At 72.1% G+C, this 53429-nt stretch carries 55 protein-coding genes and 1 pseudogene; 21 read left to right on the top strand and 35 right to left on the bottom strand.

The features are described 5' to 3' along the window. Positions 1 to 138 precede the first annotated feature (138 nt). Entirely contained in the window at positions 139 to 654 is a 516-nt protein-coding gene (locus tag AF1_RS12670; protein ID WP_067797080.1) for an Lrp/AsnC family transcriptional regulator, read from the bottom strand. 108 nt (positions 655 to 762) lie between these two features. Between AF1_RS12670 and pdhA the strand changes: the two genes are divergently transcribed. The 3 genes from pdhA to AF1_RS12655 are packed head-to-tail and all read left to right on the top strand — an operon-like array spanning position 763 to position 4192. After that, positions 763 to 1860 carry a pyruvate dehydrogenase (acetyl-transferring) E1 component subunit alpha gene (gene pdhA / locus AF1_RS12665; RefSeq protein WP_207394086.1) on the top strand — a complete coding sequence of 366 codons (1098 nt, stop codon included), beginning with the start codon at positions 763 to 765 and terminating at the stop codon, positions 1858 to 1860. Then, complete coding sequence (locus AF1_RS12660; RefSeq protein WP_067797077.1) at positions 1857 to 2867, top strand: alpha-ketoacid dehydrogenase subunit beta; 1011 nt, start codon at positions 1857 to 1859, stop codon at positions 2865 to 2867. Before pdhA ends, AF1_RS12660 begins: the two co-directional genes overlap by 4 nt. A gap of 50 nt (positions 2868 to 2917) precedes the next feature. After that, positions 2918 to 4192, top strand: coding sequence for a dihydrolipoamide acetyltransferase family protein (locus tag AF1_RS12655; RefSeq protein WP_067797073.1), 1275 nt, complete (start codon positions 2918 to 2920; stop codon positions 4190 to 4192). Here AF1_RS12655 and AF1_RS12650 read toward each other — a convergent pair. Then, positions 4179 to 4796 carry a TetR/AcrR family transcriptional regulator gene (locus tag AF1_RS12650; RefSeq protein WP_131732736.1) on the bottom strand — a complete coding sequence of 206 codons (618 nt, stop codon included), beginning with the start codon at positions 4794 to 4796 and terminating at the stop codon, positions 4179 to 4181. The two genes, AF1_RS12655 and AF1_RS12650, sit on opposite strands and share 14 nt — an antisense overlap. A gap of 140 nt (positions 4797 to 4936) precedes the next feature. Between AF1_RS12650 and paaZ the strand changes: the two genes are divergently transcribed. From paaZ to paaE, 6 genes are read left to right on the top strand one after another with little or no spacing between them, the layout of a single operon-like run. Beyond that, a complete protein-coding gene (gene paaZ, locus AF1_RS12645) occupies positions 4937 to 6979 on the top strand; it encodes a phenylacetic acid degradation bifunctional protein PaaZ (RefSeq protein ID WP_067797067.1) in 2043 nt (680 codons plus the stop codon). Continuing rightward, entirely contained in the window at positions 6976 to 7902 is a 927-nt protein-coding gene (gene paaA / locus AF1_RS12640; RefSeq protein WP_067797064.1) for a 1,2-phenylacetyl-CoA epoxidase subunit PaaA, read from the top strand. The genes paaZ and paaA overlap by 4 nt, the downstream gene beginning before the upstream one ends. Continuing rightward, complete coding sequence (paaB, locus tag AF1_RS12635) at positions 7902 to 8186, top strand: 1,2-phenylacetyl-CoA epoxidase subunit PaaB (protein ID WP_067797061.1); 285 nt, start codon at positions 7902 to 7904, stop codon at positions 8184 to 8186. The genes paaA and paaB overlap by 1 nt, the downstream gene beginning before the upstream one ends. Before the next feature lie 6 nt (positions 8187 to 8192). Continuing rightward, the gene (paaC, locus tag AF1_RS12630; protein ID WP_067797058.1) at positions 8193 to 9065 is read left to right on the top strand and encodes a 1,2-phenylacetyl-CoA epoxidase subunit PaaC; all 873 of its coding nucleotides are present in this window, start codon (positions 8193 to 8195) and stop codon (positions 9063 to 9065) included. Then, complete coding sequence (paaD, locus tag AF1_RS12625) at positions 9059 to 9547, top strand: 1,2-phenylacetyl-CoA epoxidase subunit PaaD (protein WP_067797055.1); 489 nt, start codon at positions 9059 to 9061, stop codon at positions 9545 to 9547. Before paaC ends, paaD begins: the two co-directional genes overlap by 7 nt. Next, entirely contained in the window at positions 9548 to 10624 is a 1077-nt protein-coding gene (paaE, locus tag AF1_RS12620; RefSeq protein WP_067797052.1) for a 1,2-phenylacetyl-CoA epoxidase subunit PaaE, read from the top strand. On the opposite strand, the gene AF1_RS12615 is transcribed toward paaE, so the two are convergent. Together AF1_RS12615 and AF1_RS12610 are read right to left on the bottom strand one after the other, a co-directional pair. Then, on the bottom strand, positions 10612 to 12141 hold the full coding sequence (locus AF1_RS12615; protein WP_067797049.1) for an alpha/beta hydrolase: 1530 nt from the start codon (positions 12139 to 12141) through the stop codon (positions 10612 to 10614). The genes paaE and AF1_RS12615 overlap by 13 nt on opposite strands. Beyond that, positions 12138 to 13274, bottom strand: a complete 1137-nt coding sequence (locus AF1_RS12610; protein ID WP_067797046.1) for a serine hydrolase domain-containing protein — start codon at positions 13272 to 13274, stop codon at positions 12138 to 12140. Before AF1_RS12610 ends, AF1_RS12615 begins: the two co-directional genes overlap by 4 nt. Before the next feature lie 225 nt (positions 13275 to 13499). Between AF1_RS12610 and AF1_RS12605 the strand changes: the two genes are divergently transcribed. Beyond that, entirely contained in the window at positions 13500 to 15104 is a 1605-nt protein-coding gene (locus AF1_RS12605) for a GMC family oxidoreductase (RefSeq protein ID WP_067797044.1), read from the top strand. 18 nt (positions 15105 to 15122) lie between these two features. Here AF1_RS12605 and AF1_RS12600 read toward each other — a convergent pair whose 3' ends face one another. The 8 genes from AF1_RS12600 to AF1_RS12565 form a co-directional block, all read right to left on the bottom strand. Continuing rightward, positions 15123 to 15560, bottom strand: coding sequence for a protein-tyrosine phosphatase family protein (locus AF1_RS12600; RefSeq protein WP_067797041.1), 438 nt, complete (start codon positions 15558 to 15560; stop codon positions 15123 to 15125). After that, positions 15557 to 16129 (bottom strand): CGNR zinc finger domain-containing protein, encoded by a 573-nt coding sequence (locus AF1_RS12595; RefSeq protein ID WP_242608879.1) that lies wholly within the window; start codon positions 16127 to 16129, stop codon positions 15557 to 15559. The genes AF1_RS12600 and AF1_RS12595 overlap by 4 nt, the downstream gene beginning before the upstream one ends. Before the next feature lie 37 nt (positions 16130 to 16166). Beyond that, positions 16167 to 18680 carry an ATP-dependent Clp protease ATP-binding subunit gene (locus AF1_RS12590; RefSeq protein ID WP_067797037.1) on the bottom strand — a complete coding sequence of 838 codons (2514 nt, stop codon included), beginning with the start codon at positions 18678 to 18680 and terminating at the stop codon, positions 16167 to 16169. Between the two features lie 190 nt (positions 18681 to 18870). Continuing rightward, positions 18871 to 19746, bottom strand: a complete 876-nt coding sequence (locus AF1_RS12585) for a FadR/GntR family transcriptional regulator (protein ID WP_207394087.1) — start codon at positions 19744 to 19746, stop codon at positions 18871 to 18873. Beyond that, on the bottom strand, positions 19743 to 20486 hold the full coding sequence (locus tag AF1_RS12580) for an ATP-binding cassette domain-containing protein (RefSeq protein ID WP_207394088.1): 744 nt from the start codon (positions 20484 to 20486) through the stop codon (positions 19743 to 19745). The genes AF1_RS12585 and AF1_RS12580 overlap by 4 nt, the downstream gene beginning before the upstream one ends. Continuing rightward, complete coding sequence (locus AF1_RS12575) at positions 20476 to 21276, bottom strand: ABC transporter ATP-binding protein (protein WP_067797034.1); 801 nt, start codon at positions 21274 to 21276, stop codon at positions 20476 to 20478. Before AF1_RS12575 ends, AF1_RS12580 begins: the two co-directional genes overlap by 11 nt. Further along, complete coding sequence (locus tag AF1_RS12570; protein WP_084262829.1) at positions 21273 to 22283, bottom strand: branched-chain amino acid ABC transporter permease; 1011 nt, start codon at positions 22281 to 22283, stop codon at positions 21273 to 21275. Before AF1_RS12570 ends, AF1_RS12575 begins: the two co-directional genes overlap by 4 nt. Next, positions 22280 to 23152: a branched-chain amino acid ABC transporter permease gene (locus tag AF1_RS12565; protein WP_067797028.1), complete on the bottom strand. Its 873-nt coding sequence runs from the start codon at positions 23150 to 23152 to the stop codon at positions 22280 to 22282. The genes AF1_RS12570 and AF1_RS12565 overlap by 4 nt, the downstream gene beginning before the upstream one ends. Positions 23153 to 23249: 97 nt before the next feature. On the opposite strand from AF1_RS12565, the gene AF1_RS12560 reads away from it, so the two are divergent. Beyond that, positions 23250 to 24845 (top strand): class I adenylate-forming enzyme family protein, encoded by a 1596-nt coding sequence (locus AF1_RS12560; RefSeq protein WP_067797025.1) that lies wholly within the window; start codon positions 23250 to 23252, stop codon positions 24843 to 24845. A gap of 23 nt (positions 24846 to 24868) precedes the next feature. On the opposite strand, the gene AF1_RS12555 is transcribed toward AF1_RS12560, so the two are convergent. The 3 genes from AF1_RS12555 to AF1_RS12545 are packed head-to-tail and all read right to left on the bottom strand — an operon-like array spanning position 24869 to position 25810. Then, a complete protein-coding gene (locus AF1_RS12555) occupies positions 24869 to 25057 on the bottom strand; it encodes a hypothetical protein (protein WP_067797022.1) in 189 nt (62 codons plus the stop codon). A 4-nt stretch (positions 25058 to 25061) separates the two neighbouring features. Continuing rightward, positions 25062 to 25433: a hypothetical protein gene (locus AF1_RS12550; protein WP_067797019.1), complete on the bottom strand. Its 372-nt coding sequence runs from the start codon at positions 25431 to 25433 to the stop codon at positions 25062 to 25064. Beyond that, positions 25415 to 25810 (bottom strand): ATP-binding protein, encoded by a 396-nt coding sequence (locus tag AF1_RS12545; protein ID WP_165488400.1) that lies wholly within the window; start codon positions 25808 to 25810, stop codon positions 25415 to 25417. The genes AF1_RS12550 and AF1_RS12545 overlap by 19 nt, the downstream gene beginning before the upstream one ends. 173 nt (positions 25811 to 25983) lie before the next feature. Between AF1_RS12545 and AF1_RS12540 the strand changes: the two genes are divergently transcribed. The 3 genes from AF1_RS12540 to AF1_RS12535 all read left to right on the top strand — a co-directional run bounded on the left by AF1_RS12540 (position 25984) and on the right by AF1_RS12535 (position 27391). Then, on the top strand, positions 25984 to 26850 hold the full coding sequence (locus AF1_RS12540) for a helix-turn-helix domain-containing protein (protein ID WP_084262827.1): 867 nt from the start codon (positions 25984 to 25986) through the stop codon (positions 26848 to 26850). After that, positions 26784 to 26966 (top strand): DUF397 domain-containing protein, encoded by a 183-nt coding sequence (locus AF1_RS33210; RefSeq protein WP_084262826.1) that lies wholly within the window; start codon positions 26784 to 26786, stop codon positions 26964 to 26966. The genes AF1_RS12540 and AF1_RS33210 overlap by 67 nt, the downstream gene beginning before the upstream one ends. A 242-nt stretch (positions 26967 to 27208) precedes the next feature. After that, on the top strand, positions 27209 to 27391 hold the full coding sequence (locus AF1_RS12535; RefSeq protein WP_067797013.1) for a DUF397 domain-containing protein: 183 nt from the start codon (positions 27209 to 27211) through the stop codon (positions 27389 to 27391). Between the two features lie 132 nt (positions 27392 to 27523). On the opposite strand, the gene AF1_RS36295 is transcribed toward AF1_RS12535, so the two are convergent. From AF1_RS36295 to AF1_RS12520, 4 genes and pseudogenes are all read right to left on the bottom strand, one after another. Further along, positions 27524 to 27649, bottom strand: a complete 126-nt coding sequence (locus tag AF1_RS36295; protein WP_255218798.1) for a hypothetical protein — start codon at positions 27647 to 27649, stop codon at positions 27524 to 27526. 104 nt (positions 27650 to 27753) lie between these two features. Beyond that, positions 27754 to 28272, bottom strand: a pseudogene (locus AF1_RS12530) (DUF6879 family protein). Next, positions 28253 to 28498, bottom strand: a complete 246-nt coding sequence (locus AF1_RS12525) for a hypothetical protein (RefSeq protein ID WP_067797010.1) — start codon at positions 28496 to 28498, stop codon at positions 28253 to 28255. Before AF1_RS12525 ends, AF1_RS12530 begins: the two are co-directional and overlap by 20 nt. A 143-nt stretch (positions 28499 to 28641) precedes the next feature. After that, positions 28642 to 29076, bottom strand: coding sequence for an acyl-CoA thioesterase (locus AF1_RS12520; protein WP_067797008.1), 435 nt, complete (start codon positions 29074 to 29076; stop codon positions 28642 to 28644). Positions 29077 to 29151: 75 nt separating this feature from the next. Here AF1_RS12520 and AF1_RS12515 point away from each other — a divergent pair, with 75 nt between their 5' ends. Next, entirely contained in the window at positions 29152 to 29886 is a 735-nt protein-coding gene (locus AF1_RS12515; RefSeq protein ID WP_067797005.1) for a FadR/GntR family transcriptional regulator, read from the top strand. On the opposite strand, the gene AF1_RS12510 is transcribed toward AF1_RS12515, so the two are convergent. The 12 genes from AF1_RS12510 to AF1_RS12455 form a co-directional block, all read right to left on the bottom strand. After that, on the bottom strand, positions 29887 to 31098 hold the full coding sequence (locus AF1_RS12510; protein ID WP_131732733.1) for a cytochrome P450: 1212 nt from the start codon (positions 31096 to 31098) through the stop codon (positions 29887 to 29889). 23 nt (positions 31099 to 31121) lie between these two features. Then, entirely contained in the window at positions 31122 to 32387 is a 1266-nt protein-coding gene (locus AF1_RS12505) for an amidohydrolase family protein (protein WP_067797000.1), read from the bottom strand. Further along, positions 32384 to 33181 carry a class II aldolase/adducin family protein gene (locus AF1_RS12500; protein WP_207394089.1) on the bottom strand — a complete coding sequence of 266 codons (798 nt, stop codon included), beginning with the start codon at positions 33179 to 33181 and terminating at the stop codon, positions 32384 to 32386. The genes AF1_RS12505 and AF1_RS12500 overlap by 4 nt, the downstream gene beginning before the upstream one ends. A 15-nt stretch (positions 33182 to 33196) precedes the next feature. Next, the gene (locus AF1_RS12495) at positions 33197 to 34423 is read right to left on the bottom strand and encodes an ABC transporter substrate-binding protein (RefSeq protein ID WP_084262822.1); all 1227 of its coding nucleotides are present in this window, start codon (positions 34421 to 34423) and stop codon (positions 33197 to 33199) included. Between the two features lie 11 nt (positions 34424 to 34434). Then, a complete protein-coding gene (locus AF1_RS12490; RefSeq protein ID WP_084262821.1) occupies positions 34435 to 35589 on the bottom strand; it encodes a zinc-dependent alcohol dehydrogenase in 1155 nt (384 codons plus the stop codon). Next, complete coding sequence (locus AF1_RS12485) at positions 35586 to 36131, bottom strand: HD domain-containing protein (RefSeq protein WP_067796985.1); 546 nt, start codon at positions 36129 to 36131, stop codon at positions 35586 to 35588. Before AF1_RS12485 ends, AF1_RS12490 begins: the two co-directional genes overlap by 4 nt. Before the next feature lie 8 nt (positions 36132 to 36139). Then, positions 36140 to 37822, bottom strand: a complete 1683-nt coding sequence (locus AF1_RS12480) for a thiamine pyrophosphate-binding protein (RefSeq protein WP_084262820.1) — start codon at positions 37820 to 37822, stop codon at positions 36140 to 36142. A gap of 676 nt (positions 37823 to 38498) precedes the next feature. Beyond that, a complete protein-coding gene (gene gdhA, locus AF1_RS12475; RefSeq protein ID WP_084262819.1) occupies positions 38499 to 39875 on the bottom strand; it encodes an NADP-specific glutamate dehydrogenase in 1377 nt (458 codons plus the stop codon). A gap of 176 nt (positions 39876 to 40051) precedes the next feature. Further along, positions 40052 to 40705 (bottom strand): DUF4360 domain-containing protein, encoded by a 654-nt coding sequence (locus AF1_RS12470; RefSeq protein ID WP_067796979.1) that lies wholly within the window; start codon positions 40703 to 40705, stop codon positions 40052 to 40054. Between the two features lie 37 nt (positions 40706 to 40742). After that, positions 40743 to 41336, bottom strand: coding sequence for a DUF4360 domain-containing protein (locus AF1_RS12465; protein WP_242608880.1), 594 nt, complete (start codon positions 41334 to 41336; stop codon positions 40743 to 40745). Positions 41337 to 41645: 309 nt separating this feature from the next. Further along, complete coding sequence (locus AF1_RS12460) at positions 41646 to 42002, bottom strand: DUF488 domain-containing protein (RefSeq protein WP_067796973.1); 357 nt, start codon at positions 42000 to 42002, stop codon at positions 41646 to 41648. A 96-nt stretch (positions 42003 to 42098) separates the two neighbouring features. Continuing rightward, on the bottom strand, positions 42099 to 42446 hold the full coding sequence (locus AF1_RS12455) for a hypothetical protein (RefSeq protein WP_067796970.1): 348 nt from the start codon (positions 42444 to 42446) through the stop codon (positions 42099 to 42101). 504 nt (positions 42447 to 42950) lie between these two features. Between AF1_RS12455 and AF1_RS12450 the strand changes: the two genes are divergently transcribed. Together AF1_RS12450 and def are read left to right on the top strand one after the other, a co-directional pair. After that, positions 42951 to 43451: a helix-turn-helix domain-containing protein gene (locus tag AF1_RS12450; protein ID WP_067796967.1), complete on the top strand. Its 501-nt coding sequence runs from the start codon at positions 42951 to 42953 to the stop codon at positions 43449 to 43451. Positions 43452 to 43762: 311 nt separating this feature from the next. Further along, positions 43763 to 44296, top strand: a complete 534-nt coding sequence (gene def, locus AF1_RS12445) for a peptide deformylase (protein WP_067796964.1) — start codon at positions 43763 to 43765, stop codon at positions 44294 to 44296. A 4-nt stretch (positions 44297 to 44300) separates the two neighbouring features. Here the strand turns inward: def and AF1_RS12440 are convergent, their stop codons facing one another. Further along, positions 44301 to 45410, bottom strand: coding sequence for a hypothetical protein (locus AF1_RS12440; RefSeq protein ID WP_067796961.1), 1110 nt, complete (start codon positions 45408 to 45410; stop codon positions 44301 to 44303). Between the two features lie 532 nt (positions 45411 to 45942). Between AF1_RS12440 and AF1_RS34280 the strand changes: the two genes are divergently transcribed. Together AF1_RS34280 and AF1_RS12435 are read left to right on the top strand one after the other, a co-directional pair. Next, positions 45943 to 46095 (top strand): hypothetical protein, encoded by a 153-nt coding sequence (locus AF1_RS34280; RefSeq protein WP_157419174.1) that lies wholly within the window; start codon positions 45943 to 45945, stop codon positions 46093 to 46095. A gap of 118 nt (positions 46096 to 46213) precedes the next feature. Then, complete coding sequence (locus tag AF1_RS12435) at positions 46214 to 47587, top strand: sensor histidine kinase (RefSeq protein ID WP_067797085.1); 1374 nt, start codon at positions 46214 to 46216, stop codon at positions 47585 to 47587. Positions 47588 to 47643: 56 nt separating this feature from the next. Here AF1_RS12435 and AF1_RS12430 read toward each other — a convergent pair whose 3' ends face one another. Beyond that, positions 47644 to 50325, bottom strand: coding sequence for a helix-turn-helix transcriptional regulator (locus AF1_RS12430; RefSeq protein ID WP_067797083.1), 2682 nt, complete (start codon positions 50323 to 50325; stop codon positions 47644 to 47646). Positions 50326 to 50421: 96 nt separating this feature from the next. Between AF1_RS12430 and AF1_RS12425 the strand changes: the two genes are divergently transcribed. Beyond that, positions 50422 to 50973 carry a hemerythrin domain-containing protein gene (locus tag AF1_RS12425; RefSeq protein WP_207394090.1) on the top strand — a complete coding sequence of 184 codons (552 nt, stop codon included), beginning with the start codon at positions 50422 to 50424 and terminating at the stop codon, positions 50971 to 50973. 103 nt (positions 50974 to 51076) lie between these two features. Here AF1_RS12425 and AF1_RS12420 read toward each other — a convergent pair whose 3' ends face one another. Continuing rightward, positions 51077 to 51853 carry an MgtC/SapB family protein gene (locus tag AF1_RS12420; RefSeq protein ID WP_067796958.1) on the bottom strand — a complete coding sequence of 259 codons (777 nt, stop codon included), beginning with the start codon at positions 51851 to 51853 and terminating at the stop codon, positions 51077 to 51079. Positions 51854 to 52001: 148 nt separating this feature from the next. Between AF1_RS12420 and AF1_RS12415 the strand changes: the two genes are divergently transcribed. Then, positions 52002 to 52835, top strand: coding sequence for a phosphoribosylaminoimidazolesuccinocarboxamide synthase (locus tag AF1_RS12415; RefSeq protein ID WP_067796955.1), 834 nt, complete (start codon positions 52002 to 52004; stop codon positions 52833 to 52835). 44 nt (positions 52836 to 52879) lie between these two features. Here the strand turns inward: AF1_RS12415 and AF1_RS12410 are convergent, their stop codons facing one another. Further along, positions 52880 to 53269 carry a YccF domain-containing protein gene (locus AF1_RS12410; RefSeq protein WP_067796952.1) on the bottom strand — a complete coding sequence of 130 codons (390 nt, stop codon included), beginning with the start codon at positions 53267 to 53269 and terminating at the stop codon, positions 52880 to 52882. Positions 53270 to 53429 lie beyond the last annotated feature (160 nt).

The following is a 53429-nucleotide window of genomic DNA, read 5'->3' as shown; positions in this document are numbered from 1 at the left end:
GGCACCCGCTACCTCGAGCACGGCGAACGGGTCTAAGCCTCGATCCACCGGTTGAATGATCGCCCAGGTGACCTTCTCATACACCGCCCGCCTGGACGCGGCCCGCAAGACCACCCCGGCGTGGCGGCTGTTACGGGATCATGATCGCTTCTCGGGCTCGGTCGGTTCCGGGGCGGACTCGTCGAAGATCAGCCAGGTGCGGGTCGCGCGGACGCCCTCGACCGCGTGGATGCGGGCCAGGACGACGTCCCTGAGCGAGGCGTTGTCCGGGGTGCGGACCAGCATGACGAGATCGACGTCGCCGCCGACGAACGCCAGGTGCTCGATGTGCGGCACCTCCCGCAGCAGGGCCGAGACCTTCCGCCAGGAGTTCTGCTCGATGTTGACCATGACGTAGGCGGCGGTGCCGAGGCCCGCGCGGACGGGGTCCACCTGGGCGGTGAAGCCGGTGATGACGCCGTCGGCGATGAGGCGCTCCACCCGCGCGTAGGCGTTGGAGCGGGAGACGCGGACCCGCTCGGCGAGCGTCCGCATGGACATGCGGCCGTCCGCCCGCAGTTCGCGCAGGATCGCGCGGTCGAGGTCGTCGAGCGGGGCCGCCGAACGTCCGTCGGGACCGGGAGGCGGCAGATTCTCGGGCGACAGTTGGTCCATGAAAACTCCACTTCTGAGCCGAATGTCCTTGTTTTTACCCGTCTATTGAGACTTATGGTCGATCGGGTTCATATTTCTAGCACCGATCGAGTGCGGAGGTGCAGGCGTATGACGGATCGGGTTGAGGCGCTGCTCCCCTCGGCGGAACCCGTGCGGTTCCTGACGGACAGCGGCGCGGCGGTGCGCGGACGGCAGCGCTACGAGGTGCCGGACCCGGAGCTGCTGCGCCGGGCGCACCGGGCCATGGTCGTCGGGCGGCGGTTCGACGCGCAGGCGACCGCGCTGACCAAGCAGGGCCGGCTGGCCGTCTACCCCTCCAGCCATGGCCAGGAGGCATGCCAGGTCGGGTCGGTGCTCGTCCTGGAGGACGGCGACTGGTTCTTCCCCACCTACCGGGAGTCGATGGCGCTGGTGTCGCGCGGCATCGACCCGGTCGAGGTGCTCTCCCTGCTGCGGGGCGACGCGCACTGCGGGTACGACCCCCGGCGCCACCACACGGCGGCGCAGTGCACGCCGCTCGCGACCCAGACCGTCCACGCGGCGGGGCTCGCGTACGCGGAGCGGCGCAAGGGGACCGGACGGGTCGCGCTGGCCTGCGTGGGCGACGGCGCCACCAGCGAGGGCGACTTCCACGAGGCGCTGAACTTCGCCGCCGTCTTCAAGGCGCCGGTGGTGTTCCTCGTCCAGAACAACCAGTACGCCATTTCGGTGCCGCTGGAACGCCAGACCGCCGCGCCTTCGCTGGCCTACAAGGGAATCGGTTACGGGGTGCGCTCCGAGCGGGTGGACGGAAACGACCCGGTCGCGGTGCTGGCCGTGCTGTCGGCGGCCGTCGAGCACGCCCGGTCGGGCCACGGCCCCTTCCTGGTCGAGGCGCACACCTACCGGCTCGAACCGCACACGAACGCCGACGACGCGTCCCGGTACCGGACGGACGCCGAGGCCGAGGAATGGCGCGGGCGCGATCCGATCACCCGGCTGGAGAACTACCTGCGGCGGCGCGGGCACCTCACCGACGAGGACATCGCGGCGGCGTCCGCCGAGGCCGAGGAGTTCGCCGAGCGGCTGCGGACCCGGATGAACACCGACCCCGAACTCGCCCCGATGGGGCTGTTCGAGCACGTCTACGGCACCCCGACCCCGCAACTGGACGAGCAGCGGGCCCGGCTGCACGCCGAACTCCAGGCCGAGGAGGCGCTGTCATGACCACAATGGCCCAGGCGCTCAACACGGCGCTCCGGCACGCCATGGACGAGGACGAGCGGGTCCTGGTGTTCGGCGAGGACGTCGGCGCGCTCGGCGGCGTCTTCCGCATCACCGACGGGCTGACCGCGAAGTTCGGCGACGACCGCTGTTTCGACACGCCGCTCGCCGAGGCGGGCATCGTCGGGTTCGCGATCGGAATGGCGATGGGCGGTTTCCGGCCCGTCGTCGAAATGCAGTTCGACGCGTTCGCCTACCCGGCCTTCGAGCAGATCGCCTCGCACGTGGCGAAGATGCGCAACCGGACCCGCGGAATGGTGGAACTGCCGCTCGTCATCCGCATTCCCTACGCGGGCGGAATCGGCGGCGTCGAGCACCACTGCGATTCCAGCGAGGCGTACTACGCGCACACGCCGGGCCTGAAGGTCGTCACCCCGGCGACGGTGGAGGACGCGTACTCGCTGCTGCGGGAGGCGATCGACGACCCCGACCCGGTCGTGTTCCTGGAGCCGAAGAAGCTGTACTGGTCCAAGTCGGACATCGAGCGGCTCGACCGGACCGGGCCGTTCGGCCGCGCCGCCGTCCGCCGGCCCGGCCGGGACGCGACGGTCGTCGCGTACGGGCCGAGCGTGCCGGTCGCGCTGGAGGCCGCGAAGGCCGCCGCGGACGAGGGCTGGGACCTGGAGGTCATCGACCTGCGCACGATCGTCCCGTTCGACGACGCGACCGTGGCCGCGTCCGTGCGGAAGACGGGCCGCTGCGTCGTGGTCAGCGAGGCCGCCGGGTTCGCGGGCGTGAGCGCGGAGATAGCGGCCCGCGTCCAGGAGCGCTGCTTCCACAGCCTGGAGGCGCCGGTGCTGCGGGTGGCGGGGTTCGACATCCCGTACCCGCCGCCGATGCTGGAGCACCACCATCTGCCGAGCGTCGACCGCGTCCTGGACGCGCTCGACCGCCTCCAGCGCGACGACCGGCCGGACACCCGTTACCTGCCTGCGGACGGTGTGGCATGAGCGGAGCGAACCGGGGGGCGCCGGGGGTCGTCCCCCCGCAGGAAGCCCGCATGAGCGCGACCGTCTTCCGGCTGCCGGACCTCGGGGAGGGGCTGACCGAGGCCGAGATCCTGGAGTGGAAGGTGTCGGTCGGCGACACCGTGGCCACCGACCAGATCATCGTCGAGGTGGAGACGGCGAAGGCGGCGGTGGACGTCCCCGTCCCGATGGCCGGCACGGTCGCGGAGCTGTTCGCCGAGGCGGGCACGGTCGTGGACGTGGGGTCGCCGCTCATCTCGATCGCCGCGCGCGACGCCGCCGCCGAGCGGTACCGGGAGGAGGAGCGGGCCGGCTCCGGCAACGTCCTCGTCGGCTACGGGACGACCGGGACCCGCCGCTCCCGCCGCCGCGCCGCCCGACCGGCCCCCGCACAACCGGCCCCGGCGCAACCGGCCCCCGCGCAACCGGCGGCGCCGTCCCGCGACGAGGCGCCGCGCGTCATCTCACCCGTGGTGCGCCGCCTGGCGAAGGACAACGGCGTCGACGTCGCCGCGCTCACCCCGACCGGCCCCGGCGGCGTCATCCTGCGCCGGGACGTCGAGCGGGCGATCGGCGCCGCCGCGCCGGCCCCCGAGCCGCGGCAGGACGAAACCGGCGTCGTGCGCGTCCCGCTCAAGGGCGTCCGCCGGACGATGGCCGACAAGCTGTCCCGCAGCCGCCGCGAGATCCCGGACGCCACCACCTGGGTCGACGTGGACGCGACCCGCCTGGTCAAGCTGAAGAAGAAGATCCAGCGGGCCGACCCGGACGCGAACGTCGGCATGCTGGCGCTGTTCGCCGGGATCTGCGTGGCCGGGCTCCGCCGCTTCCCCGAACTGAACGCCTACGTGGACACCGAGCGGCAGGAGATCGTCCAGGTGCCGCACGTCCATCTGGGGTTCGCCGCGCAGACCGGCCGGGGCCTCGTCGTGCCGGTCGTCCGCGACGCGCACCTGATGACGGTCACCGAACTCGCCGCCGCCCTGCGAGCGCGGACGCAGGAGGCGCGCGAGGGGCGCCTGTCCCCGGCCGATCTCACGGGCGGCACGTTCACGCTGAACAACTACGGCGTGTTCGGCGTGGACGGCTCGACCCCGATCATCAACCATCCCGAGGCGGCCATGCTCGGCGTCGGGCGGATCACCGACCGGCCGTGGGCGGTCAAGGGGAAGGTCCGGCTGCGCAAGGTGACGCAACTGTCGTTCACCTTCGACCACCGGGTCTGCGACGGCGGTGTCGCCGGCGGTTTCCTGCGGTTCGTCGCCGACTGCGTCGAGCATCCGGAAACGCTGGTCAGTCATCGCTAGCCACCGCGCGGCGGCGCAGGCCGTCGAACGCGACCTTGCAGAGCGCGTCGGCGATCTCTTCCCCGCTCGCGCCGCCGCGCGGCCGGTACCACTCGATCAGCGAGTTGACGAGCCCGAACAGCAGCCGCGCCGCGATCGCCGGGTCGATGTCGGGCCGGATGTCGCCGTCGGCCTCGGCCCGCGCGACCAGCCCGGCCACCAGCCGGTCGAACTCGCGGCGGCGGGCCAGCGCGCGCTTCTCGACGGCGGTGTTGCCGCGCACCCGCAGCAGCAGCGTGACGAACGGCTGCCGCTCGACGAGCACGGCGACGCTGGCCCGGACGAGGTGCTCCAGCCGGTCGATGGCGCGCCCCTCCACGGCCGCGGCCTCGTCGGCGGCGGCGAACAGCCCGTCGAGTGCGCGGTCGACGGCGAGCTGGAGCAGTTCGCTCTTGCCGGCGACGTGGTGGTAGATCGCGGACTTGCTGATGCCGAGCCGCTTGGCCAGGTCGTCCATGCTAGTGCCGTCGTAGCCGCGCTCGTTGAACACCGTGACGGCGACGCGCAGCAGCGACTCCCTGTCGTAGCCGGGCCGTCCCCGCCGGCTCGGCCGCCCGCCGCCCATGGTGGTCACGGCGGTCATTATCGCAGCGCCGCACCCCCGGCCACGGCGCCGCGTCCCTTCACCGCGGGCCGTCCCCGGGGTAAAATCCTGACTGAACGGACGGTCGGTAATTCAATGGTCGGCAAGTCGAGGGAGGCCCGATGGCTCCGCTGCCCAGCTACGTGTCCGGCACCTGGCATGTTCCGCCGGACGAGGGCGCGCCGCTCACCGACGCGGTGACCGGCGAGGAGATCGGCCGGCTCTCCTCGACGGGCATCGACATGGCCGCGGCGCTGGAGCACGGACGCCGGACGGGCGGCCCGGCCCTGCGCGAGCTGACCTTCCACCAGCGCGCCGCCCTGCTGAAGCAGCTCGGCCTGCACCTGCGCGAGCACCGCGAGGAGCTGTACGCGCTGTCCGCGCGCACCGGCGCGACCCTCGCCGACTCCCGGATCGACGTGGACGGCGGCATCGGCGTGCTGCTGGCGTACGCGAGCAAGGGCAAGCGCGAACTGCCGAACGACACCGTCCTCGTCGACGGGGACGTGGAGCCGCTGAGCAAGGGCGGCACGTTCGCCGGACGGCACGTCTGCACGCCGCTGGAGGGCGTCGCCGTGCAGATCAACGCGTTCAACTTCCCGGTGTGGGGCCCGCTGGAGAAGCTCGCGCCCGCGTTCCTCGCCGGCATGCCGAGCCTGGTCAAGCCCGCACCGCAGACGGCCTACCTGTCCGCGCGGCTGGTCGAGCTGATCATCGGGTCGGGCATCCTCCCGGAGGGGACGCTCCAGCTCGTCTGCGGCGGCCCCGGCGACCTGCTCGACCACCTGACCGAGCAGGACCTGGTGGCCTTCACCGGGTCCGCGGCCACCGGGCACATGCTGCGCGCACACCCGGTGGTGATCGGGCGGTCCGTCCGGTTCACCGCCGAGGCCGACTCGCTGAACTGCTCGATCCTCGGCCCCGACGCCCGGCCCGGGACGGCCGAGTTCGACCTGTTCGTCAAGCAGCTCGTCACCGAGATGACGGTGAAGGCCGGGCAGAAGTGCACGGCGATCCGGCGGGCGCTGGTGCCGTCCGGCCTGATGGACGAGGTGGCCGGGGCGGTGCGCGAACGGCTGGCGCGGGTGCGGGTCGGCGCCCCGTCCCACCCGGACGTGCGGATGGGCGCGCTCGTCACGCTGGAGCAGCGCCAGGAGGTCCGCCGGCAGCTGAAGAAGCTGCTGGACGCGGGCCGGATCGTGTTCGGCGACCCCGAGCACGTCGAGGTCCTCGGCGCCGACGCCGAGCGCGGCGCGTTCCTGTCCCCGATCCTGCTGCGCGCCGACGACGCGAACCGCGCCGAGCCGCACGAGGTCGAGGCGTTCGGCCCGGTCAGCACGCTGCTCCCCTACGACGGCGCCGAGCAGGCCGTCGCGCTGGCCGCACGCGGGCGGGGCAGCCTGGTCGGCTCGGTCGTCACCGCCGACGCGGGCTTCGCGCGCCGCGTGGTGCTGGGCGCGGCGCCCTGGCACGGGCGGCTGCTCGTCCTCAACGAGGAGGACGCGAAGGAGTCCACCGGGCACGGCTCACCGATGCCGGGGCTGGTCCACGGCGGGCCGGGACGCGCGGGCGGCGGCGAGGAGATGGGCGGGATGCGCGGCGTCCTGCACCACATGCAGCGCACCGCCGTGCAGGCCGGGCCGTCCATGCTGTCCGCGATCACCGGGCGCTGGACGCCGGGCGCGCCCCGCGTGCAGGCGGACGTCCACCCGTTCCGCAAGCACCTCGAAGACCTGCGGGTGGGCGACACCGTCATCGCCGGCCCCCGCACGGTCACCCTCGACGACATCGAGCACTTCGCGGAGTTCACCGGCGACACGTTCTACGCCCACATGGACGAGGAGGCCGCCAAGGCGAACCCGTTCTTCGGCGGCCGCGTCGCGCACGGCTATCTGGTGGTCTCGTTCGCGGCGGGCCTGTTCGTCTCGCCCGAGCCCGGTCCCGTCCTCGCGAACTACGGGCTGGAGAACCTGCGGTTCCTCACCCCGACGTTCCCCGGCGACGAGCTGACGGTGAAGCTCACCGCCAAGCAGATCACCCCGCGGGAGAACGCCGGCTACGGCGAGGTCCGCTGGGACACCGAGGTGACGCGGCAGGACGGCAAGGTCGTCGCGGCGTACGACGTCCTGACCCTGGTGGCCAAGCGCCCGGAGGAGACGCCATGACGCAGCAGCACTTCGAGCGGACGATCGAACGCGACCAGCGGATCGAGCCGCGCGACTGGATGCCCGACAGGTACCGGGCCACGATGATCCGGCAGATCGCCCAGCACGCGCACTCCGAGATCATCGGAATGCAGCCGGAGGGCGCCTGGATCACCCGGGCACCGTCGCTGCGGCGCAAGGCGATCCTGCTCGCCAAGGTGCAGGACGAGGCCGGCCACGGCCTGTACCTGTACTCGGCGGCGGAGACGCTCGGCGCCGACCGGTCCGACCTCACCGCCAAGCTGATCTCCGGGCAGCAGAAGTACTCCTCGATCTTCAACTACCCGACGCCGGCGTTCGCGGACGTCGGCGTGATCGGCTGGCTGGTGGACGGCGCCGCGATCTGCAACCAGGTGCCGCTGTGCCGCAGCTCCTACGGCCCCTACGCGCGGGCGATGATCCGGATCTGCAAGGAGGAGTCGTTCCACCAGCGGCAGGGCTACGAGCTGCTGATGACGCTGATGCGCGGCACGGACGCGCAGCGGGAGATGGTGCAGGACGCCGTGAACCGCTGGTGGTGGCCGTCGCTGATGATGTTCGGCCCGCCGGACGCGGAGTCGACGCACACCGCGCAGTCCATGGCCTGGAAGATCAAGCGGCACACCAATGACGAACTGCGGCAGCGGTTCGTGGACATGACCGTCCCGCAGGCGGAGGCGCTCGGCGTCACGCTCCCCGACCCCGACCTGAAGTGGAACGCCGAGCGCGGCCACCACGACTTCGGCGAGATCGACTGGTCGGAGCTGAAACGCGTGATCAGCGGCGACGGCCCGTGCAACGCGGAGCGGATCGCCGTGCGCCGGCAGGCCCACGAGGACGGCGCCTGGGTCCGGGAGGCCGCCGCCGCGTACGCCGCGAAGCAGGCTCACCGGGAGGTGGCGTGATGGAGAAGGACTGGCCGCTCTACGAGGTGTTCGTCCGCGGCAAGCGGGGCCTGAACCACGTGCACGTCGGCTCGCTGCGCGCCGCCGACGGCGAGATGGCCCTGCAGAACGCCCGCGACCTGTACACGCGGCGCAACGAGGGCGTCAGCATCTGGGTGGTGAAGGCGCGGGACATCACCGCGTCCAGCCCGGACGAGAAGGACCCGTTCTTCGCCCCCAGCGGCGACAAGGTCTACCGGCACCCGACGTTCTACGAGATCCCCGAGAACGTCCCCCACATGTGAGGCTCCATGTCGTTCGACAACGCGTTCGACGCGCTCGCCCAGGAAAGCGACGACACCCGCTGGGCGTTCGGCACCGGGTTCGACGACCCGCTCGCCGGGATCGACCCGGCCGTCCCGGACGGCGTCGACCGTGCCGCGCTGGCCGCCTACTGCCTGATGCTCGGCGACGACGCGCTCGTCATGTCGCACCGGCTGCAGCAGTGGTGCACGCACGCGCCCGAACTGGAGGAGGAGGTCGCGCTCGCCAACATCGCGCTCGACCTGCTCGGCCAGGCGCGGCTGCTGCTGGCGCGCGCCGGGGCCGCCGAGGACGCCGGCCGGGGCGAGGACGACCTGGCCTACTTCCGGGACCCGCCCGAGTTCCGCAACGTCGGCCTGGCCGAGGCGGAGAACGGGGACTTCGCGTACTCGGCCGTCCGGCTGCTGGTGTTCGCGACGTGGCGGCTGGCGCTGCTGGACCGCCTCACCGCGTCCGGTGACCCGGTGCTGGCCGCGATCGCCGCGAAGAGCGTGAAGGAGGTCGCCTACCACCGCGACCACGCCGCGCTGTGGACGGTCAGGCTCGGCGACGGCACCGACCTCTCCCACGAGCGCGCGCAGCGGGCGCTGGACGACCTCTGGCCGCTGACGGGCGAGCTGTTCGCGACCCACGAGGTCGAACGCCGGCTCGCGGGCGCCGGGGTGGGCGTCGACCCGGCCGACGTCCGCGAGGAGTTCGACGCGGTGCTGGACGAGGTGCTGGCGAAGGCCACCCTCCGGCGCCCTGATCCCGTCCCGTCCCACCTGGCCGGACGCGACGGCGCGCACTCCGCGGCGCTGACCGGTCTGCTCGCCGAGATGCAGGGCCTGGCCCGCGCCCATCCGGGGGCGACATGGTGAGCGCCCGCGCGGTCGCCGAAACCGTCACCGACCCGGAGCTTCCGATGCTCACGCTCGCGGAGCTGGGCGTCCTGCGCGACGTCACGGAGCGGACCGGCCGCGTCGAGGTGACGATCACCCCCACCTACACGGGCTGCCCCGCGCTGGACACCATGCGCGCCGACCTGCGGTCCCGCCTCGCGGCGGCCGGCTACCCCGAGGTCGAGATCCGCACGGTCCTGGACCCGCCCTGGACGACCGACTGGATCACCGAATCGGGTCGCCGCAAGCTCTCCGAGGCGGGGATGGCGCCACCCGGTCCGGCCCCCCGCCGCGAGCCGGGCCCGATCCCGCTCACGCTGGGCCCGGCCCGCCGCGTCCGCTGCCCGCGCTGCGGCTCCGCCGACACGGTCGAGCTGTCCCGGTTCGGCGCGACCGCCTGCAAGTCCCTGCGCCGCTGCGACGCCTGCCGGGAGCCGTTCGAGCACTTCAAGGAGCTCTAGATGACGCTCACCGAGGTCGCGCCCCGCCGCGCCGGCTTCCACGCGCTGCGCGTCGCCGCCGTCGAGCGCCTGTGCGACGACGCGGTCGCGGTCACCTTCGACGTGCCGCCGGAACTGGCGGACGCATACGCGTTCCGTCCCGGCCAGTTCCTCACGCTGCGCCGCCGCGTCGACGGCCGGGAGGAACGCCGGTCCTACTCGATCTGCGCGCCGGCCGGGGCCGCGCCCCGCATCGGCGTCCGCGAGATCCCGGCCGGGCTGTTCTCGTCCTGGCTGGTGCACGAGGTGCGGCCGGGCGACATGATCGAGGTCCTGCCGCCGTCGGGCACGTTCGTCCTCGCCGGCGGCGCCGCGCACCACGTGCTGATCGCCGCCGGGTCCGGCATCACCCCGGTGCTGTCGATCGCCGCGTCCGCGCTCGCCGACCCGGCCGGCCGCGTCACGGTCCTGTACGGCAACCGGACCAGCGGCACGGTCATGTTCGCCGACGAACTCGCCGATCTGAAGGACGCCCACCCGGACCGTTTCGAGCTGGTGCACGTCCTGTCCCAGGAGCCCCGGGAGGCGGAGCTGTTCAGCGGTCGCCTGGACGCGGACAGGCTGCGCACCCTGCTCCCCCTTCTCGTCCCCGTCCCGGACGTCGACCACTGGTGGCTGTGCGGACCGTTCGGCATGGTCACCGACGCGCGCGGTGTCCTGGACGGCTTCGGTGTGCCGCGTGACCGCGTCCACCAGGAGCTCTTCCACGTGGACGACGTGCCGCCCGAGCCGAACCGGAGGCGGTCCGCGCCCACCGGCCCGGCCAGCGAGGTCACGATCGTCCTGGACGGACGTTCCACGACCCTCACCCAGCCGCGGGACGCGACCGTCCTCGACGCCGCCCAGCGCGTCCGCCCCGACCTGCCGTTCGCCTGCAAGGGCGGCGTGTGCGGCACCTGCCGGGGCAGAGTCGTCGAGGGCGAAGTGGACATGCGCCGCAACTTCGCCCTCGACCCCGCCGAGGTGGCCGCGGGTTACGTCCTGACCTGCCAGTCCACCCCGGTGACCTCCGAGCTGACCATCGACTACGACAGCTGACCCGGCTCGGGCGGGCAGGTGAGATCGCGGCCGGGCAGGCGGCCGGTCAGCAGGTAGCCGTTGACGGTGGTCATCACGCACGTGTTCGGGTAGCCGCGCTGGTAGGGGGCGTGGACGTTCGCGGGCAGGGTGATCATCCGGCTGCCCCGCAGCTGGCGGTGCACCACTTCGTTGCGTTCGTAGATGGTTCGCGTGTCGCCGGTCGCCGCCACCATCAGGGCGGGGAGGGGGCCGACGGCCCGCGTCGGCGGCTCGGCCGGACGGGTCGGCCAGAACGCGCAGGGGCCGATGTTGTGGCTCACCGGGCCGAACATCGGGGCGGCGTGGCGGGTGCGCTGGACGTCGCGCCAGTAGAGCGCCGGGTCGCGCGGGGCGGCTCCGTCACCGCAGATGATGGCGGCCTGGCCGGAGGCGTCCCGCCCTTCGGCCCCGGTGAGCAGATAGGTGAGCTGCTCGTCCAGTTGCGGGGTGGGGCGGGCGGGGCGCCCCGCGGCCGCGTCGGCCAGGACGCGAACGGACGCGGCCAGGTTCGCCCGGGCCGCGTCCTCGTCGGTGTCCAGGGCGGTGAACAGCACGAGGGGCACCATCGTGTCGTCGAGGCGGTGGCGGCCGACGGCCAGGGGGGCGCGGCCGGACGCCTTGAGGATCCGGTGCACGGTGGCCAGGACCGCGGTCCGGGTGTCTCCGAGGCGGTATTCCGCGTCGCGCTCCGCCGTCCAGGCCGCCCAGCCGGCGAGGCCCCGCTCGTTCGCCTGCTCGACGCCCACGAGGGTGCGCGGACCCCAGGTGAACAGGTCCTGGGAGCTGTCGAGGACGACCCGGTCGAGGCGGCCCGGGAACATCGAGGCGTAGACCTGGCCGAGGACCGTGCCGTAGGACGCGCCGTTGTAGGACACCTTCCGCTCGCCCAGCGCGCTCCGGACCACGTCCATGTCCCGGGCGATGTTGCGGGTGCTGATGTGCGGGAGCATGCCGGCGTTCGTCCGCGCGCATCGTGCCGCCAGGTCCTTCGCGAAGGCGGCGGCGCGTCCGTAGGAGCGGCGTGTCACGCCCGCACCCTTGATCCACGTGCCGGCGGGCCAGCCGCAGTCGACCGGGGTGCTGCGGCCCAGCGAGCGGGGGTCCATGGCCACGAGGTCGTAGCGGGTGCCCGCCTCGCCCATGATGCCGCGCATGTAGGGCGGCATGTCGAGGGCGGGTCCGGGGCCGCCGCCGTTGAGGATCATCGTGCCGATCCGCGGGCCGGACGCCGCGAGCCGGGAGATCGCGACGGTGATGGTGCGGCCGTCCGGGCGGGTGTAGTCGAGCGGGACGGTCACGCCGGCGCACCTGGCGCCGGCCTTGTCGAGCTCCGTGCCGATCTCGTCGCCCGGGCCGAGCGTGCAGGGCTTCCAGGTGAGCCGCTGATGGTGGAAGCGGCCGAGGGGGTCCGGGGCCGCGGTGGCCGGGACCGCCGTCGCCATGGCGAGTGCGGCGGCCGTTCCCGTGAGGGCCGCCGTCCAGCGGGTCGTTTTCATCGGTTCTCCTCGCAGAGGGCGGTCCTGGCGATGTTCAGCTCGTCGTTCCACGCTTCCTGCGTGGCGGGGTTCTCGTTGAAGACCACGGTGACGGTGCGGCCGGACGGGGCCACCCCGGCGAGCGAGGTGAAGCCGTCGATGTCGCCCGCGTGGCCCCACCACGTGCCGCCGCAGCGCAGCGGCGTCCCGATGAGGCCGAGACCGTAGGACGCGCCGTCCCACACCCGGTCCGGGTCGGCGGGGACGGTCCGCCTCATCTCCGCGAGCATCGCCGGGGGCAGCAGCCGCCCGCCCGGCAGGGCCGCGAAGAACCGGTTCACGTCGCGGGGGCTGGAGATCAGCGCGCCGCCCGCCCACGCGACCGACGTGTTCATCTCGGTGCGGTCGGCCCACGCGCCCGTCTCGGTACGGATGTAGCCGCGCGGGTGCGGGCCCCGGATCCGCGTCCCGTCGCCGGGCCAGTAGGTGTCGCGGAGCCGCAGCGGTTCGATGATCCGCCGCCGGACCTCGTCCTCCAGGGGGTGGCCGCTCACCTTCTCCACGATCAGCCCGGCGATGACGTAGTTGGTGGTGGAGTAGTGCCAGCCGGGGCCGGGGCGCGGCAGCGTCAGCGCGCGGGCCACCAGTTCCTCCGGCTCGAAATGGCGGAAGCGGAACTCCTCGCCGCTCGCGAAGGTGTCCATGTGGTCGGGCAGGCCGCTGGTGTGCCGCAGCAGGCTCCGCACGGTGATCTCACGTCCGTCGTGGCCGCCCCGGCCGAGCAGGCCGGGCAGGTAGCGCTCGACCGGGGCGTCGAGCGAGATCCGGCCCCGCGCGGCGAGCCCGAGCAGGGTCGCCGCCGTGAACGTCTTGGTGATGCTGGCGACGCGGACGCGCAGGTCCGCGCGCATCGGGCGGTGCGTCCGCCGGTCGGCGACGCCGCTTCCCGCCGTCCAGGCGCCGCAGCGGGGGTCGTCGATCCGTACGGCCGCGCCGGTGAGGCGGTGCACGCGCGTCATGCGTTCCAGCGCCGTGCGGGTGGCGTCGTGGTCGCCGCACCGGGGCCGGGCGGCGCGGGCCGGCGCGGGCGCCACGGCGGTGACGGTGACCGTGGCCGCCGCCACCAGCAGCGCGGTGATTCGGTGCCTGATCATGTGTTCCGACGCTAGGCGGGCGCGCTCACCGGCACATTGGGGCGATCACCCGGAGCGGTGGTGGGGCCGGCCCCCGTGCGCGGATTCCGGTGATCGGGACAGGGGTTGGGGAGAGGGGTTCGTCCCTCTAGGATCGGCGCACCCATTCAGTCGCCGACCGGGCCGGGCGCGAGGCCCTCGGAGAGCGGCCGTCCCGCCGTGCGCGGTGGCCGCCGAGAGGAAGACATGGACCTGAGCGCCGATTACGTCGTGGTGGGGGCCGGCAGCGCGGGATGCGTGCTGGCGAAGCGGCTGGCCGAGTCGGGGGCGAGCGTCGTCCTGGTGGAGGCGGGTGGGTCGGACCGGACGCCGCTGGTCCGCAAGCCGGGGCTGATCGCCGTCTTCCACAACGTCCCCCAGTTGAAGAAGAAGCTGGACTGGGGGTTCTACAGCGCGCCGCAGAAGCACGCGCTCGACCGGAGGATCCCGCAGGTCCGGGGGAAGGTGCTCGGCGGCTCGGGGTCGATCAACGGCATGCTGTTCGTGCGGGGCCACCGCAGGAACTACGACGACTGGGCGGCGGACGGCTGCGACGGCTGGGGCTTCGACGACGTGCTCGCCGGCTACCGGCGGATGGAGAACTGGGAGGACGGCGCCACCGAGCTGCGCGGGGCCGGCGGCCCGATCGAGGTGACCCGGCAGCGGAACCTCACGCCCGCGTCGGAGGCGTTCATCGAGGCGCTGATCGACACGGCCGGGGTGAAGCGCAACGACGACTACAACGGCGCCGAGCAGGAGGGGGCGGGCGTCTTCCAGCAGAGCGTCGCCAAGGGGCTGCGGTACAGCTCGTCCGTCGGCTACCTGGACGACCACGGGCTGCCGAACCTGACGGTCGTGACGGGCGCGCTGGTGGAACGCGTGACCGTCGGCAAGGGGCGTGCCACGGGCGTCGAGGTCGTCTCCAAGAAGGGGCGCGGGACGATCCGGGCGTCCAAGGAGGTGGTGCTCGCGGCGGGGGCGTTCGGGTCGCCGCAGCTGCTCATGCTGTCGGGGGTGGGTCCGGCCGCGCATCTGCGGGAGCACGGCATCGAGGTCCACGCGGACCTGCCCGTCGGCGACAACCTGCACGACCACATGTTCGTGCCGATGACGTTCATCATGGACACCGCCCGCAACAAGGGCACCGCGCCCTACTTCGCCCGGGGCGTCGCCAAGGAGTGGACGAAGGGCGGGACGTGGGTGGCCCGCAGCGTGTTCGAGGCGGTGGGGTTCGTCCGCAGCGGGCAGGCGGGCGAGATCCCCGACCTCCAGTTGCACGCGCTGCCGTGGTCGTACCCGTTCCCCAACCAGGACGCCCCGGTGCGGCACAAGGTGGACAAGCGTCCCGCCCTCACGGTCATGCCGACGCTGATCTACCCGAAGAGCCGCGGCACGGTCCGGCTGGCGTCCGCCGACCCGGCCGCCGCGCCCGTCATCGACCCCGGCTACCTGACCGACCCGGACGACGCCCGGCTGCTGCTCGACGGGATCGAGCTCGTCCGCGAGGTGATGGCCAACAAGATCATCGCCGGGGACGTCAGGGCGGAGCTGTCCCCCGGGCCGCGGTACCCCGATCGCGCCGCGCTGGCGGAGGAGCTGCCGAACCGCGCGACGACCGTCTACCACCCGGTCGGCAGCTGCCGGATGGGGTCGGACGAGCGGGCCGTGGTCGATCCGGCGCTGCGGGTCCGCGGCATCGAGGGGCTCCGCGTCGCGGACGCGTCGATCATGCCGAGCATCATCGGCGGCAACACCAACGCCCCGAGCATGATGATCGGCGAACGCGCCGCGACGCTGATCCTCGGCGGCTGATCCTCGGCGGGCCGAGCCTCAGCGCGGGAAGCGGGCCACCCAGCGGCGCTGCCAGGGCGTCTCCACGGCGCGCGGGTGGTGGTGCTCGCGCGCCCAGGCGACCGCGTCGGCCGGGTCCACGCCGGACAGGATGGCGAGGCAGGCGATGACGGTGCCGGTGCGGCCGACGCCGCCGCCGCAGGCGACCTCGACGGAGTCGCCCGAGCACGCGCGGGCGTGCAGGTCGCGGATGCGCCGGACCGCGTCATCCCGGTCGCGGGGCAGCAGGAAGTCGGGCCAGTCGATCCACGCCGACTCCCAGTTCAGCCCCGGTTCGTGGCGGCGGCGCAGGCGGCCGGAGCCGAGGTAGAGGCCGAAGCCGGGGACGGGTCCGGCCGGCAGCGGGGCGCGCAGGCCGCGGCCCCGGATCCATGCGCCGTCCGGGAGCCGGATCGCACCGTCGAGCGGGGCGGTCACCGGGTCACCCCCGCTTGGCGGCGGGCGCGGTGGTTGGCGACGTTGAGCCGGTTCCCGCACCGCTCGGGCATGCAGTAGCGGCGGCGTCCGGCCCGGCTGGCGTCGATGAACACGCCGCGGCAGCCGGGGGCGGCGCAGGCGCGGAAGCGTTCGTGGCCGAGCGCCCGGACGACGCCGAGCACCGCGACCGCGATGACCGCGGCCAGCTCGTCGGCGAGGGACGCGTCCGGGGCGGTCGGGACGAACCACTGCCACCGCCCGGACGGGTCGCGGCGCAGCACGGGCGCGCGTCCGGCGCGCCGGAGCAGGACGGCCGCGCCCGCGGCGCTCTGCTCGCCGTTCTCCGTCTCCACGATGCCGCGGGCCTCCCGGCGGAGCAACTGGACCGGCTGGACGTCCGCCGCGTCCGGCACCCGAAGGTCCCGCCCCGCGGGCAGACCGGCCAGCAGGCCGGCCAGCGCCGCCGCATCGGGCAGCGCCTCCGCTCCGCGCACGGTGGGCGACGTGCTGATCAGGGCGTTGGCGAGCTCCGCGCCCGCCACGTAGTCGCCGATCGGAATGTGCACCACAGGTCCTCCTGTAAGGGTTACAGGAGGACCATAACACTTACTTCACCGGCTCCGTGCTGACGTCGAACTGGAGACCGCCGTTCACGGCGGACACCTCCACGTGCCGGCCGTGCTCCAGGTCGCCGGCCAGCAGCAGGTCGGCGAGCTGGTCGTCCACCTCCCGCTGGATCGTGCGGCGCAGCGGCCGGGCGCCGAACTCCGGCTGGTAGCCGCGCTCGGCGATCCAGTCCACCGCCTCGGGGGTGAAGTCGACGTCGACGTCCTGCGCGCGGAGGCGGCGGCGCGTCTCGTCCAGCAGCAGATCGGTGATCTGCCGGAGCTGGCCCGCCTCCAGCCGCCGGAACACGATGATCTCGTCGATCCGGTTGAGGAACTCGGGCCGGAACGACTCGCGCAGCCGGCGCATGATCCGGTCGCCGAACGCGTCCCCCTCCCCGCCGGACACGCCGAACCCGATCTCCGTCGTCCCGATGATCAGCTCCGAGCCGAGGTTGCTCGTCATGATCACCACGGTGTTGCGGAAGTCGACCGTGCGGCCCTGCGCGTCGGTGAGCCGCCCGTCGTCGAGCAGCTGGAGCAGGACGTTGAACACGTCCTGGTGCGCCTTCTCGATCTCGTCCAGCAGGATCACCGAGTACGGCCGGCGGCGGACGGCGTCGGTGAGCTGCCCCGCCTCCTCGTAGCCGACGTATCCCGGCGGGGCGCCCAGCAGCCGGCTGACGGTGTGCCGCTCCTGGAACTCGCTCATGTCGAACCGGACCATCCGGTCCTGGCTGCCGAACAGCGCCTCCGCCAGCGCCTTCGCCAGCTCGGTCTTGCCGACGCCGGTCGGGCCGAGGAACAGGAACCCGCCGATCGGGCGGTTCGGGTCGCCCATCCCCGCGCGGGACCGGCGCACGGCCCGCGCCACCGCCGCCACCGCGTCCTGCTGCCCGATCACCCGCTGGTGCAGATGCTCCTCCAGGCGGGTGAGCCGCTCGCGTTCGGCCTCGGTGAGCTGGGTGACGGGCACGCCGGAGATGCGGGAGACGACCTCGGCGATGTCCTCGGGGGTCACCTCCGGGACGGTCGCGGGGCCGTCCTCCTCGCCGGCGTGCCGCAGCTCCTCCTCCAGCCCGGTCACCTCGTCCCGCAGCTCGGACGCCTTCTCGTAGTCCTCGTCCGCGACGGCCTGGTCCTTCTCCCGGCGCCGCCGGTCGAGCCGCTGCTCCAGCTCGCGCCGCCCGCCGTCGCGCGTGCCGGACCGCAGCCGGACGCGGGCGCCCGCCTGGTCGATCAGGTCGATCGCCTTGTCCGGCAGGAACCGGTCGGTCAGGTAGCGGCTGGACAGGTCCACGGCGGCGACGAGCGCCTCGTCGGTGAACCGCACCTGGTGGTGCGCCTCGTACCGGTCGCGGAGGCCGCGCAGGATCTCGATGCTGTCGTCGACGCTCGGCTCCGGCACCAGGATCGGCTGGAACCGGCGCTCCAGCGCCGCGTCCTTCTCGATGTTGCGGCGGTACTCGTCGATGGTCGTCGCGCCGACCGCGTGCAGCTCGCCGCGCGCCAGCGGGGGCTTCAGCATGTTCCCCGCCGACACCGCGCCCTCCGCGCCGCCCGCGCCGACGATCGTGTGGATCTCGTCGATGAACACCACCAGCTCGCCGGCGTGCTCGCGGATCTCGTCCACGACCTTCTTCAGCCGCTCCTCGAAGTCGCCCCGGTACCGGGTGCCCGCGACGACGCCGCTCAGGTCGAGCTGGACGACCCGCTTGCCGCGCAGCGCCTCCGGGACGTCGTCGTCCACGATCCGCTGCGCGAGCCCCTCCGCGATCGCCGTCTTGCCGACCCCCGGGTCGCCGATCAGCACCGGGTTGTTCTTGGTGCGGCGCGACAGCACCTCGACGGTCTCCTCGATCTCCCGCTCCCGCCCGATCACCGGGTCGATCCGGCCCTCCCGCGCCAGCACGGTCAGATCGCGGCCGAACTCGTCCAGCGTCGGGGTGCCGGACGGCGGCCCGCCGCCGGGACCGGCCGGAGGCTGCCCGGGACCGCCGCCGGCCGCCGCCGACTGCAGCGAATCCGGCGTGATGTGCTCGTGGTCCAGGATGCGTCCCGCACTGGACCCGCGGTCGAGCGCCAGCGCGAACAGCAGATGCTCCGGCCCGATGTAGGACGAGCCGAGCGCCCGCGACACCTGGTGCGAGTCCAGCAGCGCGCGCTTCGCCGACGGCGTCAGCTCCGGCGGGACGTCCCGCGGCTCACCCCGCCGGGCATGGTCCTCGATCTCGTTCTTGATCTTGTCGGGGTCGGCGCCGGCCCGCGCGATCCACTGCCGCGTCCCCTGCTGCCGCGTCGCCGCCCACAGCAGGTGGTCGGTGTCCAGGTCGACGCTGCCCCACTGCGCCGCCTGGGCCGCCGCGTCCCGGACCAGCTCGCGCGCGGGCTCGCTCATCAGCCGCGCGATGCTGATCCGCTCCACCGGGCGGCGCTGCGCCCGCGCCCCGAAGAACCGGCCGAGCATCTCCTCGAACGGATCCATCCCCCCAGGCCCGTACCATCCCGCGCTCATCTGCGAACCCCCCTCGCCTGCGCACCAAGGCGCCGGCGCCCCGTCCGAGATGCGCGAGCACCGCACGCCGAAGGCCCGTTACTGCAACGGTCAGGGACCTGCCCGTGGGACGGCCCGGAAAACCCCGGGTGAAGCCCCTGGGCGGGGAGGCGTCGCGCGGCCGGCGCGCGGCACGCCGTTCCCGGCGGGCTCAGAGATGGTCGGCGGGCTGGACCAGCGGGCGCAGCAGGGTCGCCCGGACGCGCTGGTCGTCGCCGACGCCCGTCATCGGGTACTTCTGCGCGGTCTGCAGGTGACCCCGCAGCAGGCGGGCCACCCCCTCGGCGTCGCCCTCCTCGATGAGCGCCAGCGCCTGGGCGTGCTCGTCCAGGGCCTGGCGGCGCAGCGCGGGTTCGGGAAAGAAACCGGCGCGGGTCGCGTGCTCGGACCAGTCGCTCTCCTGCGCCGTCCACAGCGTCTCCAGGGCGCCCGCCACGACGAACAGCGTCTCGTTGCCGCACAGCCGGACGATCGCCTCGTGGAACTCGCGGGACGCGGGCGTCGCGCGCTTCTCGTCGCCGGTCTCGACGGCGTGCACGAGGCTCTCGTGCGCACGGCGCAGCGCCGGCACGACCGCGGTGTGCCGGTCGGGGCGCTGCGCGCACAGCGCCGCGCAGAACGGCTCGATCTGCTGGAGCGCGAACCCGACGTCCGGCAGCGCGACCTGCCGCGACTCCAGGACCAGTGCCAGCATGTAGGCGACGCTGTCGCGTTTCGGCGCGTGCACGACCGACCCTCCGGTGTTGCCGCGCCGGACCGTGATCAGCCCCTCGGTCTCCAGGATGCGCAGCGCCTCGCGGGCGGCGAGCTTGCTGACCCCGAACTCCTCCAGCAGGTCCGACTGCTTGGGCAGCAGGCTGCCGTCGGGCAGCTCGCCGCGCAGGATGCGGGACCGCAGGGTGTCGGCGAGCAGGTCCGCGACCCGCGGCTGGCGCATCTGCGCCCGCGGCTCCGGGCTCTCGGTGTCCTCCACCGTGTCGATGTCCTCTCGGATGTCATGGTTCCGGCCGTCACGTGCGTCTCTCATCTTCCACCCGGGGGCGAGACCGCGTGCGGTTCCGCGCTCCCGGCCGTGACGCCCATCGCGCGCTGGTAGGCGGCGTCCAGTTCCCGGCCGCCCTCGACCGGGTCGGACGCCCGGCCGCGCAGCAGCACGTAGCCGCGGTCGAGGCGGTCCCGGATCGCGCCGATCGACGGCTCCACGACCACCACGACGGTGCCCTCCTCGGCGAGCCGGCGCGCGGTGTCCATCAGCTCCGCGACGACCAGCGGCGCCAGGCCGGTGGACATCTCGTCCAGCAGCAGCGCCTTCGGCGAGCCCATCAGGGCGCGGGACACCGCGAGCATCTGCTGCTCGCCGCCGCTGAGCACCCCGGCGAGCGCGCGGGCACGTTCGCGCAGCACCGGGAAGCGGTCGAGCGCCGTCTCGACCTGCCCGCCCGGCAGGCCCAGCGTGTCCGCCATGACCTGGAGGTTCTCCCGGACGGTCAGCCGCGGGAAGATCTGCCTGCCCTGCGGGACGAGCGCGAGCCCGCGGGCGGCGCGGCGGGCGGCGCTCAGCCCGCCGATGTCCTCGCCGTCCAGGGTGACCCGGCCGGTCGCGGCGACGGACCCGTACGCGGCGAGGAGCAGGCTCGACTTCCCGGCGCCGTTCGGCCCGACGACGCCGGTGACGGCCCCGCCGGTGAAGGTGAGCGAGGCGTCCGCGACCGCGACCGACTCGCCGTACCGCACCGAGACCCCGCTCAGGATCAGCTCATGGGGCAACGCTCTCACCACCGGTTCCGAAGTAGACGTCCTGCATCTCGGCGCTGGCCAGGCATTCGGCCGGGTCGCCGTCGAACACCACCGTGCCGGTGCGCAGCAGCATGACCCGGTCGACCAGGGACGCGACGATGTCCACGTTGTGGTCGACGAGGATGATCCCGCAGCCCTGCGCGCGGACCGTGCGGACCGCCGCCGAGATCGCCCCGATGCCGATCGAGTCGGCGCCCGCGAACGGCTCGTCCAGCAGCAGCACCGACGGCTCCTGCGCGAGCGCGCGGGCGACCTCGACGAGCCGCTGCTCGCCGAGCGTGAGGTCGCCGCAGCGGCGGCTCAGGTCACCGAGTTCGAGGGCCTCGGCGACCCGGCGCAGCGTGCCCTCGAAGCGGGCCCCGGCGGGCCGGAACGCGCCCGCGACCAGGCCCGCGATGAGCCCGCCGACCCCGGCGAGCTTCGGCGCGGCGGCCCCGAGCAGGATGTTCTCCCGGACGGTGAGGTCGTGCGCGAGGTGCGGATGCTGGAACGTCCGGGCGAGACCGGCGCGGGCGCGCCGCGAGGGCGGGCCGCCGAGCCTGCGCCCCCGGATGGTCAGCGTCCCCCGGTCGGCGGGCTGCGCGCCGTCGAGCAGGTCCACCAGCGTCGTCTTGCCGGCACCGTTCGGGCCGATCAGCCCGAGGACCTCCCCGGCCGACAGGCGCAGCGACACGTCGTCGACCGCGTGGACGCCGCCGTAGCTCTTACCGAGCCCGGTGCCCTCCAGCAGATACGGCCCGTCATGAGTCGTCTCGGTCATCGCGTCCCTCCCGTGCGCGTGAGCCGGCCGCGCAGCCACCGGGCGCCCTGCCCGGCGTAGCCGAGGATCCCGCGCGGGGCGATCAGCAGGACGGCGAGCACCGCGATCCCGAAGATCAGGGACCCGGCGCGTTCGAAGATCTGCAGGTTGAAGGTCAGCTCGACGACCAGGACCGCGCCGAGCACCGCGCCCCACGCCGACCCCTGCCCGCCGAGCAGCGGCATGAAGATCGCCAGCATGACCAGGCTCAGCGTGAACGTGTCGGGCCCGATCGTCTGGTTGGCGGTGGTGAACAGGCCGCCGCCGACCGACGCGATCGCCGCGCCCGCGCCGAGCACCGTCAGCCGCAGCGCGGGGACGCCGATCCCGGCCGCCTCCACCGCCGCCGGGACGTCCCGGGAGCTCTGCAGCGCCACCCCGAACGGCGACCGGCGGACCCGGTCCACGGCCACCGCGACGATCCACACGACCAGCAGGGTCAGCGCGATGAACGACCGCCGGTCCACTTCGCCGCCGAAGAGGGTGAGCGGGCGGATCGAGCCGATGCCGAGCGCCCCGCCGGTGATCTCCTTGGCGTCCAGCAGGAAGCTCTGGAACGCGACGCCGAACAGCAGCGTCACCGCCGCCAGGTAGAAGCCGGACAGCCGCCGCGTCGCGAATCCGAGCACGACCGCGAGCACGGCGGACGCGACCGCGCCGAGCAGGTAGGCGACGGGCAGCGGCCAGCCGGTCTCGGTCGCGACGAGCCCGACCGCGTACCCGCCGATCGCGACGTAGGCGCTGTAGGCGAGCGACAGCGCCCCCGCCAGGTTGAACGGCAGGTACATGCCGAGCGCCAGCAGCGCGTACGTGGCGCCGAGAAGCGCCAGGTCCTGCCGGAACAGGTCACCGCCCGCCCACGCGATCACGCCCAGCGTCAGCACCAGCGTGCCGAGGACGCGCGCCGTCTCCGCCGACCGGACCCACCCGAACGACCCGGCCGACTCCTTCACCGATACCGCACTCATACTCGGACCCTCCGTACGAACAGACCGCTCGGCCGGAGCGCGAAGAACAGGATCGCGACGGCCAGGACGGCGTAGTCGAGTGAGGCGCTGCCCAGGTAGTAGGGGACGAGGGTCTGGGCGAGCGCGAGCAGGAGCCCGCCGGCCAGCGGCGCCCACACCGAGCCCGTCCCGCCGATGACCAGGGCGAGGAACCCCGACAGCGCCCATCCGAAGCCGGACTGGAAACTCACCCCCGCCTTGGCGGAGAACAGCTGCCCGGCGAGGCCGACGACGAGGCCGGCGAGCGCGAACGCGACCAGCCGGACCCGTCCGACCGGCATCCCGAGGGTGCGCGCCGCCTCCCGGTTGCTGCCGACGGCGCGCAGGATGCGGCCGTACTTGGACTTGCGCATCCACACCCACACGCCGGTGAACGAGACGAGCGTGCAGGCGACGAGCACGAGCGTCTGCCCGTCCACGGTGACGAAGCCGAGGTCGAGGGTCGTGTCGGGCAGCCATGACCGGCCCGGCATGAGCTGCCGGCCGAACAGGGTGCCGGCGAGTTGCTCGACCGCGAACAGCACGGCGACCACCGCGATGAGGGAGGGCAGTTCGCCGCCGCCGGTGCGCGCGTCGATCGGCCGGACGAGCGCGACCTCGGTGACGACCGCGAGGACCGCGGCGATCGCGATGCCGAGCACGGCGGCGAACCCGAGCGGCCAGCCCTGCTGCGCCATCAGCCAGGACGCCGTCAGGCCGGAGAACATCGCGAACGGACCGAGCGCGAAGTTGAAGAAGTCGGCTCCTTCGAGGACCAGGTAGTACCCGAGGGCCACCAGTCCGAAGAAGCACCCGATCTGCACGACCGAGACCCACAGTTGCGCTGACATCCCGCTCCTTCTGAGCTGCTTCTGCGGGATCTTATGTTTAAAAGAAAGCTATGACAATGCTAACTTCGGGGCAGGTTGGGAGACCGGGGAGGCAGCTGTGACCAGTCCATTCGACGCGGCGACCGTGCGGGCGTACCGGGCCGCCGGCTGGTGGGGCGCGGCGACCGTCGCGGACCACGTCCGGCGGCACGCGGCGGAGCGGCCCGGCGCCGCCGCCTACACGACCCCGGACGAGACGCTCACCTGGGCGCGGTACGAGGAGAACTCGACGGTCCTGGCCCGCCACCTCGCCGCGCTCGGCCTCGCACCGGGCGACCGGGTCGCGACGCTGCTGCCGGACGGCCCCGCGTGGCATGTCGCCGCCGTGGCGGCGGAGAAGGCCGGGCTGGTGCTGGTCGGCGTCGGCGCGCGGGCGGGCCGCCGCGAGCTGCGGTTCCTGCTGGGACGCACCGGCTCACGCGCCCTGGTCACGCTCGCCGAACACCGCGGCGCCCGGTCCGCCGCACTGGTGGACGAACTGCGCGCGGACGGCCTCGGCCTCGCCCACCATGTCGTCGTCGACCGCCTCGGCGTCCCCGGCGACCCGCGCGACGCCGACATCACCGGCCGCGCACTCGGCCCGGACGACTTCTCCATGCTGAACTCGACATCGGGCACGACCGGGCTGCCCAAGTGCGTGCCCCACACGCAGAACCGCTGGTTCTACTTCCACGAGCTGGCGTGCCGGGCGGGGGCGCTGAACCCGTCCGACGTGTTCATGGGGGCGGTCCCGTCCCCGTTCGGGTTCGGGCTGTGGACGGCGCACTTCTCCCCCGCGGCGCTCGGCGTCCCGACCGTGCTGATGGAGCGGTTCGACGCGCACGCCGCGCTCGACCTGATCGAACGGCACCGCGTGACCGTCCTGCACTGCGTGAGCACGCAGTTCATCATGCTGCTGAACGCGCAGGCGGAGCGGGAACGCGACCTGTCGTCGCTGCGCTGCATGTTCACCGGCGGCGAGGCCGTCCCCTACGACCGGGCGGCCCGGTTCGAGGAGACGACGGGCGCGAAGGTCCTCCAGTTCTACGGCTCGAACGAGACCGGCGCGCTCAGTTGCACCAGCCTCGACGACACCCGCGAGCACCGCCTGCGCACCGCCGGCCGGATCATCCCGGAGATGCGGGTGCGGCTGTTCGACCCGGCGGACGGATCCGACATCACGGGGAGCGGCCGTCCCGGCCAGCCCGGCTGCAAAGGCCCCGCGACCTGCTCCGGCTACTACGACGACCCGGAGGCCGACGAGAAGCTGTTCACCCCGGACGGCTGGATGCTCATGGCCGACATCGTGGAGATCGACGCCGACGGCTACCTCCGCGTCGTCGGGCGGCTCAGCGACCTGATCATCCGGGGCGGCAAGAACATCAGCGCCGCCGCCGTGGAGGAGGAGGTCGGCACGCATCCGGCGGTCGCGCTCGCCGCCGCCGTCGCGATGCCGGACGAGGTGTTCGGGGAACGCGTCTGCGTCTACGCCGAACTGCGTCCGGGCGCCGCGCTCACCCTGGACGACCTCACCGCGCACCTGACCGAGCGCGGCGTCTCCCGCGAGTGGCACCCCGAGCGGCTCATCGTCCTGGACGCCCTGCCCCGCTCCTCCGGCGGCAAGGTCGCCAAGGGCGAACTACGCGACGACATCCACCGCCGCCTCACCCCCTGACCCGGATCACGAGGCGGGCCGGGTCATCCGTCCTCCGTCAGCAGCGAGAGGGCACGCCGGACGGCGTCAGGGTCGGCGACGGTGAGCGACTCCAGCAGACCGTCCAGGTCGGACGCCGAGATCGGGATGCGGCCGATGGCCCGCCACACGCCCGCACCGTCCCGCATGATCGCCCACTCCAGGAACAGATGGTGGAGCACGGCCTCGTTCATGTGGCTACCGCGATCGGTCCTGAAGAAACCGGTCGATGACCTGCGCGGCGTACTTGGTGTCGCCTCCGCAGTGGCACAGGAACCCGCCACGTCCGCGCGGAGCCTCATGGAACGCCCACCGGCCTCCGGGCACTGCCATGACATTGAGCGTGATCACGACACCGCCGGCGCCGTAGACCCGCAGCAGCGGCGTACGGACCGGGACGACCTCGGGGCAGTACGTCTTCACACAGCGCCACCCGTGCCGCTCCAGCGCGAGAGCGAGCAGGTCCAAGTGGCGTACGACGGTGTCGCGGTTGCGGTCGGTGCGCCACTTCAGGAGGCGGAAGTGGAGCCTCCGGCGAACCTGGTAGCCCGTCAGTGAAACTTGGCCCACGTGACCTTCCCTCCCTCATTGAGGGGACGGACGCCCCAGTCGTGGACGAGTTCGGCCATGAGCAGCAGCCCCCGTCCGGAGACGTCCGCGCAGTTCTCCGGCTGGATCTCCGGCCGCCCCTCCCCGGCGTCCCACACCTCCACCACCGGCCGGCCGTCGCGCTCGTCGCGGAACACCCGGACGACGATCTGCCCCTCACCGTGCAGGTAGCTGTTGGTGACCAGTTCGCAGACCACGACCCGGCCCACGTAGTCGTCTTCGACCCCCCACTCGGCGAACCGCTCGGCGAGGAACCGCCGCGCGAGACCCGGCGCCTGGTCGGTGGGTTCGAGGACGAGCGGCGGCGGAACCTCTGGAGCAAGCACTGTTGCTGACATGAGTGCGACCTTCGGAATGAGTCCGGCTTGACAAGGGGACATTCAGCCACCAGCGATGTACGGTGCGTAACAAACCAGGTGAGTCCTGGCTACAAGTCGCACCGTCGAGTCCGAGCTCGGTTGTGTCCGGTTGAGTCGCGCTTGTGTGGTACGCACCCTCAGGGAGACCTTCCATGTCCACTCGCCGCAGACGAAGCACCACAAGCCCAACGCTCGTCGCGTTCGGAAGGCGCTTCCGACGCTTCCGAAACGCCAAGGGCTGGACTCAAGAGAGCCTCGCCTCACGGGCACACGGCGGTGCGGGCGTGAAGCCGCAGTACATCGGGGCAATCGAGAATGGCCGTGCCAGGTGTACTGAGAAATTCGCCGCAGAGATGGACGAGTTGCTGGAGGCTCATGGCGAATTACTCGCCCTATGGCATGATCTCGCGATGGACTCGGCGTTTCCCACCTGGTTCGACTGGGTGGCCGTCGAGGGGGATGCGATCATCCTCGTGTCCTACAGCCTGTCCGTGGTGCACGGTCTACTTCAGGTGCCCGCCTATGCCGAAGCAATCTTGCATGGGGACAAGGACGCGGTGACGGCGCGCATGTCACGGCAGGCGATCTTCACCCGCTCCGATCCACCTCCGCCTGACGTCTCATTTCTGCTGGACGCCCAGACGCTCACACGCCCCGTCGGAAGTCCCGACGTCATGGTCGAGCAACTCGAACACCTCGCAGCCAAGATCGAGGACGGGATGCAAATCCAGATCGTTTCCGCAGATGGCACGCATCTGGGCAACACCCACTCCTTCACGATCGCCACCTTGGAGGACATGCAACAGGTCGCTTACGTCGAGACGCTGGCGCGTGGGTTCACGATGGCCGAACCAGCCGACCTTGTAGCCTTCGGCAAAGCGCTAAGGCAGGTTCAGGGACTTGCGCTCCCCGTGGCGCAGTCGTTGGACGAGATCCGCAGGAAGGCAACGACGTGGAAGCAGGCAAGATCGTCTGGCGAAAGGCCACCCGTTCGACTTCGACCGGAGGCGAGTGCGTAGAACTAGCCGCCTTCCCGGAAGGGGTGGGTGTCCGCGACTCCAAAGACCCAGACGGCCCGAAACTGATCGTGCGGCGCAACGAGTTCGCAGCCCTGATGACAACCCTGAAGCACTGACACTCCCCAATCAGCACGGGAGCCCCGGCCCTCCCAAGGGCCCGGGGCTCTCGCGTGCTCAGCACCACCCAGGCATCGTTATCGTCTCCCCACCGCTGCTCGGCGACTACAGCAGTTGATCCATTCGATGCCATGCCTATGGTGAAGACAGGAGACGACCGCCGGGCGTTCCAAGGCGTTCGGGGCCTGGCCCTCCCGATAGATCAGTCGCTTGATGTCATCCGAAAGGTGCAGGCAGAACGATGGACCTGAACACGACGACCTGGCGCAAGAGCAGTCACAGTGGCGGCACCGGAGGCGAGTGCGTCGAACTGGCGTCAACTCTTGGAATCATCGCCGTCCGCGACTCCAAAGACCCGGACGGCCCGAAACTGCTGATAGCGCGCGACGAGTTCGCCGCCCTAATGGCAACCCTGAAGCACTAACCCCCTAATCCGCTAATCCGCGCAGAGCTCCGGCCTCTTTCGAGGGTCCGGGGTTCTTGTGCGCTGTCATACCGTTCAGGGCTTTCGGCTCGCCGGGGGTTCTGACGTTACGGAGGGGCCATGCGCCGGCCCCTATCGGCCGATGCGATGCTCCTCGGTGTCGAGCCAAACGTACTGGCCCTCGGGGGTGACGGTCAGGCCCCACCGGTCGGCGGTGGGACGGTCGAGCCCGTCCCACCAGCGGTAGGCGTCCTCCACCTCCCACCACTCCTGCAGGGCCGGAGCCCCGCGGCCAGCGCTCGCCGTGCCCGCTGCGCGCTGGACGACGGTGATGTGGTGGACACGATACGGGTTATGACATCTCAGACGAGCTGGTAGTCCGCGTGGTCGATACCGCGCTCCCACACCGCTTCGAACGCCGACGAGCAGAGCTTGACCACGGCCGGGTCCGTGGTGGTCTCCTTTTGCTATGGCCGCCCGTCGCCGTCGAAGTGATTCCACATGACCAGCCGTCCGTCGAACAGCCAGAAGTCGGTGCCTGGAAGGCAGAGGTCGGCTGCCTGTCGCCGCGGCAACCAGCGCACTTGCTCGCCCGCATGCACGTTGGTGAACGTGCCGTCGTACTCGAACCGGATGTACTCGCTCACCGGCTCGGAAACGATGCGCGCCCGGCGAAGCCGGACACCACGAGCGGTCACCTCCTGGACGAGGGTGAGCCACGGCCTCCACCACGAGGCCGGGTCGTCGGGATCCTCCCGGTACCCTGCCCTCCACGCCTTGAACTCCTCGTCCTCCCGGTCCACAGCGTAGACGTCGCGCATCTCCAGGTGGACAGCGCTGGACCGTGCCGATGCCAGGAGATCAGCAGGCGTTCGGGGCATTCATCAACTCCTTGAGCAGCGGCAGAAGGCGTCCCGGAATCCGGACCACTTCCTCATTTGACGGGACGTGGTCGCGGCCGGAGGTCTCCAGGAGTTCGGCCACCACAGCCGGGTCACCTTCCTTCCATCCCTGCACCACCACGCTGCCGTCAGCGTCGTCGTACCAGAGCGAAGGCGAGTCACCGTCCTTGCAGTCCGGGTCCTTGCCGAGGAAACGTAATGCCATGGCGCTCTCCTTGGTGGAGGGTGTGCCCGAACGTGGCATGCCGGATACCGGCATGAGGCCGTACGGACGGCATGAGCAAGGTATCCAGGCATGCACTCTTGGCTTGCCGGTCGCACGCGGACCGGGTCGACAGGCGCCCTGCGTCATCGAGTCGGCACGGCGCCGCCGTCCAGCAGGAGGCGGCGCATCGGGGGCGGTATCGGGACCGCCTTGGCCGGGGTGGCCGGGTCTACGCAGACGAGGGTGAGGGTGGCGGTGCTTGCGCGGGTGCCGTCCTCGCGGATGAAATCGCCGCGCATCTCGAACGAGGTGCGGCCGACGCGGGTCGCGTAGAGGCGGCATTCGATCTGGTCGAAGAGGGTGATGGTGCGTTCGTACTCGGCGGACGCGGCGCGGGTGACGACCGCTACGCCGAGGCGCGCCGGAAGCTCGTCGAAGCGCAGGCCGTGCAGGAACCACCATTCGGTGTGCACGCGTTCCATCCAGCGCTGGTAGTTGGCGTAGTACACGATCCCGGCGGGATCGCAGTCGCCGTACGACAGGCGGAACGTCACCCGGTGCAGTGGATCGTCCGGCACGGTCACTCCCCTTGCAGATGCTAAGATTTAGATGTTAAGGGCCGTCCGGCCCATCGCACTCACGACGGGGGACCGGTGGAGGGAACGCGCCCGGCGCGCATTCGCCAGCCCCGCCTCGCCGACATGGTCGCCTCCGTCCTGCGTGAGCGGATCGTCAGCGGCGAGCTGGCCGACGGCGAGGTCATCGGCCCGCAGGACGACCTGCTCGCCGAGTTCGGGGTCAGCAAGCCGTCCATGCGGGAGGCGCTGCGCATCCTGGAGTCCGAGGGGCTCATCACCGTGCTGCGCGGCAACAAGGGCGGCGCCGTCGTGCACGTCCCGCGCACGGAGACGGCGGCGCAGGCCATCGACCTGGTGCTGCGGTCGCGGCAGACGGCGCCCGCGGACATCGCCGTCGCCCTGGTGCGGCTCGAACCGGTCTGCGCCGGCCTGTGCGCCGAACGCCCCGACCGGGAGACCAGCGTCATCCCGGCCCTGGAGGCGGCGCAGCGCGACGTCGAGGCGAACCTGGACGACCTGATCGGCTTCGTCCGCGCCGCCCGCGGGTTCCACGCCCAGCTCGTGTTCGGCTGCGGGAACGCCGCGATGGCGGTGGCCGTCGGCGCGCTCGAACGGCTCTGGACCACCGCCGAGCAGGAATGGGCGGGCGGCGCCGCCGGGCGCGGCGAGTTCCCCGGCCTCGACCAGCGCTCCCAGGGCGTGCGGGCCCACCACCGGCTGATCAGGCTGATCGCGGCCGGTGACGCCGCGGGCGCCGAACGCGCCGCACGGCGTCACCTGACCGCGGCCCAGTGCCATGTGCTGAACTAGCTACACCGACCAGGCGATCGGCAGGGTCGCCGGGCCCCACATCATGAACGAGTCGACGCGGGTCGGCTCGCCGTCGAGGCGCAGGCCGGGCAGCCGTTCGCCGAGCAGCCGCAGCGAGATCCGCGCCTCCAGCCGGGCCAGCGCCGCGCCGGGGCACAGGTACCGGCCGAGGCCGAACGACAGGTGCCGGCGGCGCAGCTCGTTCAGGTCACGGTCCAGCCGGAAGGTGTCCGGGTCGTCCCATGCCTCCGGGTCCCGGTTCGCGGACGCGTACAGCCCGTGCACCTTCGCCCCCACCGGGATCTCCACCCCGTGCAGGACGACCGGACGGGTGCTGGTGCGGTACAGCCCGAGAACCGGCGGGTCGTAGCGGAGGCTCTCCTCCACGGCCGCGTCCGCCAGTTCCGGGCGCGCCCGGACCTCCTCCCACAGCCCGAGATCCAGGAGCCGCCACACCGCGTTCGCGATGAGCGAGGTCGTGGTCTCGTTGCCGCCGACCAGCAGGAGCAGGATCAGCGGCAGCAACTCCTCGTCGGTGAACGGCCGCCCGTCGTGCTCGGCGGTGAGCAGGGCGGTGAGCAGGTCGTCCGGCAGCGCCCGCGGGCCGTCGCCGGCCAGCACCTCGCGGCGCCGCCCCAGGACGCCGGTGAAATAGCCGTCGATCTTGGCGCGGGCGGCGCCCTGCACCGCCGGGTCGGCGGCGTTCTGCCCCGCCATGAACTGATCCGACCACTCCTTGAAGTCGGCCTGGTCGGACGCGGGCACCCCGAGGATCTCGGCGATCACCAGGACGGGCAGCGGGACCGCGAACGCCTCGCACAGGTCGGCGCGGCCGTCCCCGGCGAACCCGTCGACCAGCCCGGCGGCCGTCGCGGTGATCCACTCCTCCAGCGCGGCGGTGCGGCGGGCCGTGAACGCCGACGTCACCAGCCGCCGGTAGACGGTGTGCTCCGGCGGGTCGGAGCGCAGCCCGCCCTCCCGCGTGTAGATCGGGCCCTGCCCCCACTCCGACGACCAGAGGCCGACGTCACCGAACACCTCGGTGACGTCGGCGTGCCGCGACACGGTGTAGAAGCCCTTCTCCCCGAACCCCGCGTAATGGTGCACCGGGCATTTGTCCCGGAGGGCGCGGTGCGCCGGCGCCGGGTCCTCCAGCACCTCCGGGGCGAACGGGTCGTACTCCCCGGAGGTGCCGGCGCCCGAAGAGCGCATGATCGTCATCGTGGGTCTCCCGGTCAGTACGCGTTCGGGTCGGCCTGGACCTCGGCCGGGACGGGGTGCCGGTACAGCTCGGCGGCGTTCTGCCAGGTGAAGCGGCGCACGTCCGCGTCGGGCAGCCCGCCGATCTCCGACTCGATGACCCGCTGGGTGTCCGGCCACGTCGAGTCGCAGTGCGGGTAGTCGCTCTCCAGCAGGATGTTCTCCACGCCGATGCGGTCGCGCAGCGCGAACGACGACTGGTCCTCCACGGCACAGAACCAGAAGTTGCGCTTGAGGACCTCGGCCGGGGTGAGGCCGATGTCCTTCGTCCACGTCCCGTACATGTCGTGGTAGCTGAGCATGTGGTCGAGCCGGTCCATCAGCCCCGCGACCCAGCCGATGCCGCCCTCGCTCAGGCAGATCTTCAGGTCCGGGTAGCGGACGGGCAGCATCGAGTACAGCCAGTCCACGGCGGCGAACATCGCGTACCCGAAGAACAGGACGCCGACCGTGTCGGGCGGTGCGTCATCGGCGGTCGCCGGGGACGTCCCGGACGACCCGATGTGCAGGTTCACGACCGTGCCCGTCTCCGCGCACGCCCGCATGAGCGGGTCCCAGTACCCGGTGTGCAGGGACGGCAGCCCGAGCTTCTGCGGCGCCTCCGAGAACGTCACCGCCTTGAAGCCGCGCTCGGCGTTGCGGCGGATCTCCTCGGCGCCGAGCTCCGGGTCGAGCAGCCACGGGATCTGGCAGGGGATGATCCGGTCCGGGTAGGACCCGGCCCACTCCTCCAGGTGCCAGTCGTTCCAGGCCCGGACGGCCGCGAGCGACAGTTCGGTGTCGGACATGGTGAGCTGCAGCCGCTGCCCCGCGAAGCCTGGCAGGAACGACGGGAAGTTGAGCGACGCGTAGATCCCGGCGAGGTCCATGTCCTTGATCCGGTGGTGGATGTCCCAGGCGCCGCGCCGCATCTCGTCGAACCGGGACGGCTCGAAGCTGTACTCCGACACGGGACGCCCGACGACGGCGTTGAACCCGACGTTCGGGAACTCCTTGCCGTCGTACACCCACACCTCGGTGCCGCCGTCCTTCTCCACGATCTTCGGGGCGCGGTCGGCGAGCCTGGCCGGCAGCCGTCCCTCGAACGTGTCCGGCGGCTCCACGATGTGGTCGTCCACGGAGATCACGGTGTACTTGCGGTCGCGCCGTTCGGGCTCGGGCAGCCAGGTGGGCCCCTCGGCGCCCCTGCCTCCGGTGGTGAAACCGGTGTTGGCCGCGAGGTCGTCCAGGTTGATGCTCATGAGTCCACCACCTCCGGATGGTCGCGGAGCAGCGCGCGGACCGCGCCGTTCCAGAAGAATTCGGTTCCGCGTTCGAGCAGCGACGCCTTCATGCTCCGCCGCAGGCCGGGCGCCACAAGCGTATGGTCCCGCCCCGAGACCAGCACGTCGTGCATGAGCCGGCACTGCCGGTCGATGGTCGCGGCCCGGTAGGTCGCCTCCTCCACCGACGGGCCGGTCACGATCACGCCGTGGTTGGCGAGCAGCACCACCGACTTGTCGCCGATCCGGTCGGCGAGGTCGGCGCCGAGGTCGGCGGTGGCGACCTCGCCGGTGTACTCGTCCACGAAGACCAGGTCGCCGTCGAACATCGACCCGGTCTGGTGCAGGAACTCCGGCAGCACGCCGAGCGCCGCGAGCACGGTCGCGTGGTACGGGTGGTTGTGCACCACGGCCCGCACGTCGGGGCGGCGGCGGTGCAGCTCGGTGTGGATGTGGATGGCGGGGGTGACGTCCCACTTGCCGTCGAGGACCTCCGCGTCCGGCGACACCCGGCAGATGTCGGACGCGGTGATCTCCTCCCACCACAGGCCCCACGGGTTGATCAGCAGGTCCTCGCCGTCCTCCACCCGGACGGTGATGTGGCCCGCGATGTTCTCGCTGAAACCGGACCGCCCGAGGATCCGGAACGCGCACGCCAGCTTCTGCCGGTCGCCGAGTTCCCTGCCGATCGGCGGCATCACCCGGGGCGTCCATTCGGCGGCGCCCCCGGCGACCGGTGCCGGTGCGGGCCGAGGCCCGACCTCCAACGTCACGGTTCCTCCCATCTGTCAGCCGCAGGCCGGCTGGTACACCGGCCACTGCCGGCCCGGCTTGCTGTTCTCGAACTGCATGAGGATCAGGCCGCAGAGCCCGTCGGTGCCGCTGTGCTTGCCCGGCTTGAACGACAGGGTGTAGCCCTTCTGCCCGAAGGAGGACGGGTAACCCGACACCTGCTCAAGGCCCTTGTTGATGGCCTCGCCGTCCACCTTCGGCCCGGCCTTCTCGATCGCCTTGGCGAGCATCCCGATCGCGTCGTAGGCCTGCGCGTCGTAGGCGGTGACGCTGACCGTGCCGCCGCGCCTGCCCGCCAGGAACTTCTCCAGCGCGGCCGTCTTGTCGTTCTCCCGCGTGATGGACCCGACGAAGACCAGCTTGTCGAGCGCCCCCGGCTTAGCCTGGCCCCACAGGTCCGGCTGGTTGCCGATGGACGCGAGCGAGAACCGGTCCACGTCCGGGACGAGCTGGTGCGCGGTGTTGTGGACGAGCACCTCCATCTGCCCGCCGAGCGCCGTGACGAGCATCGCGTCCGGCTTCGCCTGCTTGATCCGGGTGACCTGCGCGGTGACGTCGCTGGCGTCCACCGGCGCCACCTCCGTCGCCACCACCTCGATGCCAGCGTCCTTGATCGGGGTCAGCAGCGCCTTCTCCATCCCGGCGATGGACGCGCTGTCGTCCTTGAACACGGCGAGCCGCTTGTATCCGGCCTTCTTGAACGCCTCCGCGTAGACCTTGCCGAAGTCCGCGGTCGGGTTCGCGAGCGAGTACGTGTACGCCGAGTTCGGGCCGTCCCCGATGCCGGGGGTGATGTTCACCGGCGCGACCGCGGGCACCTTCTGCTGCTTCAGCAGCGTCTGCACCTGCAGGACGGACTGCCCGCCGGAGTTCATGACGATGGCCTGCGCGCCCTGGCTGAGCAGCTGCCGGACGACGGTCGGCGCCTTTGTCGCGTCGTTGTCGTCGCTCTTGACGACCAGCTTGAGCTTCTTGCCGCCGATGCCGCCCCGCTCGTTGACCTCGGCGACCGCGTCCTTGATCGTCTTGCCGACGATCGAGGCGTACGCGGCGGCGCCGCCGGAGGTGTCCTGGTCCATGCCGATGACGATGGTGTTCGCGTCGGCCTCGACGGACCCGGAGCCGGACGCGCAGGCGGTGACCGCGAGGGCGGGCAGCGCCGCCGCGGCCAGCACGGCGGCCCGGCCCGCTCTGCCGCGCGACCTCGGAAAGATTCCTGCCATGGGGGTTCCTCCTAGGGGTGGGGTGGAGGCGGGGGGACGGAGTCGGGAGTGATCACGACGCTCACGGGGGCGGTCTCAGGGGAGGCCGGGCGGTTCCCGGCGAGCGTCTCGATGGCCTCGGCCGCGTCCGCGAGCGCGAAGGAGTGGGTGACGAGGCGGTGCAGCGGCCGGTCGCCCGCCGCGATCAGCGCGACGGCCCGGCGGAACGAGGTGTGCCCGACCGCCCGGACGCCCTGGACGCGCAGCCCCTTGAGGACCACGTCGTCGCTGACCCAGCCGGGCACGGGCCTGCCGCCCTTGAGCCCGGCGAGGACCACCGTCCCGCCGGGCCGGGCGATCCGCATCGCGTCCAGCACGGTCGTGGTGTCGTGGGACGCGACGTCGATCACCACGTCGGCCGGGACGCCGCCGGTCAGCGCGAGGACCTTCTCCGGGACGCCGCCCCCGTCGGCCTCCACCGCGCCCGTCGCGCCCAGCTCCAGCGCGAGGTCGAGCTTGTGCCGGTCGGCCGCCAGCCCGGTGACGATCACCGGGCCGGCGCCGGCCGCCCGCGCCGCCAGCACGCAGGTCAGCCCGCGCTGCCCGGCGCCGAGCACGACCACGCAGTCGCCCGCGCGGGTGCCGGGCACCTCCACGGCCCACTCGACGCCCGCGGCGAGCGCGTTGAACGTCGCGGCGATCCTCGGGTCCACGGTGTCCGGTACCCGGTGGACGACGCTGTTCGGGTGCAGGTACATGTGGTCGGCGAACCCGCCCCACAGCGCGGGCGGGATCCTGGCGGGGATGAACCCGTAGCTCATCGGATGGTGGTCCCATCCGGCGCACAGCGCGTACCGGCCCGTGCGGCAGTCGCGGCACGCGCCGCACGGCAGCGCCGGCTCCACCACGACCCGGTCGCCCTCGGCGAGCCCCCAGCGCCGCGCCGCCCCCGCCCCGATCGCCGCGATCCGCCCGACCGGCTCATGCCCGGGGACGAACGGCGAGGCGGGGCCGATGGAGTCCAGCAGCGCGCCGCTGTACTCCTCCACGTCCGTCCCGCAGATCCCGCATGCCTCGACGCTCAGCAGCGCATCGTCGGGTCCGACGTCCGGAAGCGGCAGCTCCACCAGGTCGAGATCGCGCGGAGCGCGCTGGAGCACGGCACGGGCCGTCCCCGCCCCGCTCATTTGGTGATGGTCCGGACGCCGCCGAACACGCGGCGGACGCGGGGCGCGAAATGCTCCAGCGGCGGCGTGTCGAACCCGGGGTCGAAGGCGACCTGGTCCCACTCGTCGGCGAACCGGATCGCGTCGGCGTACCAGGGCTCGTCCTTGAACGTCTCCCGCTCGGCCGGATCCCACCCGAAGTGGTGGCCGTAGTGCACGGCCTCGAACGTCTGGTGGGCGTGGATGATCCGGTAGACGTCCTCGCACACGTACGGCCGCAGGATCTCCGCCGCCACCGCCGCGTGGTTCGCCGTCGAGATCACCTTGCCCATGTCGTGGCACAGCGCCGCGACCACCATCTCGTCGTCCGCGCCCGCCGCCTCCGCGTGCGCCGCGGTCTGCAGCGAATGCTGGAGCTGGTCGACGGCGAACCCGTCGCGGAACGCCGACAGCGAGGCCAGCATCGGCAGCACCCGGTCGGGTGCGTCCTCCTGCGTCTTGAGGGTCTCGCCGCGGATGTACAGCCACTCCTCGCGGGTGCCCCGGTCCATTCGGGTGAACATGTGCCTCCTTACCGGTAGCGCGGCCGGAAGTCCGGATCCGCGGGGTCGAGCCCGTTCTCGTGCTCGGCGAACCAGCGCGTCCGCACCGCCCGGGTCAGCCGGGCGTCCACGAGCACCGGGCCGGACGGGTCGGCGATCAGTCCCTTGAGGTCGTCCAGCTCACCGGGCGTCCGGACGGTCACGGCCGTCGCGCCGAACGCGCGGGCCACCGCCGCGAAGTCGGGACGCGGGATGACCGACAGGCCGACGTCCATGCCCCGGTGCAGCATGTTGTGGTACTCGTAGCCGAACGCCCCGTCGTTCATGACGACGACCACGAGGCGCAGGCCCCGCCGCACCGCCGTGTCCAGTTCGGCGAGGTTCATCATCAGCGCGCCGTCCCCGGTGACGGCCAGGGTCACCCGCTCGGGCCGGGCGGTCGCCGCGCCGATCGCCGACGCGAGCCCCAGCCCGATCGACCCGAAGTTGACGGGGAACACCAGCCCGGACGGATCGGGCACCGACAGGCCCCGGCACGGCTCGGACAGCGCGGCGTGCCCGCCCTCGACCACCAGTGTCCGCTCCCGCGGGACGATCCGCTCCAGCGCCGCCACCACCGTGTGCGGGTCGAGGCCGGTCTCGTCGCTGCCGTCCGGGTGCTCGGTGTCGTAGCCGTTCTCGGTCAGGCGCCGCGCGGTCTCGGCGGTCCGCCGGCCGGTCTTCGGCTCGGCCACCTCGGTGAGCATCGCGGCGAGCGCCCCCGCGTCGCCGAGAACGCGCAGGTCGGCGGGTGTCCACGCGTCGAACGCCGCGGGCCGGACATCGTTGTGCACGATCACCGGGTTCCCGGCGAGCATCCGGCCGCCGTCCACGGTGAAGGAGTTGAGCCCGGCGCCCATCGCCAGCAGCAGGTCGGACTCCCTGATCAGCTCCCGCCCGATCGCGGTGGCGAAGCCCCCGCACACGCCGACGTCGAACGGCTCACCGGTGAAGAGGCCCTTGGCCTTCAGCGTCGTGGCCAGCAGCGCGCCCGTCCGCTCGGCGAGCGCGACCAGTTCGTCCCGCGCGTGGGCGGCACCGCGCCCCGCGACGATCACGGGCCGCTCCGCCCGCCCGAGCGCCTCCGCGACCCGCGCGACCTCCTCGGCCCGCGGCACCGGCACGGGCGTCCGATCCTCGCGGAACGTTCCAGGCCCGGCGCCGGCCGCCAGCGCCAGCAGCGGTGTCGGGACGTTCAGCACGATCGGCCGCCGCTCGGTGAACGCCCGCCGGATCGCGAGCACCACGTCCGCCACGGCCGACTCCGCCGAGTGCACCCACTGGACGCCCGCGCCGGTCGGCCGGACGACGTCCCCCTGGTCGATGGCCTGCGGATTGCGCCGGTCGCCCGGCGGCGTGTCGGCGGCGACGAGCAGCATCGGCGTCCCGGCCCGCGCCGCCTCGGTCAGCGCGGTCACCGCGTTGGTCAGGGCCGGCCCGTGCGTGACGGTCGCGACCCCGAGCCGCCCTCCGGCCCGCGCGTACCCGTCCGCCATGAGCACGGCGCCGTCCTCCCGGGCCGCCGCCACATAGTCCGCGCCGTGCTCGCGGACCAGCACGTCCAGGATCGGCAGGTTCCCGTCCCCGAGCACCCCGAACAGGCACGACACCCCATGCTCGGCGAGCGCTCCCGCCACCGCCTCGGCGACCCGCATCCGCGCCTCCCAGCTCATCCGGCACTGATAGGGACTATCTTATAAAAGAAAGCCACCAGTCAAGGGGTTGCTCTCACGCATCACCGCAGGACCGGCCCGGGACGACCGCCGAAGGCGATGCCGCACCCGGCCCGAAGTGCGCCGCGGGCGCCCGGGACAGAACGGCCGCCGACACGCGAACGGCCCGGCCGTCACGGACGGAGCCGCACAAGGTCACCGGTCACGGCGAGGGCGCGTTCCATCGGCGAGCGGATGCCGAGGCCGGTACGGACGGGCGCAACTCAGAGCCGCAGGAACGCGGAAGACCGGGAGAAGCAGGAGCACGAGAGGCGCGAGAGGACGCGAAGACACGGGAAGCCGGGAGCGACACGGACACACAAAGATGCGAGATGGCGCAGAAACGCGAGAGAACGCGGGAGACGCGAGAGGACGCGGGAACTCGGGAGGACGCGGGAAGCGTGGGAACCCGGGAGGACGCGGGGAACGCAGGAAAGCGCGGAAACCCGGGAGGACGCGGGAAGCGCGGGAACGCGGAAGGACGCGGAACGCGGAAGGACGCGGGAAGTGCGAGGGGTGTGGGAGAGGAGGTGCGGGCCGGTGGCCTGGTGGGGGAGCCGAGGGGCGGAGGCCCTCGCCGTTGAAGGCGTCCGTCCCAGAGAGGGGGTGTCCGGCCGGAGCCGGGGCTCGTTCAGGGTCAGATGAGGCCCTGGGCGAGCATCGCGTCGGCGACGCGCTCGAAGCCCGCGATGTTGGCGCCGACGACGTAGTCGCCGGGGGCGCCGTAGCGTTCGGCGGTCCCGTAGCAGGTCTCGTGGATGTCCGTCATGATCGTGGCCAGTTCCTCCTCCACGCGGGAGAACGACCAGGCGGCGCGGCTCGCGTTCTGCCGCATCTCCAGCGCGCTGACGGCGACACCGCCCGCGTTGGCCGCCTTGCCGGGGCCGAACGCGACACCCGCGTCCTGGAAGATGTGCACGGCTTCGGGCGTGGTCGGCATGTTCGCGCCCTCGGACACGGCCTTGACGCCGTTGCGGACGAGGATCCGCGCGGCCTCCGCGTCCAGCTCGTTCTGCGTCGCGGACGGCAGCGCGATGTCGCCCGGGACGTCCCAGACGCGGCCGCCGGGCACGTACCGGGCGGACGCGCCGCGCAGCTCGGCGTAGTCGGAGACGCGGCCCCGGTCGACCTCCTTGACGTGCTTGAGCAGGTCGAGGTCGATGCCCTTCTCGTCCACCACGTAGCCGCCGGAGTCGGACACGGTGATCACGTTGGCGCCGAGCTGCTGGGCCTTCTCCACCGTGTAGATCGCGACGTTCCCGGAGCCGGACACGACGATCTGCTGGCCGTCCAGGTCCTCGCCGCGGTGGCGCAGCATCTCGGCCGTGAACATGACGTTGCCGTAGCCGGTCGCCTCCGTCCGGCAGGCGGACCCGCCCCACAGCTGGCCCTTGCCGGTCAGCATCCCCGCCTCCCAGCGGTTCGTGACCCGGCGGTACTGGCCGAACAGGTAGCCGATCTCGCGGGCGCCGACGCCGATGTCCCCGGCCGGGACGTCGGTGTGCTCGCCGACGTGGCGGTACAGCTCGGTCATGAACGACTGGCAGAACCGCATGACCTCCTCGTCGGAGCGGCCGTGCGGGTCGAAGTCGCTGCCGCCCTTGCCGCCGCCGATGCCGAGCCCCGTCAGCGCGTTCTTGAAGATCTGCTCGAAGCCGAGGAACTTGACGATGCCGAGGTTCACGGTCGGATGAAAGCGGAGCCCGCCCTTGTACGGCCCGAGCGCGCCGCTGAACTCGACGCGGAAGCCGCGGTTGACGTGGATCTCGCCGTTGTCGTCCTGCCAGGGCACCCGGAACATGATCTGCCGTTCCGGCTCGATCATCCTTTCGACGAGCTTGGCGGCGGCCAGCCTGGGGCGGGCGGCCAGCACCGGGCCGAGGGATTCGAGTACCTCGTGCACGGCCTGGTGGAACTCCGGTTCACCGGGGTCACGGCGCAGAACCCTGTCGTAGGACTCTTCGAGGAGGGCCAGCGTCTCGGGTGGCGCCGGCAGACGGGGGGCCAATGGCATGGTGCGGTCCCTTCCTTGGGTCTCCTCCACTCTAAAACCTGCGTCTCCCCGCATGAGACGAACTCACCGCAGGTCGGAGCACATGCGTTGCCAATAACAACCCCTGCAACTCCCAAAGCGGAGAGCCGGGCCGCGCCCTCCCCCGGTGGGGACGCGACCCGGCTGGATGAGCGGGCTCAGACGCCCGGGCAGCGCTTCCACTCGAAGTGGTAGGTGGTCTTGACGCTGCCGTCGGTGGAGTCGAAGGCCATGAAGCTGGTCTCCGCCGGGTCGGAGGTGCCCTTGAGCACCCGCAGCTCGGTGTTGATATTGAAGTTGCGGTCGACGCCGCACGGCTTGAAGACGAGTTCGGAAACGGGCGTCCGGTCGGAGAACTGCCAGTTGTCCGAGTACACGCCCTGGACCGTGTGACTGACCGGCGTCGTCTGCGCCATGCCCTGGTGGTAGTAGCTCGCCCTCTCCATGCCGGACGCGCCGTCCGCCAGGTGCGCGAAGCCCCGGTAGTCGGCGCCCGCGATCGCGTAGGTGAACCCCTGCGGGACATGGACCTGCATGCTGATCTGGCAGTTCTTCCGGAACTCGGTCGGGCCGGAGGCCCCGCCGGCCTGGGCCAGGTAGTCGCTGTAGGTGACGGTGAACGCGGTGTTGTCGCTCGCCGTCGCCACCGCCGCCGTCCCGGCCCGGCAGCCCGACCCGTTCACGGTGAGGACGTCGATGGTGATCCGGTCGGCCGGCGGGGGGTCGGCGGGGGCGGCGGACGCGGCGGGGGCCGCTGACAGCGGCAGCGCCAGTGCGGCCACGGCCGCCGATACGGTCAGTGCTCTGCGCATCGGTGATTCTCCTTTACTCGAGGCGTCCTTCCACGGATCAGGGACATGCCTTCCAGGCGAAGTGGTAGACGGTCTTGATGCTGCCGTCGGTGGAGTCCATGGCGATGAAGCTCGTCTTCGCCGGGTCCGAGGTGCCCTTGAGCGCCCGCAACTCGGTGTTGATGTTGAAGTTGCGCTCCTCACCGCACGGCTTGTAGACGAGCTGCGCCACGTCGTTGGTGTCGGTGAACTGCCAGTTGTCGGCGTAGGGGCCGCTCAGGGTGTGCGAGATGGCGGAGGTCTGCGGCATGCCCTGGAAGTAGTAGCTCGCCTTCTCCACGGCGCTCGCGCCCTGCTCCAGCGACGCGAACCCGCGGTAGTCGGCGGCGGCGATCGCGTAGGTGAACCCCTGGGGGACGTGCACCTTGAGGTCGAGCTGGCAGTTCTTGCGGAAATCGGTCGCCGTCGAGGCACCGCCCGCCTGCGCCATGTAGTCGCTGTAGGTGACGGTGAACGCCTCCTTGTCGGGGGACACCGCGACGGCGGCCGTCCCGGCCGGGCACCCGGACCCGTTGACGGTGGCGACCTCGATCGTCACCCCGTTCGGGCCGGGCACCTGGAAGGTGTCGGCGGATGCCGGCGCGGCGGTCATGGCGCTCACGGCAATTGCCGCGGCAGCGGAAACTACGATCCCTTTACGCATGCAATTCCTCCTTGCTGGGGTTGCGTAAAGGGAGCGTAAACTTCCCATATCAGAGACGTCAATCGGCACTTTTCAACATCAAATAAACAGCGTTTCCACCCCCACGACGACCCGGAACAGCCGCCTTGGAACGTCCATGAAACTTTCCGTTGAAAGGGAGCGTTCCATAAAGTCATGAACGAATTTAAATGCCCGCGTACAGAACACATGGAAACCGGCCCGGGCCGGTCGGGGCGCGGGCCGGGGACGTCCGGGCGGTCAGCCGGTGCCGCGGAGCCGGGCGGCGAGGACGGCGGCCTGGCTGTGGTCGATGTCCCTGGTCGCGGTGAGGAGGGTGATGGTGCCGTCGCCGGCGAGTTCCCGCAGCCGGTCGAGGGCCGCCGCGCGGCCGGGCTCCCGCAGCTCGGCGTCGTAGCGGTCGGTGAACTCCTCGAACTTGGCCACGTCGTGGCCGTACCACTTGCGCAGCTCGGTCGAGGGGGCGACGTCCTTCTCCCACTCGTCCAGGCGCGCCTCGTCCTTGGACAGCCCGCGCGGCCACACCCGGTCGACCAGCACCCGCTTGCCGTCCTCGGACGAGGCGGGCTCGTACACCCTGCGCAGCCTTACCTCCATGCTTCCTCCCAGCACGACCTATACCCCGCCTGCCGACCCGATGCCCGGATTTCGCCGGTACCGGGCCGTGCGCCCGGGCCGGTCCGGACCGCTACGTCACTCCGCGGGGTGGCCGGAGGACGGGAGCTGCCAGCGTCCGGTGACGCGGAGGTCCTCGGCGGTGCGGCGGGCGAACTCGGCGGCGAGGGCGTGGCCGAGGACGTCGTCGTCGGGGCGGTGCCGCTCCAGGTATTCGAGCGCCTCGGCGAGTTCCCCCGCGGTCAGCCACCGCACCGGTTTCCCGGCCCAGTGCGGGAGCCACCGGTCCGCGGGCACGGCGGCGGGTACCGCGTTCACCGGTTCGAACAGGGGTTCGGCGCGCATGGGCGGAGCCGGCGGGTGGGCGACGCGGCCGCGGCGGCGCAGACCGCCGATCAGGGCGGCGCGGAGCGTCTCGATGGTCATGACCTTCCCCTACGCGTTCGTGAATGCATCGGGGCGACCTTTTCGCAGGCGGAACCGAAAGTCGACTTCCTCCGGGTCAAATTTTGCCAGGAGGTAGACGTGGAGCAGCCATTTCCGTTTCGCCGGAAACGTCTTATCCGCTTCGCGATCTCCGCTCCTTTGGGAGGCATTACTGTGCCGTTTGGACGAGCCGAAGGCTTCCTTTGCGAAGACTTTCTGTTCGGCCGTGGAACGTCTGGTGCGGGAAGATCTCTTCGCCGGCGGGGGGACGTCCGGCGGCGCGTCCGGCGCGGCGCGTCCGGGCCGCGTCCGGGGACCCGCGACACGCCGGGCAGGCGAGCGGCGACTGTCAGCGGGGTGACAAGCGCGGGCCGTCGAAACCTTCCGCGCCCGCCTAGCGCCGGGCCGCGCCGCGACCGAGTCCGGTGGCCACGAGCCGCAACAGGTCGTCCGCCGCCCGGACCTCCCGCTGTCCGGGGTCCCGGCGGCCCCGGCCGCGAGCGGATGCTCACCGCGCTCAAGGGGACGCGGGCGGCGATCGGCCCGGCCGTCCCGCCGGCGCGGGCCGCGCTGTCGCTGCGCTGGGCGCGGCGGGGCCTCGCGCTGGTCGAGCGCGGCGTGCTGCCGGACAAGGAGCCGCTGCGCTGCCTCGACCATCTGCCGGCCCTGGTGGCGGCGCAGAGCGAGGAACTGCTGGACGTGGCGCTCGGCAGCCGGCTCGCGCCGCTGCTGAAACTGCCGCCGCACCGGCGGGACGCGCTGTCGCGGACGCTGCTGACGTACCTGGAGTGCCGCGACAACGCGGTGGCGGCGGCGGAGCGGCTGCTGGTGCACGAGCAGACCGTCCGGTATCGCATCCGCCGGCTGGACGCGGCCCTCGGCGGCGCGCTGAGGGACCCGGACCGGCGCATCGAACCGCTGCTGCTCCTGCACCATCTCGTCCGGCTGGATCCGGGCGACCGGCGCCTCTCGCCCGCGAACCCGTCGCGCGGCCGCGTGCCCTGACCCTCCGGAAACAGACGGAGGGGCCACTTCCCCCCGAAGTGACCCCTCTCCCCCCGTTCCGCCGTGCCGGCCCCGGTGCGCTCACAGGACCGGCCGCTCCCCCCGAAGCGGCTCGCACCGGCCGTTCAGCGGATGTCTCGAACGTAGCGAGACCACCCCGGCCGGATCGAGGATTCAACCCTGCGCATCGACGAACGGGCGACTCTGTGCGACGAACGGAACACGCTGTGCATCCGACGCGTCATCGCCGTCCGGAAAAGCGTGTATTTTCTGCACGGTCGTGCGAGAACGGACACGGGAGGCGCGGGACCATGGCGGGACATGCGCGGCCGATCACGCTGGTGGGGACGCCGGTCCTGCATCAGCCGTGCCGGCCGGTCGAGGACTTCGACGCCGCGTTGCGGGAACTGGCCGACGACATGTTCGCCAGCATGTACGAGGCGGACGGTGTCGGCCTGGCCGCGAACCAGATCGGCGTGGACCTGTGCGTCTTCGTCTACGACTGCCCAGACGCGGACGGCGAGCGGCATAAGGGTGTCCTAGTGAATCCCGTCCTGGAACTGCCGGCGTTGGAGAACCGGCGGCTGGACGACAGCGACGAAGGATGCCTCTCTCTGCCGGGACCTTACGCTCGTCTGGCGCGGCCTGACCATGCGACCGTGCACGGCTTCGACGTCACCGGCAACGCGGTCACGGTAGAGGGCACGGGGTTGCTCGCCCGCTGCCTCCAGCACGAGACAGACCACCTTGAGGGCAAGGTCTACATCGACAGGCTCTCCGCCAGGACGCGCAAGAAGGTGCTCAAGGAGTACGAGGCCCTGCGCGCGGAGAGCCCGGCGGGCTGACCGTTCACGGAGTCAGAAGGCGTTCGTATTCATAGAGGACGCTGGCGAACTCGCCCGTCGGCATCTCGCAGGCGTGGCCGGGCAGCCACATGTGCTCCAGGCGGACGGTCCGGACGTCGAGTCTCAGGTGACACGCGTTCCCCGTGTGCTCCCAGCCGGGACGCGCCGCCCGGACGACCTCCAGATGGTGACGATGGCTCTGCACGTCGTGCAGCAGGAACGCCGTCAGGACGTGGCGCGGCCCGTCCACGGCCCGGGGGAAGTCGCTCGCGGTGGACGCGGCGGCGACCAGATCAACACCGGAATCGGCCAGTTCAGGGAAGAACACCCGAACGTGCCGGACGACACCGCCGATCTCGATCGGATCGCAGGGCAGCCGTAAGACGGCGGCAGGGTCGACGTAGCCGTGCACTGGGACACCGGCGACGAAACCCGCCCACGCCCCTGGGATGGTGTTGATGAAACGAGCATGTGTCAGGGTGTTGCCCAGTTCCGCCATCAGGCGCTCTGGGTCGATGCCACGTGGCATGAACGTTTTCGTGCCGCCGCGTAGGCGCGTTCCTGCCTCGTCCAGGACGGCGAGGTCGGCCCAGCAGGCGCCTGAGCCCGTCCCCAGGACGCCATGCGGGAGGCAGCCGTCAGGGTGCGGGATGAGCCCGGCCATGTCTTCCAGGACGGCGCGCGGGGTCTGGAACAGCCTCCAGCCCTGCGTCCGGTGAGAGACGGAGCCAAGGGCAAGGGAGGTCGCCACCGGTTCGCCTTCGCGCGCCTCGCCGAAGACGCGGTCGCGGCGGTCCCGCAGGGCCCCGACCTGCTGGAGGTACTCCTCCAGGCACTGCCGCAGGACGGCCGGGTCGAGATCGCAGGACGCCCAGCCGTCCACGTCCCGGACGTGGACGATCGTCCCGTCGAAGTCGAGGCGGTGGTAGCGGTAGTTCTCCTGCCAGGGCCCGGACGGGACGCCGTCCAGCCATCCCTGGGCGCGCGCGATCGCGGACACGTCCTCACCCAGGTCGTTGATGAGGAAGTCGCGCAACGGAGCGTGCAGGGGGTCGGTCTCCACCGCCACCCGCACGCCATCGCTGCGGAACCGTACCGGAAGCGACATCACCACCCGCGTGATTATGCCTACAAGCAAAGATCACTACTGGTATGGCGAAATGTTCTTTCCGCTCATGCGGGCTCGTCGGCCATGTACGGCGGCGCGGGCTCGTGCTGGATGTACCGGCGGACCGCACGTGCGTCGTCGCGGCCGTGGACGCGTCCGAGCTGGATGCGCGCCGGCCATGACATCGACAACGGGTACCCACAGAACACGCCGCCTTCCGAAGCCGGGGGTTGCCACGGAGAAATCCCGATGAAGCCTCCCGGCGATGTGTCTCCACTCGCCGCCGTCCGGGTTCGCGGCCGGCCGGGATTAATGGGTTGACATCGCCCGGAGGGCTATGGCTAACTCTTACGCATGGAGTTCTGATTCTTCTCCGGTTGAGCCGCCCCCGGCACCGCCGCGGGCCCGCTCCCGTTCCTTCACCGGCGCCCCTTCATCGCATACAGGCCATGTGACCTGCGTTGTTGCCGCGCGCCCGTCTTTTCTTTCTCCTCGGCCTTCCCGGCCGGATTCACACACGCCCGGAGGTGTTCTCTTCATGCGCGCCATTGACAACCCCGAATCCGCGCCCTTCACCAAGTCCAAGAAGAAGGGCAAACGGAATAACTCCGACTTCAGGTCGGCGAATTTCGCGAACCACCGCCGCAACGCCCGGCAACTGCCCACCCGGCAGCTCAACCGGGGCCGCTGACCGGCCGCCCCCCGGCCCCGGCCCGCCGCTTGGCGGCCGGGGCCGGGACATGCGGCGGCACGACTACTCTTGGCAATGGATCACTACCGAGGGTGTCGACCGGGGGCCGGCTGTGACGATGGAGAGGCGGGACCGCGTCCGCCGCCGGCTGCGGCGCCTGCTGCTCTCGGTGCGCGGACGCGCGACGGTCACCACCACGGCGGTGGCGGCGCTGATCCTCACCCTCGTGTTCGTCCTGCTGATGCTGCTCGCGCGGGACTGGGCGCAGAACCGGGTCGCGCGCAAGACCGAGCGGACCACCGAGCGCATCGCGTTCTCGATCACCTCGGGCAAGAACCGCGGGGACCTCACCACCCGGCCGGACGAGGCCCCCATGGTGCAGGTCGTGAGCCCGGACGGCCGGGTCCAGGCGGCCAACGCGGCGATCGCGGGGCGTCCGGCCCTCGCACGGGCGGACTTCGCCGCCGGCGTCCTGCTCGTCGACGCGAAGACCTGCCCGTCCTTCCTGGACCAATGCGTATGGGTCGCCGGGCTGCGCCTGCGCACATCACCGTGGGGCCCGAACGTGATGGTGATGACGGCCACCCCCCTACCCGACCTCCTGAACGTGTGGGTGCTGCCGCTGGGCATCGCCCTCCTCCTGTCCGCCTTCCTCGCCCTGATCGCCTGGTGGACGTGGCACACGATCGGGCGGGCCCTGGTCCCCGTCGACCAGCTCCGCGCCGAACTCGCCGACGTCGGCGCCCGCGGCCTGGACCAGCGGGTCGCCGTCCCCCGCACGGCCGGTGAGATCCAGACCCTCGCCGAGACGGTCAACGCCACGCTCACCCGCCTGGAGGAGGCGTCCAACCGGGAACGCCGGTTCGTCTCGGACGCCTCGCACGACCTGCGGAACCCCATCGCCGGGCTGCAGATGCGGCTGGAGGTCGTGCTGGACGAACCGGACGACTACCCGTGGAAACCGGTGGTCCGAAACGCCCTGGCCGACGCGCAACGCCTGAACGACATCGTCTCCGACCTGCTGGAACTGTCCCGGCTCGACGCCCGCGCCCCGCAACCCGTCGAACCGGTCGACCTCGCCGGGCTGGTCCGCCGCGAGCTGAGCCGGTACGCGGGCCGCGTCCCGGTCGACAGCCGGCTGGAGCCGGGCGTGGTCGTCACCGCGGACAAGGTGCGGCTGAGCCGCGTCCTCGGCAACCTCCTCCACAACGCCGAACGGCACGCCGAGTCGCGCATCCGGGTGACCGTCGCCCGCGACGGCGGCGACGCCGTCCTGGAGGTCCTGGACGACGGGTCCGGCATCCCCGACGAGTTCCGCGAACGCGTCTTCGAACGCTTCTCCCGCCTTCCCGAATCCCGCGCCCGCGACCCCCACGGCACCGGCCTGGGCCTCCCCATAGCCCGCGAGATAGCCGAGATCTACGGCGGCACCCTCCGGCTGGCCGGCAGTCCCCGCGGCGCCCGCTTCGTCCTCCGCCTCCCCCTCACCTGACGAACCGCCCGCCACCGGGCCGCCGGGGACGTGCCCGGACTCGCCGAACGCGTCCGTCAGGAGAGGTCCAGGCGGGCGAGTTCGGTGCGGGCCGTGACGCCCAGTTTCGGATACGCCTTGTACAGGTGGTAGCCGACGGTCCGGGGGCTGAGGAAGAGCTGCGCGCCGATCTCGCGGTTGCTGAGGCCCGTCGCCGCCAGCCGGACGACCTGGAGCTCCTGCGGGGTGAGGCGGGCGGCGAGATCGGCGGGCGGGGCGGCGCCGGGGCGGCTTTCGCCGGCGGCGCGCAGTTCGCCGCGGGCGCGTTCGGCCCACGGGGTCGCCTCCAGCCGCTCGAACGCCTCCAGGGCCGCGCGCAGCCGCGCACGGGCCCCGTTCCGGCGGTGCGACCTGCGGAGGAACTCGCCGTAGAGCAGCTCGGTGCGGGCCCGTTCGAACGGTGGCCCGCCCTCGCGGTGCAGGTCCAGGGCGCGTTCGTACGACGATTCGGACGGGTCGAGAAGCGCGGCACAGCGCAGCGCGACGGCCTCCGCCCAGGGTTGCCGCACCTGCGACGCCCACGCGCCGAACCAGTCGGCGGCGTCCCGCACGCGCTCTGGGACGCCCGACCGGACGGCCGCTTCGACCAGGTCGGGCAGCGCGGACATGACGCCCACCCTGCTCGGCCCGGCGACGACCTCCGCCAGGCGTTCGAGGGCGGCCTCGTGCCGTCCGAGCCCCAGGTCGAGCAGGCTCCGGGCCGCCGCGGCGTGCACGTTGCCCGGCGGGACGTTACGTGCCAGCGCCTCCTCCGTCAGCGCGAAGCAGCGCTCTTCGTCACCCTGGATCGCGGCGAGCTGCGCCAGCACGGTGTCCAGATGGACGCGGATGCGGTGCTGCCCGGTGTCGGCGGCGATCCGCAGGCCCTCCGTCGCGGCGGTGAGCGCGTCGCGATGGCGTCCGAGGAGGAGGTCGGTCCGGGAGCGGAGCATCAGCACGGGCGCGAGCAGCCCGATCGCGCCCTGCTCCCGCAACCGCCGCTCCAGTTCGGCGGCGACCTCCGCCGCGCCCGGAACGTCCCCGAGCACGAGGTGCCACGTTCCGGCGCGCACCCGGTCGCGCGGCCCGTAGCAGGCGCCCATCCCGTCCATCAGCTCGCGCAGCGCCGTGACGCCCGCCGCCAGATCACCGTCGTCCGCGAGCGCGTTCTGCCCGGCGAACACGCGGTTCAGCGCGCGCAGATGGTGCGCGTTCGGCACGCCGAGCCGGGCGCCTTCGGCGGCGATGCCGGCCACGGCGCCGAAGTCCCCGGCGTTGGCGGCGGCGGACGCGGCCTGGAAGTACAGGTAGCCGGACGTGCGCGGATCGAGCTCGGCGACCGACGCGGCCGTCTCGGCGAACAGCCGGTAGGCGTCGCGCGTCCGGTCCTGCTCGTCGGCGAGGGAGGCCCGGATCAGCGTCAGCCCGGCCCGCGCCACCGGGTCGGGCAGGTCGGCCTCCGCGCGGGCCGCCAGCTCGATCGCCCGCTCGGGCAGCCCGGCGTCGGCGGACGCCCGCGCCGCGGCGGCCAGCCGCCGGCCCCGGTCCGCCCGGTCCGGGCTGAGGCCGGCGGCCGTCTCGTACATCGCGGCGACGGAGGCATGCCCGCCCGTCTCCCGCTCGGCCTCGGCGGTCTTCTCCAGGACGGCCGCGACCCGCTCGTCCGGCCCCGGCACCGAGCGGGCCAGATGCCAGGCGTGATGGCAGGCGTCGCCGCGCTCCAGGTAGGCGCCGGCGAGCGCGTCGTGCACCGCCAGCCGGTCGCTGAGCGGCGCGTCCCCGACGGCGGCGGTGCGGATCAGCGGATGCCGCACCTCAAGCCGCCCGTCGCCCGTGCTGCGCAGCAGGCCCAGGCGTTCGGCGGGCGCGAGGTCGTCGACGGACGCGCCGAGCCGGGCCGCCGCCGCCATGATCACCCCGGTGCCGCCGAGATCGTCCGCCGCGACCAGCAGGACCAGCCGCCGGGCCGGCTCCGGCAGCTCGGCGATCTTCGCGGCGAACGACCGCCGGATGCGCTCGTACGCCGACGAGGTTCCCTGGCCGTCCTGTCCCGGCAGTTCGAGGAGCGCGAGCGGGTTGCCCATCGCGGCGGCCAGGACCTCCTGCCTGGCGTGCTCGGGCAGGCCGGGGGCGTGCTGGGCGAGGAGCGCGGCGGCCGTGTCGCGGTCGAGCCCGCGAAGGCGCAGCTCGGGAAGGCCGGGCGCGGCGAACTCGGGGGCGTCCCCGTCGCGGGCCGCGAAGATGATCGCGATGGGCTCGGCGTTCAGCCGGCGCGCGGCGAACAGCAGCGCCTCGGCGGACGGCCCGTCCACCCAGTGGGCGTCGTCCACGACGCACAGCAGCGGGCGCTCGTCCGCGAGGTCGGACAGCAGGGTCAGCACGGCGAGCCCCACCAGGAACCGGTCGCCGGCTCCCGGGGTTCCGCACCTGTTGAGGGCCGCGTACAACGCCTGCGCCTGCGGCGGCGGCAGGCTCTCGGCCCGGTCCAGATGCCGGCCGAGCAGCAGGTGGAGGCCCGCGTACGGCATGCCGCTCTCGTATTCGACGCCCGTCCCGCGCAGCACCCGCATGTCACCGGCCGCCGCCGCGGCATGGTCGAGCAGGGCCGACTTGCCGATCCCCGCCTCGCCGCGCACGACGAGGACGCCGCTGCGCCCGGCGCGGGCCCGGCCGAGAAGCCGGTCGAGTTCGGCCAGCTCCCCATCCCGCCCGTACAGCATGGCGTTCACCCTACTCGGGCCTCCCGGACGCCCCGGAGGGTTGAAGCCCGTCCCCCGGGTATCGCCTCGGTTCGAGCATTCATGAGGGGGATGACCATGCCCGAGACGGCAGAGAACGTTATCGACCTGCTGCTTTCGCAGCACGATGAGATCCGCCGGCTGGCGTCGAACGTCGAGGAGAACAGCGGTCAGGTCCGCAAGGACGCCTTCGACCGGCTGCGTGAGCTCCTCGCCGTGCACGAGACCGCCGAGGAGGAGATCGTCCACCCGTTCGCCCGCCGCGCCATGGGCGACCGCTCCCATGTGGTGGACGACCGGCTGGAGGAGGAGAACAAGGCCAAGAGCATCCTGTCGGATCTGGAGAAGATGGACCTCGACTCCGCGGATTTCCAGGAAACGTTCTCCGACTTCCACAAGGACCTGGAAGCGCACGCCACCAATGAGGAGAAGAAGGAGTTCCCCGACATCCGGAAGAACGCCACGCCCGAGCAGCTGCGCGGCATGGCCAAGGCGTTCCGGGCCGCGGAGGCGGTCGCCCCGACCCACCCGCATCCGGGGGTGGAGTCGCCGACCAAGAACGTCGTGCTCGGCCCGATGGCCGCCATCGCCGACCGTGTCCGCGACGCCATCGGCAAGGCGCGCGGCTGAAACGGCCCGCGGCTGAAACGACCACGGTGGGGCGGCCCCGCGCGGGGCCGCCCCACCCGTGAGGACGACGGCTCCAGCCCCCCGACCGGGGTTCCCGAGCGGCTCACTGGGTGTCGTCCCCCAGGTCGGAGCCGACCCTGACGCCGACGACGTCCTCCAGTTCGCTGAGGCGCGCGGTGAGGTCGTGGACCGAGCCCGCGCCCTCCAGCACCAGCGACACCACCGCGTTGCCGGGGCGCCGTCTTTCGGGCGGTTCGCGCCGGTCGCGCCGCTCGTCCCGGCCGCGGTCGGAGTCGTCCGGCAGGTAGTCGCGGTCGACGTGGACCTCCAGGATCACGAACCCGCGCTGCGTGCACTCCATCAGGACATGCCGCAGCGCCCCCCGCCCGTCCCGGTAGACGAGCCGCAACCGTGCCAGCTCCGGCGGGCCGAAGCGGTGCAGCGGCAACTGGTGCGACAGCGAACTGAGCCCGTACACGATGAAGAAGTGGACGGCGGTGACCGCGACCGCCAGGATCGGCAGCCCGGCGCCCGCCGCCATGCCGACCGCCGCGGTGACCCACACGACCGCGGCGGTCGTCAGCCCGCGCACCGCGTCCCGCCGGACGAAGATCACCCCGCCGCCGATGAACCCGATGCCGGACACGATCTGCGACGCCACCCGGGACGGATCGAGCGAGGTGGTCCCCGGAACGTCCTGGAACCCGTACTTGCCGACCATCATGAACAGGGCGGCGCCGACACCGACGAGGGTGTGCGTGCGCAGGCCCGCGCTCTTGTTGCGCAGCCCCCGCTCCAGGCCGATGAGGGCCGACAGCACCATCGCCAGGAGCAGTTCGCCGATCTGGACGAGCCCCTGACCTGTCGGCAGGTCGATCACCTTTTGTGTCTACCCGCCCGCTCCGCCCCACAAGCCGCGCACGCGAAGACCGCCCGGGGGCACCCATGGGCCGGTGCCGCCGCGGGCGGCGGAGGGCCGCTGTGCCAGACTCCTACCGGCAGGGTTGTGAGGCGAGGAGCATGGAGTCATGGAGCTGATCCACCGGGGGAAGGTCAGGGACGTCTACGCGGACGGGGACGAGCTGATCCTCGTGGCGTCCGACCGGGTGAGCGTCTACGACGTCGTCCTGCCGACGCCGGTCCCCGACAAGGGCAAGATCCTGACGCAGCTGTCCCTGTGGTGGTTCGAGCAGCTCGCCGGCATCATCCCGAACCACGTCGTGTCGGCGACGGACGTCCCGGACGAGTGGGCCGGGCGCGCCATCCGCTGCCGCCGTCTCACCATGCTCCCCGTCGAGTGGATCGCCCGCGGCTACCTCACCGGCCTCGGCCTCAAGGAGTACGAGAAGAACGGCACCGTGTCCGGGATCACGCTGCCGGGCGGGCTGGTCGACGCGTCCAGGCTCCCGGAGCCGATCTTCACCCCGACCACCAAGGCCACCGAGGGCCACGACGAGTTCATCACCTACGCCGACGTCGTGAACGAGATCGGCGCGGACACCGCGGCCCGGCTCAAGGACGTCACCCTGGAGATCTACGAGCGCGGCGCCGCCCTGGCCGCCGAGCGCGGCATCATCATCGCCGACACCAAGCTGGAGTTCGGCCGCGCCGCCGACGGCACCCTCGTCCTGGGCGACGAGGTCCTGACGCCCGACTCGTCCCGCTTCTGGCCCGCCGACGCGTGGGAGCCGGGCCGCCCCCAGCACTCTTTGGACAAGCAGTTCGTCCGCGACTGGAGCAGCACCCTCGACTGGGACCGCACCCCGCCCGGCCCCGCCGTCCCCCAGGACGTCGTGGACGCCACCCGCGCCCGCTACATCGAGGTCTACGAACGCCTCACCGGCCGCACCTGGACGTCCTGACCACGGCCGGGACGCATGTCCCGGCCCAGTTCAGAAGGCCCGGTTCAGAAGATCGAGGAGTCTCCTGCCGGGACGATCTCGTGGCCGAGCGGGGCCAGGGAGATCGGGATCAGCTTGAAGTTGGCGATGCCGAACGGGATACCGATGATCGTGAGGCAGAGCAGGACGCCGGTGACCAGGTGGCCGAGGGCCAGCCACCAGCCGGCGACGATGATCCAGATGATGTTCCCGATGAGCGAGCCCACGCCCGCGTTCCGTTTGGGGACGGCCATCCGGCCGAACGGCCACAGCGCGAACCCCGCGATGCGGAACGCGGCGATGCCGAACGGGATCGTGATGATGAGGACGCAGCAGATGATTCCGGCGACCACGTAGCTCAGCGCCATCCAGAACCCCGCCAGCACCAGCCAGATGACGTTCAACAACGTCCGCATGTGCAGCCTCCTGACGGCATCGTCACCACCATCGAGCATAGGCCTCCGGGCGCCCGGGCAACGCGCTGGTCCGGCCGTCTTCCGGGCCATGACGATCTCATAACGGGCTCGGACCCCGGTGGACCGGCGGGCGATACTCCTACCGAAGCTGATCATGAGC

Origin of the sequence: Actinomadura formosensis NBRC 14204, assembly GCF_001552155.1 — a bacterium.
GTDB lineage: Bacteria > Actinomycetota > Actinomycetes > Streptosporangiales > Streptosporangiaceae > Spirillospora > Spirillospora formosensis.
Note: the sequence above shows the minus strand (reverse complement) of the source record. Positions and strands in the feature narration are given on the sequence as shown.

Coding starts and splice junctions, on each gene's coding strand:
- def (WP_067796964.1), top strand. CDS start 43,763: ATGGCGGGACATGCGCGGCCGATCACGCTGGTGGGGACGCCGGTCCTG.
- AF1_RS12615 (WP_067797049.1), bottom strand. CDS start 12,141: ATGAAAACGACCCGCTGGACGGCGGCCCTCACGGGAACGGCCGCCGCA.
- AF1_RS12575 (WP_067797034.1), bottom strand. CDS start 21,276: ATGACCGAGACGACTCATGACGGGCCGTATCTGCTGGAGGGCACCGGG.
- AF1_RS12525 (WP_067797010.1), bottom strand. CDS start 28,498: ATGGCATTACGTTTCCTCGGCAAGGACCCGGACTGCAAGGACGGTGAC.
- paaD (WP_067797055.1), top strand. CDS start 9,059: ATGGTGAGCGCCCGCGCGGTCGCCGAAACCGTCACCGACCCGGAGCTT.
- AF1_RS12655 (WP_067797073.1), top strand. CDS start 2,918: ATGAGCGCGACCGTCTTCCGGCTGCCGGACCTCGGGGAGGGGCTGACC.
- AF1_RS12490 (WP_084262821.1), bottom strand. CDS start 35,589: ATGAGCGGGGCGGGGACGGCCCGTGCCGTGCTCCAGCGCGCTCCGCGC.
- paaC (WP_067797058.1), top strand. CDS start 8,193: ATGTCGTTCGACAACGCGTTCGACGCGCTCGCCCAGGAAAGCGACGAC.
- AF1_RS12610 (WP_067797046.1), bottom strand. CDS start 13,274: ATGATCAGGCACCGAATCACCGCGCTGCTGGTGGCGGCGGCCACGGTC.
- paaE (WP_067797052.1), top strand. CDS start 9,548: ATGACGCTCACCGAGGTCGCGCCCCGCCGCGCCGGCTTCCACGCGCTG.
- AF1_RS12430 (WP_067797083.1), bottom strand. CDS start 50,325: ATGCTGTACGGGCGGGATGGGGAGCTGGCCGAACTCGACCGGCTTCTC.
- AF1_RS12450 (WP_067796967.1), top strand. CDS start 42,951: ATGCTCACCGCGCTCAAGGGGACGCGGGCGGCGATCGGCCCGGCCGTC.
- gdhA (WP_084262819.1), bottom strand. CDS start 39,875: ATGCCATTGGCCCCCCGTCTGCCGGCGCCACCCGAGACGCTGGCCCTC.
- AF1_RS12495 (WP_084262822.1), bottom strand. CDS start 34,423: ATGGCAGGAATCTTTCCGAGGTCGCGCGGCAGAGCGGGCCGGGCCGCC.
- AF1_RS12570 (WP_084262829.1), bottom strand. CDS start 22,283: ATGAGTGCGGTATCGGTGAAGGAGTCGGCCGGGTCGTTCGGGTGGGTC.
- AF1_RS12565 (WP_067797028.1), bottom strand. CDS start 23,152: ATGTCAGCGCAACTGTGGGTCTCGGTCGTGCAGATCGGGTGCTTCTTC.
- paaB (WP_067797061.1), top strand. CDS start 7,902: ATGGAGAAGGACTGGCCGCTCTACGAGGTGTTCGTCCGCGGCAAGCGG.
- AF1_RS12425 (WP_207394090.1), top strand. CDS start 50,422: ATGCCCGAGACGGCAGAGAACGTTATCGACCTGCTGCTTTCGCAGCAC.
- AF1_RS12670 (WP_067797080.1), bottom strand. CDS start 654: ATGGACCAACTGTCGCCCGAGAATCTGCCGCCTCCCGGTCCCGACGGA.
- AF1_RS12455 (WP_067796970.1), bottom strand. CDS start 42,446: ATGACCATCGAGACGCTCCGCGCCGCCCTGATCGGCGGTCTGCGCCGC.
- AF1_RS12555 (WP_067797022.1), bottom strand. CDS start 25,057: ATGAACGAGGCCGTGCTCCACCATCTGTTCCTGGAGTGGGCGATCATG.
- AF1_RS12465 (WP_242608880.1), bottom strand. CDS start 41,336: ATGACCGCCGCGCCGGCATCCGCCGACACCTTCCAGGTGCCCGGCCCG.
- AF1_RS12460 (WP_067796973.1), bottom strand. CDS start 42,002: ATGGAGGTAAGGCTGCGCAGGGTGTACGAGCCCGCCTCGTCCGAGGAC.
- AF1_RS12435 (WP_067797085.1), top strand. CDS start 46,214: ATGGAGAGGCGGGACCGCGTCCGCCGCCGGCTGCGGCGCCTGCTGCTC.
- paaA (WP_067797064.1), top strand. CDS start 6,976: ATGACGCAGCAGCACTTCGAGCGGACGATCGAACGCGACCAGCGGATC.
- AF1_RS12415 (WP_067796955.1), top strand. CDS start 52,002: ATGGAGCTGATCCACCGGGGGAAGGTCAGGGACGTCTACGCGGACGGG.
- AF1_RS12470 (WP_067796979.1), bottom strand. CDS start 40,705: ATGCGCAGAGCACTGACCGTATCGGCGGCCGTGGCCGCACTGGCGCTG.
- AF1_RS12590 (WP_067797037.1), bottom strand. CDS start 18,680: ATGAGCGCGGGATGGTACGGGCCTGGGGGGATGGATCCGTTCGAGGAG.
- AF1_RS12585 (WP_207394087.1), bottom strand. CDS start 19,746: ATGAGAGACGCACGTGACGGCCGGAACCATGACATCCGAGAGGACATC.
- pdhA (WP_207394086.1), top strand. CDS start 763: ATGACGGATCGGGTTGAGGCGCTGCTCCCCTCGGCGGAACCCGTGCGG.
- AF1_RS12505 (WP_067797000.1), bottom strand. CDS start 32,387: ATGAGCATCAACCTGGACGACCTCGCGGCCAACACCGGTTTCACCACC.
- AF1_RS12650 (WP_131732736.1), bottom strand. CDS start 4,796: ATGGGCGGCGGGCGGCCGAGCCGGCGGGGACGGCCCGGCTACGACAGG.
- AF1_RS12410 (WP_067796952.1), bottom strand. CDS start 53,269: ATGCGGACGTTGTTGAACGTCATCTGGCTGGTGCTGGCGGGGTTCTGG.
- AF1_RS12660 (WP_067797077.1), top strand. CDS start 1,857: ATGACCACAATGGCCCAGGCGCTCAACACGGCGCTCCGGCACGCCATG.
- AF1_RS12605 (WP_067797044.1), top strand. CDS start 13,500: ATGGACCTGAGCGCCGATTACGTCGTGGTGGGGGCCGGCAGCGCGGGA.
- AF1_RS12510 (WP_131732733.1), bottom strand. CDS start 31,098: ATGCGCTCTTCGGGCGCCGGCACCTCCGGGGAGTACGACCCGTTCGCC.
- AF1_RS12545 (WP_165488400.1), bottom strand. CDS start 25,810: ATGTCAGCAACAGTGCTTGCTCCAGAGGTTCCGCCGCCGCTCGTCCTC.
- AF1_RS34280 (WP_157419174.1), top strand. CDS start 45,943: ATGCGCGCCATTGACAACCCCGAATCCGCGCCCTTCACCAAGTCCAAG.
- AF1_RS12485 (WP_067796985.1), bottom strand. CDS start 36,131: ATGTTCACCCGAATGGACCGGGGCACCCGCGAGGAGTGGCTGTACATC.
- paaZ (WP_067797067.1), top strand. CDS start 4,937: ATGGCTCCGCTGCCCAGCTACGTGTCCGGCACCTGGCATGTTCCGCCG.
- AF1_RS12535 (WP_067797013.1), top strand. CDS start 27,209: ATGGACCTGAACACGACGACCTGGCGCAAGAGCAGTCACAGTGGCGGC.
- AF1_RS12480 (WP_084262820.1), bottom strand. CDS start 37,822: ATGAGCTGGGAGGCGCGGATGCGGGTCGCCGAGGCGGTGGCGGGAGCG.
- AF1_RS12540 (WP_084262827.1), top strand. CDS start 25,984: ATGTCCACTCGCCGCAGACGAAGCACCACAAGCCCAACGCTCGTCGCG.